At 75.0% G+C, this 56,255-nt stretch carries 51 protein-coding genes and 1 pseudogene (2 of these 52 only partly in view); 24 read left to right on the top strand and 28 right to left on the bottom strand.

The genetic code is table 11. The annotated features are described in order from the left end of the window. Nucleotides 1–1,564, bottom strand: the 5' portion of a protein-coding gene (locus HOP40_RS01385) for an acyl-CoA dehydrogenase family protein (RefSeq protein WP_172154027.1). Its footprint begins 581 nt before the window's first position; the window shows 1,564 of its 2,145 coding nt (coding positions 1–1,564); its start codon is at nt 1,562–1,564; its stop codon lies off the left edge, out of view. 139 nt (nt 1,565–1,703) lie between these two features. Here HOP40_RS01385 and HOP40_RS01380 point away from each other — a divergent pair, with 139 nt between their 5' ends. From HOP40_RS01380 to HOP40_RS01360, 5 genes are all read left to right on the top strand, one after another. Beyond that, nucleotides 1,704–4,037, top strand: coding sequence for an ATP-binding cassette domain-containing protein (locus HOP40_RS01380; RefSeq protein ID WP_172154026.1), 2,334 nt, complete (start codon nt 1,704–1,706; stop codon nt 4,035–4,037). A 94-nt stretch (nt 4,038–4,131) separates the two neighbouring features. Beyond that, entirely contained in the window at nt 4,132–4,830 is a 699-nt protein-coding gene (locus HOP40_RS01375; RefSeq protein ID WP_172154025.1) for a DUF998 domain-containing protein, read from the top strand. Between the two features lie 29 nt (nt 4,831–4,859). Next, nucleotides 4,860–5,231: a YciI family protein gene (locus HOP40_RS01370; protein ID WP_172154024.1), complete on the top strand. Its 372-nt coding sequence runs from the start codon at nt 4,860–4,862 to the stop codon at nt 5,229–5,231. Between the two features lie 38 nt (nt 5,232–5,269). Then, on the top strand, nt 5,270–6,553 hold the full coding sequence (locus HOP40_RS01365; protein WP_172154023.1) for an RNA polymerase sigma factor: 1,284 nt from the start codon (nt 5,270–5,272) through the stop codon (nt 6,551–6,553). Beyond that, nucleotides 6,543–7,688 (top strand): CaiB/BaiF CoA transferase family protein, encoded by a 1,146-nt coding sequence (locus HOP40_RS01360; RefSeq protein ID WP_240157455.1) that lies wholly within the window; start codon nt 6,543–6,545, stop codon nt 7,686–7,688. The genes HOP40_RS01365 and HOP40_RS01360 overlap by 11 nt, the downstream gene beginning before the upstream one ends. A gap of 186 nt (nt 7,689–7,874) precedes the next feature. Here the strand turns inward: HOP40_RS01360 and HOP40_RS01355 are convergent, their stop codons facing one another. Continuing rightward, nucleotides 7,875–9,239, bottom strand: a complete 1,365-nt coding sequence (locus HOP40_RS01355; RefSeq protein WP_205347047.1) for a S1C family serine protease — start codon at nt 9,237–9,239, stop codon at nt 7,875–7,877. 92 nt (nt 9,240–9,331) lie between these two features. Between HOP40_RS01355 and HOP40_RS01350 the strand changes: the two genes are divergently transcribed. Next, on the top strand, nt 9,332–9,703 hold the full coding sequence (locus HOP40_RS01350; protein WP_172154021.1) for a hypothetical protein: 372 nt from the start codon (nt 9,332–9,334) through the stop codon (nt 9,701–9,703). 40 nt (nt 9,704–9,743) lie between these two features. Here HOP40_RS01350 and HOP40_RS01345 read toward each other — a convergent pair whose 3' ends face one another. Then, on the bottom strand, nt 9,744–10,913 hold the full coding sequence (locus HOP40_RS01345; RefSeq protein WP_172154020.1) for a thiolase family protein: 1,170 nt from the start codon (nt 10,911–10,913) through the stop codon (nt 9,744–9,746). Nucleotides 10,914–11,156: 243 nt separating this feature from the next. Here HOP40_RS01345 and HOP40_RS01340 point away from each other — a divergent pair, with 243 nt between their 5' ends. After that, nucleotides 11,157–12,362, top strand: coding sequence for a TMEM165/GDT1 family protein (locus HOP40_RS01340; protein ID WP_172154019.1), 1,206 nt, complete (start codon nt 11,157–11,159; stop codon nt 12,360–12,362). Between the two features lie 4 nt (nt 12,363–12,366). On the opposite strand, the gene HOP40_RS01335 is transcribed toward HOP40_RS01340, so the two are convergent. Next, nucleotides 12,367–13,596: an acyl-CoA dehydrogenase family protein gene (locus HOP40_RS01335; RefSeq protein WP_172154018.1), complete on the bottom strand. Its 1,230-nt coding sequence runs from the start codon at nt 13,594–13,596 to the stop codon at nt 12,367–12,369. 272 nt (nt 13,597–13,868) lie between these two features. After that, the gene (sfnG, locus tag HOP40_RS01330) at nt 13,869–14,999 is read right to left on the bottom strand and encodes a dimethylsulfone monooxygenase SfnG (RefSeq protein WP_172154017.1); all 1,131 of its coding nucleotides are present in this window, start codon (nt 14,997–14,999) and stop codon (nt 13,869–13,871) included. A gap of 212 nt (nt 15,000–15,211) precedes the next feature. Between sfnG and HOP40_RS01325 the strand changes: the two genes are divergently transcribed. Next, nucleotides 15,212–16,012 carry a DUF1684 domain-containing protein gene (locus tag HOP40_RS01325; RefSeq protein ID WP_172154016.1) on the top strand — a complete coding sequence of 267 codons (801 nt, stop codon included), beginning with the start codon at nt 15,212–15,214 and terminating at the stop codon, nt 16,010–16,012. Nucleotides 16,013–16,027: 15 nt separating this feature from the next. Here HOP40_RS01325 and HOP40_RS01320 read toward each other — a convergent pair whose 3' ends face one another. Together HOP40_RS01320 and HOP40_RS01315 are read right to left on the bottom strand one after the other, a co-directional pair. Further along, entirely contained in the window at nt 16,028–16,495 is a 468-nt protein-coding gene (locus tag HOP40_RS01320) for a hypothetical protein (protein ID WP_172154015.1), read from the bottom strand. Then, the gene (locus tag HOP40_RS01315; protein ID WP_172154014.1) at nt 16,492–17,391 is read right to left on the bottom strand and encodes a ParA family protein; all 900 of its coding nucleotides are present in this window, start codon (nt 17,389–17,391) and stop codon (nt 16,492–16,494) included. Before HOP40_RS01315 ends, HOP40_RS01320 begins: the two co-directional genes overlap by 4 nt. Nucleotides 17,392–17,738: 347 nt before the next feature. Between HOP40_RS01315 and HOP40_RS01310 the strand changes: the two genes are divergently transcribed. Continuing rightward, entirely contained in the window at nt 17,739–18,524 is a 786-nt protein-coding gene (locus HOP40_RS01310; protein WP_172154013.1) for a TIGR03084 family metal-binding protein, read from the top strand. A 69-nt stretch (nt 18,525–18,593) separates the two neighbouring features. On the opposite strand, the gene HOP40_RS01305 is transcribed toward HOP40_RS01310, so the two are convergent. The 3 genes from HOP40_RS01305 to HOP40_RS01295 are packed head-to-tail and all read right to left on the bottom strand — an operon-like array spanning nt 18,594 to nt 21,641. After that, the gene (locus HOP40_RS01305; RefSeq protein ID WP_205347046.1) at nt 18,594–20,108 is read right to left on the bottom strand and encodes a tripartite tricarboxylate transporter permease; all 1,515 of its coding nucleotides are present in this window, start codon (nt 20,106–20,108) and stop codon (nt 18,594–18,596) included. Nucleotides 20,109–20,145: 37 nt separating this feature from the next. Further along, nucleotides 20,146–20,655 carry a tripartite tricarboxylate transporter TctB family protein gene (locus HOP40_RS01300; protein WP_172154012.1) on the bottom strand — a complete coding sequence of 170 codons (510 nt, stop codon included), beginning with the start codon at nt 20,653–20,655 and terminating at the stop codon, nt 20,146–20,148. Beyond that, nucleotides 20,652–21,641, bottom strand: coding sequence for a Bug family tripartite tricarboxylate transporter substrate binding protein (locus HOP40_RS01295; RefSeq protein ID WP_172154011.1), 990 nt, complete (start codon nt 21,639–21,641; stop codon nt 20,652–20,654). The genes HOP40_RS01300 and HOP40_RS01295 overlap by 4 nt, the downstream gene beginning before the upstream one ends. A gap of 143 nt (nt 21,642–21,784) precedes the next feature. On the opposite strand from HOP40_RS01295, the gene HOP40_RS01290 reads away from it, so the two are divergent. Together HOP40_RS01290 and HOP40_RS01285 are read left to right on the top strand one after the other, a co-directional pair. Further along, the gene (locus HOP40_RS01290) at nt 21,785–23,374 is read left to right on the top strand and encodes a sensor histidine kinase (protein ID WP_172154010.1); all 1,590 of its coding nucleotides are present in this window, start codon (nt 21,785–21,787) and stop codon (nt 23,372–23,374) included. Further along, on the top strand, nt 23,371–24,057 hold the full coding sequence (locus HOP40_RS01285; protein ID WP_172154009.1) for a response regulator: 687 nt from the start codon (nt 23,371–23,373) through the stop codon (nt 24,055–24,057). Before HOP40_RS01290 ends, HOP40_RS01285 begins: the two co-directional genes overlap by 4 nt. Nucleotides 24,058–24,076: 19 nt before the next feature. On the opposite strand, the gene HOP40_RS01280 is transcribed toward HOP40_RS01285, so the two are convergent. From HOP40_RS01280 to HOP40_RS01270, 3 genes are all read right to left on the bottom strand, one after another. Further along, nucleotides 24,077–24,943 carry an alpha/beta fold hydrolase gene (locus tag HOP40_RS01280; RefSeq protein WP_172154008.1) on the bottom strand — a complete coding sequence of 289 codons (867 nt, stop codon included), beginning with the start codon at nt 24,941–24,943 and terminating at the stop codon, nt 24,077–24,079. Nucleotides 24,944–25,009: 66 nt separating this feature from the next. Then, complete coding sequence (mihF, locus tag HOP40_RS01275) at nt 25,010–25,321, bottom strand: integration host factor, actinobacterial type (RefSeq protein WP_172154007.1); 312 nt, start codon at nt 25,319–25,321, stop codon at nt 25,010–25,012. Between the two features lie 173 nt (nt 25,322–25,494). Beyond that, nucleotides 25,495–26,859 carry a cation:dicarboxylate symporter family transporter gene (locus HOP40_RS01270; RefSeq protein WP_240157454.1) on the bottom strand — a complete coding sequence of 455 codons (1,365 nt, stop codon included), beginning with the start codon at nt 26,857–26,859 and terminating at the stop codon, nt 25,495–25,497. A 135-nt stretch (nt 26,860–26,994) separates the two neighbouring features. On the opposite strand from HOP40_RS01270, the gene HOP40_RS01265 reads away from it, so the two are divergent. Together HOP40_RS01265 and HOP40_RS01260 are read left to right on the top strand one after the other, a co-directional pair. Beyond that, complete coding sequence (locus tag HOP40_RS01265) at nt 26,995–28,593, top strand: sensor histidine kinase (RefSeq protein ID WP_338053046.1); 1,599 nt, start codon at nt 26,995–26,997, stop codon at nt 28,591–28,593. Beyond that, nucleotides 28,590–29,285 carry a response regulator gene (locus HOP40_RS01260; RefSeq protein ID WP_172154005.1) on the top strand — a complete coding sequence of 232 codons (696 nt, stop codon included), beginning with the start codon at nt 28,590–28,592 and terminating at the stop codon, nt 29,283–29,285. The genes HOP40_RS01265 and HOP40_RS01260 overlap by 4 nt, the downstream gene beginning before the upstream one ends. 24 nt (nt 29,286–29,309) lie before the next feature. Here the strand turns inward: HOP40_RS01260 and HOP40_RS01255 are convergent, their stop codons facing one another. Beyond that, nucleotides 29,310–31,577, bottom strand: a complete 2,268-nt coding sequence (locus tag HOP40_RS01255) for an LCP family protein (RefSeq protein WP_172154004.1) — start codon at nt 31,575–31,577, stop codon at nt 29,310–29,312. Nucleotides 31,578–31,745: 168 nt separating this feature from the next. Continuing rightward, nucleotides 31,746–32,648, bottom strand: coding sequence for an oxidoreductase (locus HOP40_RS01250; protein ID WP_172154003.1), 903 nt, complete (start codon nt 32,646–32,648; stop codon nt 31,746–31,748). Nucleotides 32,649–32,684: 36 nt separating this feature from the next. Between HOP40_RS01250 and HOP40_RS01245 the strand changes: the two genes are divergently transcribed. From HOP40_RS01245 to mftD, 4 genes are all read left to right on the top strand, one after another. Then, nucleotides 32,685–33,377, top strand: a complete 693-nt coding sequence (locus HOP40_RS01245; RefSeq protein ID WP_172154002.1) for an IspD/TarI family cytidylyltransferase — start codon at nt 32,685–32,687, stop codon at nt 33,375–33,377. 168 nt (nt 33,378–33,545) lie between these two features. Next, a complete protein-coding gene (locus tag HOP40_RS01240; RefSeq protein WP_240157453.1) occupies nt 33,546–34,502 on the top strand; it encodes a ferritin-like domain-containing protein in 957 nt (318 codons plus the stop codon). Between the two features lie 101 nt (nt 34,503–34,603). Next, the gene (tatA, locus tag HOP40_RS01235) at nt 34,604–34,891 is read left to right on the top strand and encodes a Sec-independent protein translocase subunit TatA (protein ID WP_172154000.1); all 288 of its coding nucleotides are present in this window, start codon (nt 34,604–34,606) and stop codon (nt 34,889–34,891) included. Nucleotides 34,892–36,391: 1,500 nt separating this feature from the next. Further along, complete coding sequence (gene mftD, locus HOP40_RS01230) at nt 36,392–37,588, top strand: pre-mycofactocin synthase MftD (RefSeq protein ID WP_172153999.1); 1,197 nt, start codon at nt 36,392–36,394, stop codon at nt 37,586–37,588. A 52-nt stretch (nt 37,589–37,640) separates the two neighbouring features. Here mftD and HOP40_RS01225 read toward each other — a convergent pair whose 3' ends face one another. The 4 genes from HOP40_RS01225 to HOP40_RS01210 form a co-directional block, all read right to left on the bottom strand. Then, entirely contained in the window at nt 37,641–38,642 is a 1,002-nt protein-coding gene (locus HOP40_RS01225) for a TIGR03842 family LLM class F420-dependent oxidoreductase (protein ID WP_172167654.1), read from the bottom strand. 11 nt (nt 38,643–38,653) lie between these two features. Further along, nucleotides 38,654–40,039 (bottom strand): dihydropyrimidinase, encoded by a 1,386-nt coding sequence (gene hydA, locus HOP40_RS01220; protein WP_172153998.1) that lies wholly within the window; start codon nt 40,037–40,039, stop codon nt 38,654–38,656. A 76-nt stretch (nt 40,040–40,115) separates the two neighbouring features. Beyond that, complete coding sequence (locus HOP40_RS01215) at nt 40,116–41,402, bottom strand: aspartate aminotransferase family protein (protein ID WP_172153997.1); 1,287 nt, start codon at nt 41,400–41,402, stop codon at nt 40,116–40,118. After that, a complete protein-coding gene (locus HOP40_RS01210) occupies nt 41,399–42,244 on the bottom strand; it encodes a nitrilase-related carbon-nitrogen hydrolase (protein WP_172153996.1) in 846 nt (281 codons plus the stop codon). Before HOP40_RS01210 ends, HOP40_RS01215 begins: the two co-directional genes overlap by 4 nt. 177 nt (nt 42,245–42,421) lie before the next feature. Between HOP40_RS01210 and HOP40_RS01205 the strand changes: the two genes are divergently transcribed. Both HOP40_RS01205 and HOP40_RS01200 read left to right on the top strand, forming a co-directional pair. After that, nucleotides 42,422–43,273: an LLM class flavin-dependent oxidoreductase gene (locus HOP40_RS01205; RefSeq protein WP_172153995.1), complete on the top strand. Its 852-nt coding sequence runs from the start codon at nt 42,422–42,424 to the stop codon at nt 43,271–43,273. Nucleotides 43,274–43,299: 26 nt separating this feature from the next. After that, nucleotides 43,300–43,503 carry a hypothetical protein gene (locus HOP40_RS01200; protein ID WP_172153994.1) on the top strand — a complete coding sequence of 68 codons (204 nt, stop codon included), beginning with the start codon at nt 43,300–43,302 and terminating at the stop codon, nt 43,501–43,503. A 16-nt stretch (nt 43,504–43,519) separates the two neighbouring features. Here HOP40_RS01200 and HOP40_RS01195 read toward each other — a convergent pair whose 3' ends face one another. Next, nucleotides 43,520–44,026 (bottom strand): hypothetical protein, encoded by a 507-nt coding sequence (locus tag HOP40_RS01195; protein ID WP_172153993.1) that lies wholly within the window; start codon nt 44,024–44,026, stop codon nt 43,520–43,522. On the opposite strand from HOP40_RS01195, the pseudogene HOP40_RS36570 reads away from it, so the two are divergent. After that, nucleotides 44,025–44,633, top strand: a pseudogene (locus HOP40_RS36570) (DedA family protein); the annotation flags it as partial. The gene HOP40_RS01195 and the pseudogene HOP40_RS36570 overlap by 2 nt on opposite strands. A gap of 158 nt (nt 44,634–44,791) precedes the next feature. Here the strand turns inward: HOP40_RS36570 and HOP40_RS01190 are convergent. Continuing rightward, nucleotides 44,792–46,345, bottom strand: a complete 1,554-nt coding sequence (locus HOP40_RS01190) for a molybdopterin-dependent oxidoreductase (RefSeq protein ID WP_240157452.1) — start codon at nt 46,343–46,345, stop codon at nt 44,792–44,794. 107 nt (nt 46,346–46,452) lie between these two features. Here HOP40_RS01190 and HOP40_RS01185 point away from each other — a divergent pair, with 107 nt between their 5' ends. Beyond that, the gene (locus tag HOP40_RS01185) at nt 46,453–47,274 is read left to right on the top strand and encodes an SAM-dependent methyltransferase (RefSeq protein WP_172153992.1); all 822 of its coding nucleotides are present in this window, start codon (nt 46,453–46,455) and stop codon (nt 47,272–47,274) included. Nucleotides 47,275–47,277: 3 nt separating this feature from the next. Here the strand turns inward: HOP40_RS01185 and HOP40_RS01180 are convergent, their stop codons facing one another. The 4 genes from HOP40_RS01180 to HOP40_RS01165 are packed head-to-tail and all read right to left on the bottom strand — an operon-like array spanning nt 47,278 to nt 50,885. Continuing rightward, nucleotides 47,278–48,165: a helix-turn-helix domain-containing protein gene (locus HOP40_RS01180; RefSeq protein ID WP_172153991.1), complete on the bottom strand. Its 888-nt coding sequence runs from the start codon at nt 48,163–48,165 to the stop codon at nt 47,278–47,280. A gap of 42 nt (nt 48,166–48,207) precedes the next feature. Then, the gene (locus tag HOP40_RS01175; RefSeq protein ID WP_205347045.1) at nt 48,208–48,846 is read right to left on the bottom strand and encodes a class II aldolase/adducin family protein; all 639 of its coding nucleotides are present in this window, start codon (nt 48,844–48,846) and stop codon (nt 48,208–48,210) included. Further along, nucleotides 48,843–50,141 (bottom strand): YibE/F family protein, encoded by a 1,299-nt coding sequence (locus HOP40_RS01170; RefSeq protein WP_172153990.1) that lies wholly within the window; start codon nt 50,139–50,141, stop codon nt 48,843–48,845. Before HOP40_RS01170 ends, HOP40_RS01175 begins: the two co-directional genes overlap by 4 nt. A 42-nt stretch (nt 50,142–50,183) precedes the next feature. Next, nucleotides 50,184–50,885: an SIMPL domain-containing protein gene (locus HOP40_RS01165; protein ID WP_172153989.1), complete on the bottom strand. Its 702-nt coding sequence runs from the start codon at nt 50,883–50,885 to the stop codon at nt 50,184–50,186. Nucleotides 50,886–51,026: 141 nt separating this feature from the next. On the opposite strand from HOP40_RS01165, the gene HOP40_RS01160 reads away from it, so the two are divergent. After that, on the top strand, nt 51,027–52,262 hold the full coding sequence (locus HOP40_RS01160; RefSeq protein ID WP_172153988.1) for an MFS transporter: 1,236 nt from the start codon (nt 51,027–51,029) through the stop codon (nt 52,260–52,262). A gap of 55 nt (nt 52,263–52,317) precedes the next feature. On the opposite strand, the gene HOP40_RS01155 is transcribed toward HOP40_RS01160, so the two are convergent. Further along, nucleotides 52,318–52,806, bottom strand: a complete 489-nt coding sequence (locus HOP40_RS01155; RefSeq protein WP_172153987.1) for a nuclear transport factor 2 family protein — start codon at nt 52,804–52,806, stop codon at nt 52,318–52,320. 84 nt (nt 52,807–52,890) lie between these two features. Between HOP40_RS01155 and HOP40_RS01150 the strand changes: the two genes are divergently transcribed. Further along, the gene (locus HOP40_RS01150; RefSeq protein ID WP_172153986.1) at nt 52,891–53,805 is read left to right on the top strand and encodes a LysR family transcriptional regulator; all 915 of its coding nucleotides are present in this window, start codon (nt 52,891–52,893) and stop codon (nt 53,803–53,805) included. Here the strand turns inward: HOP40_RS01150 and HOP40_RS01145 are convergent. Next, a complete protein-coding gene (locus tag HOP40_RS01145; protein ID WP_172153985.1) occupies nt 53,799–55,106 on the bottom strand; it encodes an MFS transporter in 1,308 nt (435 codons plus the stop codon). The genes HOP40_RS01150 and HOP40_RS01145 overlap by 7 nt on opposite strands. 106 nt (nt 55,107–55,212) lie before the next feature. Here HOP40_RS01145 and HOP40_RS01140 point away from each other — a divergent pair, with 106 nt between their 5' ends. Next, on the top strand, nt 55,213–56,031 hold the full coding sequence (locus HOP40_RS01140; protein WP_172153984.1) for a PaaX family transcriptional regulator: 819 nt from the start codon (nt 55,213–55,215) through the stop codon (nt 56,029–56,031). Here HOP40_RS01140 and HOP40_RS01135 read toward each other — a convergent pair. Continuing rightward, nucleotides 56,024–56,255 carry the 3' portion of a MarR family winged helix-turn-helix transcriptional regulator gene (locus HOP40_RS01135; protein WP_172153983.1) on the bottom strand. It continues 182 nt past the right edge of the window, so the window shows 232 of its 414 coding nt (coding positions 183–414); the start codon falls outside the window, past its right edge; the stop codon is at nt 56,024–56,026. The genes HOP40_RS01140 and HOP40_RS01135 overlap by 8 nt on opposite strands.

The following is a 56,255-nucleotide window of genomic DNA, read 5'->3' as shown; positions in this document are numbered from 1 at the left end:
CGATCGCCATCATCGTGATGCCGGAGTGCTTCGGGCCCGAGGAGTCGGTGCGGACCGTCGCGAAGCCCCAGTCGGACTGGTGCGCGCGGGTCGTCCAGACCTTCTGGCCGGTCACCCGCCACCCACCGTCGACGCGCACGCCGCGCGTCGAGATCGCCGCCGCGTCGGAGCCCGCGCCGGGCTCGGAGAACAGCTGGCACCACTCGGTCTCCCCGCGCAGCGCGGGCAGCAGCCAGCGGTCGTGCTGCTCGGGCGTGCCGTGCTGGGAGATCGTCTGGATGTTCCAGGCGGTGATGCCCAGGGACGGCATGTCGACGCCGCGGAACTCCTGCTCGATGACGAGCTGCTCGGTGGCCGACGCGTCGCGGCCCCACGGCGGCGGCCAGTGCGGCACCAGGTAGCCCGACTCCACCATCTTCACGCGGCGCGCGGGTGCGTCCAGCCCCTCCAGCGAGGCGACGAACTCCCGGGCGGCCGCGCGGTGGGCGTCGGCCTCGGGCGGGAGGTCGAGGTCCGGGGCGCGCGTGACGCCGTCGCGCGTGAGGCGGGCGGCGTCGCGGTCGGCGTCCCCGGTCTGCGCGACGACCGCGGCGAGCGTGAGCGCGCGCCGAAGGTAGAGGTGGGCGTCGTGCTCCCAGGTGAAGCCGATGCCGCCGTGCAGCTGGATCATCGTCTCCGCGGCCCGGACGGCGCCGGGCACCGACCGCGCGGCCGCCACCGCCGCGGCGAGCTCCGCGCCGGGGGTGCCGGCCGGGGCGCGCGAGGCGTCCCACGCGGCGGCGACGGCGAGCTCGGCGTCGAGCAGCAGGTCGGCCGCCTTGTGCTTGACGGCCTGGAACGTGCCGACGGTGCGCCCGAACTGCTTGCGCTCCTGGACGTAGGCCACCGAGGTCTCCAGGCAGGCGGTCGCGATGCCCGCGGCCTCCGCGGCGGCGAGCACGCGCGTGAGCCGGCGCGCCACCGCGGCGCCGCCGAGGACCACGCCCAGCACCGGGGCGGCGTCGAGGGTGACCAGGGCGCCGCGGCGGGTGCGGTCGAGCAGCGCGGAGGGCACGTCCTTCGTGACTGCCCCGACGACGGCCTCGACGACGACCACGTCGTCGCCCGCGACCAGCAGGAACAGCTCCGCCAGCCCGCCGCCCAGGACGAACCCGGCGTCGCCGCTCGCGGTGGTGCCGTCGGTGGTGACGCCCGAGCCGAGCCCGACGGCCGCGGTGCGCGACCCGTCGGCCAGCCCCGGCAGCAGCGACGCCCGCAGCTCCGGCGTGCCGGCCTCGGTCAGGACCGCCGACGCCAGCACGGTCGGCAGGAACGGCCCGGGCGCGACGACGCGCCCCAGCTCCTCCAGCACGACCGCCAGCTCGGGCAGCCCGGCGCCCTCGCCGCCGTGCTCCTCGGGCACGGCGAGCCCGAGCCAGCCGAGCCCGGCCAGCTCCTTCCACGACGCGGGGAGCGCCTCGTCGGGCCGGTCGAGCAGGTCCCGCGCGGCCGCGCGCTGTCCGGAGAGGGCGGAGCGGGCCACCTGGGCCAGCGTCCGGTGGTCGTCGGTGATCGCCAGAGCCATGCCTGCACGCTAACCGGCGCGCCGCCCCGGCGGGAGGCGCTCGCGGGGCGATGATCTCCGGCGGGTTCGGGCCCGACGCGTTGACGGGACGCGGGAGCGGGTTAGGTTACGGCCACCACGGGCGACCAGGGGGACCTCGATGCAGTCGTTGGAGCTGGTCGCGGCCGGGCGGCGGATGCAGGTGCCGCCCGGACGCCCTTTCGTCATCGGGCGCGGCCCCACCGCCGATCTCGACCTCCCGGGCGCGCACGTCTCGCGCACCCACCTCGTCGTCGAGCTCGCCGACGGCCGCTGGACGATCACCGACCACTCCCGCTACGGCACGTTCGCCGGCGGCAGGCGCGTCACGACGATGGCGGTGACGGGCCCGGTCACCGTGCACCTCGGCACGCCGCCGGACGTCACGGCGCTGGAGTTCCGGCCGGTCGGGGCCCCACCGCCGGCGCCCGACCGGCTGCCCCCGGTGCCCGCGGGCGGCGTGCTGGCGCGGCAGGGCGGCGGCGCCACCATGAGCTACAGCGTCGCGCGGGCCGCCCAGACCGCGCGCATCCGGGTGGGCCGGCTGCCCGACAACGACGTCGTCCTCGACGACCTGCTCGTCTCCCGCCACCACGCCGAGCTGAGCCGCACCGGCCAGGGCTGGCAGATCGCCGACCTCGGCACCGGCAACGGCACGTTCGTCAACGGGGTGCGGGTGCGGACCGCCGCCGTCGGGCCGCGCGACGTCATCGGCATCGGGCACGCGCTCCTGCAGCTGCACGGCGACGAGCTGGTCGCGGCCGTCGACACCGGCGACGTCGCCTTCGAGGTGCGCGACCTCGGCGTCACCACGCCGGAGGGCAAGGCCCTGATGCGCGACGTCGGCTTCGGGCTGGCCGGCAAGAGCCTGCTGGCGGTGGTGGGGCCCAGCGGGGCGGGGAAGTCGACGCTGCTGCGGGCGCTCACGGGCAGCCGGCCCGCCGACATCGGCGAGGTCCGCTACGCCGGGCGCGACCTCTACGCCGAGTTCGACGAGCTGCGCCACCGCATCGGCCTCGTCCCGCAGGACGACGTGCTGCACACCCAGCTGACGGTGCGACGCGCCCTGCGCTACGCCGCCCGCCTGCGCTTCCCGGCCGACGTCAAGCGGGCCGACCGCGAGCGCCGGATCACCGAGGTGCTCGAGGAGCTCGGCCTCACGAAGCACGCCGACCAGCGCATCGACACGCTGTCGGGCGGGCAGCGCAAGCGCACGTCGGTGGCGCTGGAGCTGCTCACCAAGCCGACGCTGCTGTTCCTCGACGAGCCGACGTCCGGGCTCGACCCGGGGCTGGACAAGGCCGTCATGCAGACGCTGCGCGGCCTGGCCGACGGCGGGCGCACGGTCGTCGTCGTCACCCACAGCGTCGCCAACCTCGACCAGTGCGACCGCCTGCTCGTCCTCGCTCCCGGCGGCCACGTCGCCTACTTCGGCCCGCCCGGTGAGGCGCTGGCCTACTTCAACCAGCCCGACTACGCCGAGATGTTCCTGCTGCTGAGCCGCGTTCCGGGCGACCAGATCGGGGCGCGCTTCCGGCAGTCGGTGCAGCACCGGCGCTACGTCGCGGGCGCCACCGGTCACACCCCCCGGATCGCCGACCGCTCGGCCCCCGCGGCGGCCCCGCCGCAGCAGCGCTTCGGCACCCAGCTCGCGGTGCTGTGCCGGCGCTACCTGGCGGTCATCGCGTCGGACAAGCAGTACGCGATCTCGCTGGCCGTGCTCCCGCTGATGCTCAGCCTGCTGGCCCGCCTGGTGCCCGGCGACTCCGGCCTGTCGGTCACGGCCGCCCTCGGCGCCGCCGACGCCCAACCGCTGCAGCTGCTGCTCGTGCTGGTCGTCGGCGGGGCGCTGGTGGGGCTGGCCGCGTCGATCCGGGAGCTGGTGAAGGAACGTCCGGTGTACGTCCGGGAGCGCGCCATCGGGTTGTCGCTACCGGCCTACCTGGTGTCGAAGCTGCTGGTGCTCGGCGTGATCACCGGGCTGCAGGCGGTGCTGTTCACGCTGCTCGCGACGCTCGGGCGCGACGGCCCCGACGAGGCGCTCGTCCTGGGGTCGCCGGTGGCGGAGGTGCTGCTCGCCGTCGTCGCCGTCACCGTGGCGTCGATGGTGGCCGGGCTCGCGATCTCCGCGTTCATCGACAACGCCGACCGCGGCATGCCGCTGCTGGTGCTCGTGCTGATGCTGGAGCTCGTCGTCAGCGGCGGGATCTTCCCCGTGCACGGGCGGCCGGTGCTGGAGCAGCTGGCGTGGCTGGTGCCGTCGCGGTGGGCGTTCGCGATGGGCTCCACGACCATCGACATGAACCGGCTGCAGACCGACCCTGACCCGCTCTGGGAGCACACCGCCGGCCAGTGGGTGGTCGCGGTGGTCGTGCTCGTCGCGATCGTGGCGGTGCTCGTGGCGCTCACGGCGGTGCTGCTGCGGCGCCTCGACCCGGTGCGGGCGCGGCGCTGAGACTCCCTCCGGCGCGGGTGCAAAATCAGCCCGGGCCGTTCGTGGAGTCGGTACACGCCCCCGACGACCGGGGGCAGGACACCGGGAGACCGCCATGACCACCATCCCCACCCGCGCCGGCACCGTCTCGACGCCCGAGGAGCTCACCGCCGACCGCGTCACGAAGTCGCTGCTGGGCTACGGCGTCATCGCCGGCCCGGTGTACGTCGTCGCCTCGGTGGTGCAGGGCCTGCTGCGCGAGGGCTTCGACTTCTCCCGCCACGCCTGGAGCCAGCTCGCGCTCGGCGACGGCGGCTGGATCCAGGTCACCAACCTCGTCGCGACCGGCGTCATGACGGTCCTGGCCGCGATCGGCCTGCGCCGCGCCCTGCGCACCGGCCCGGCCGCGACGGCGGCCCCGGTGCTGCTGGCGCTGTTCGGGCTGAGCCTGGTCGTCGCCGGGATCTTCCCCGTCGACGCCGTGAACGGGTTCCCCGCGGACCTGCCGCAGGCCACGACGATCAGCGGCACCGCGGCGGTGCACCTGCTCGCCGGCGCGCTCGGGTTCCCGTGCCTCGCCGCGGCGCTGCTCGTCCTGGCCCGGCGGCTCTCCCGTGAGGGGTTCGGGGGGCCGGCCACGGCCTGCCGGGTCGTCGCCCCGCTGTTCCTCGCCGGGTTCCTCGGCCTGGCGTCGGGGCTGCTCGGGGCGGCGGGCGTGCCGGTGTTCGTGGCCGTCGTCGTCGCCGTGTTCGCGCTGCTCACCGTCGTGTTCGTCCACCGCTACCGGACCATGCCGAACACCGACGGCCGCTGAGACCTCCCCCGTCAGGAAGGACCACTCCGATGCGCTACCTCGTCGTTCTCGAGGCCACCACCCCCGACGCCCCGCCGCCCGCCGAGCTGATGGCCGGCATCCTGCAGCTGGGGGAGGACGCCACCCGCGCCGGCGTGCTCCTCGACACCGCGGGCCTCGCCCCGAGCGCCGCGGGCGCGAAGGTCGCCGTCGGCGGCGACGGCCTCCGCGTCACCGACGGCCCGTTCGCGGAGTCCAAGGAGATGATCAGCTACGCCGTCTACGACACCCGCACCAAGGAGGAGGCGGTGGAGTGGACGAGCCGGTTCATGGCCCTGCACCGCGACCTCTGGCCCGGCTGGGAGGGCGAGGCGCGGGTGCTGAAGGTGATGGGGCCCGAGGACTTCGGGCCCCCGTCCTGAGCGCGCCGGCCTGAGGGTGGGCCCGGCATGATGGCGGGGTGACCGGTGCGTCGGGCGTCGCGGCCGTGGAGGCGGTGTGGCGCATCGAGTCGGCGCGGCTGGTGGCCGGGCTCGCCCGGTTCACCGGCGACGTCGGCACCGCCGAGGAGCTCGCGCAGGACGCGCTCGTCGCGGCGCTGGAGCGGTGGCCGGTCTCCGGGGTCCCGCCCAACCCCGGCGGCTGGCTGATGACCACGGCGAAGAACCGGGCCGTCGACGGCTTCCGGCGCGCGGCCGTGCACCGCCGCGCCGTCGAGGCGATCGGCCGGGACGCGACCGACGTCGTCGACGAGCGCGACGCCGTCGACGACGCCCTGGACGACCCGGTCGGCGACGACGTCCTGCGCCTGCTCTTCACCGCCTGCCACCCCGCGCTGCACCGCGACCACCGCGTCGCCCTCGTGCTGCGCTGCCTCTCGGGCCTGCGCACCGACGAGATCGCGCGGGCGTTCCTGGTGCCCGACCCGGTGGCCGGGCAGCGCATCTCGCGGGCGAAGAAGGCGTTGCGGGACAAGGGGATCCGGTTCGCGATGCCGGGTCCGGACGAGCTGGTCGAGCGCCTCGCGAGCGTCCTCGAGGTGATCTACCTGGTGTTCAACGAGGGCTACAGCGCCACCGCGGGCGAGGACTGGATGCGCCCCGAGCTGTGCGCCGAGGCGCTGCGCCTGGCCCGGCTCACGGCGTCGCTGGTGCCGGAGCAGGCGGAGGCGCACGGGCTGGCCGCGCTGCTGGAGCTCACGCAGGCGCGCGCCGCCGCCCGCCACGACGCCGACGGCCGCCCGGTCCTGCTGCAGCACCAGGACCGGCGCCGGTGGGACGCCCTGCTGGTCCGGCGCGGCCTCGCGGCGCTGGCCCGGGCCGCGGAGGCCGGTGCGATCGGGCCGTACACGCTGCAGGCGGCCGTCGCGGCCTGCCACGCCACCGCCCGCACCGCCGACGAGACCGACCGCGCGCAGATCGCCGCGCTCTACGACGTGCTCGCCGCGGGGTGGCCCTCGCCCGTCGTCGCGCTGAACCGGGCGATGGCCCACGGCTACGCGTCCGGGCCCGAGGCCGGTCTGGCGCTGTTCGAGGAGGTCGACGAGGTGGCGCTGGCTGCCTACCCGCAGCGGCCCGCCGTGCACGGCGAGCTGCTGGCCATGGCCGGGCGGCACGCCGAGGCCGCCGACCGCTTCGCCGAGGCGGCCGTGCTCACCCGCAACGAGCCCGAGCGAGCCCTGTTCGCGGCCCGCGCCGCGGAGGCCGCCGCCGCCCATGCACCAGAATCGGGTCGTGATCGCTGACGACCGCCCGACCGGACCGCTCGCGGGGGTGGTCGTCGCCGACTTCGCCCGCATCCTGGCCGGCCCCTACGCCACCATGCTGCTCGCCGACCTCGGCGCCACCGTGATCAAGGTGGAGGGTCCGCCGACGGGCGACGACACCCGCACGTGGACGCCCCCGGTCTCCGCCGACGGCACCGCCACCTACTACCTCTCGACCAACCGCAACAAGCGCTCGATCGTCCTGGACCTGCGCGACGCCGACGACCTCGCCGTCGCCCGCCGCCTCGCCGACCGCGCCGACGTCCTCGTCGAGAACTTCAAGCCCGGCGGGCTCGCGCAGTTCGGGCTCGACCACCCGACGGTCTCGGCCACCAACCCCGGCCTCGTCTACTGCTCGATCTCGGGCTTCGGCCCCGACTCCGGCCTGCCCGGCTACGACCTGCTCGCGCAGGCGGTGTCGGGGCTGATGAGCGTCACCGGCGAGGCCGACGGGCCGCCGCTGCGGGCCGGCGTCGCGGTGCTGGACGTCATCACCGGGCTGCACGCGACCGTCGCGGTCCTCGCCGCGCTGCACCACCGCGACGCCACCGGCGAGGGCCAGCACGTGCAGACCAACCTGCTGTCCGCCGGGCTCTCGGCGCTGGTCAACCAGACGTCGGCGGTGCTCGCGGGCGGGGTCGTCCCGCGGCGGCTGGGCAACGCCCACCTGAGCCTGTTCCCCTACGAGCCGCTGCCCACCGGCGACGGCGAGCTGATCGTCATCGCGGCCAACGACGGCCAGTTCCGCAAGCTCGCCGAGGCGATCGGGGCGCCGGAGCTGCTCGACGACCCGCGCTTCGGCTCGATGGCCGACCGCAACGCCCACCGCGACGAGCTCCGTCCCCTGCTGCTCGAGCGCCTCGCCACCCGGTCCGCGCAGGAGTGGTTCGACGTCCTCGCCCCGATCGGCGTGCCGTGCGGCCCGATCCAGGGCGTCGACGAGGGGCTCGCGCTGGCCGAGCGGCTCGGGCTCGACCCGGTGGTGCGGCCGGGCGGCGTGCCGAGCGTCCGCAACCCCGTCAGCTACTCCGCCACCCCGCCCGCCTACCACCGCCCGCCCCCCGGCCTGGGCGCCGACGAGGCCGAGATCCGGGCCTGGCTCGCCGAGGGATGACCGGCCCGCGACACGCGCGCAACGGGACCCCGACTCGCGCGCAACGAGACCCCGACTCGCGCGCAGTGGGACCCCGACTCGCGCGCAACGAGACCCCGACTCGCGGGGGAACTCCCGCGAGTCGGGGTCTCGTGGTGACCGTGTCGGGGTCGCGTCGTCGTCAGCCGCCCCGGCCTGCTCGGTCGGCTAGTTCCCGAAGGGGCTGCCGAAAGGGGTCTGCGGGACGGTCTGGGCCTGGCCGCCGCTGCTCGTCGACGCCGCCCGGTCCGGGGCGCTGCCCAGGGTGACCTCGACGGTCCGCTCGGACCCGCCCTCCCCGACCGTCAGCGTGACGGTGTCGCCGGGGGTCTGCGCGCCGATGCGGGCGACGAGGTCGGCGAAGTCCTCGACGCGGGCGTCGCCGACCTTCGTGACGACGTCCCCGGCCGCGAGCCCCGCCTGCGCGGCCGCCGAGCCGGGCTCGACCGCGGCGATCTGCGCGCCGCCCCCGCTGCTCGCCGCCGCGTTGCCCTGCACGCCGAGCACCGGCTTGGTGGCCGTGCCCGAGTCGAGGATCTCCTGCGCCACGCGCTTGGCCTGGTCGACCGGGATCGCGAAGCCGAGGCCGATGCTGCCCGTGCTCTGGCTGCTGCCGGTGGCGATCGCGGAGTTGATGCCCACGACGCGGCCCTGCAGGTCGACCAGCGGCCCGCCGGAGTTGCCCTGGTTGATCGGGGTGTCGGTCTGCAGCCCGTTGTAGACGACGGCCGAGCCGTCCTCGCCCTGGACGGCGACGGTGCGGTCGAACGCGCTGACGATGCCGGTCGTCACCGTGCCGGTGAGGCCCTGCGGCGACCCGATCGCGACGACCTGCTGCCCGACCTGCAGGTCCGCGCTGTTCCCCAGCACGGCCGGGGTGAGCCCGGAGACCCCCTGGAGCTGGAGCACCGCGAGGTCGTAGCTCGGCGAGGTGCCCACGACGGTGGCCGCGTGCGTGCTGCCGTCGGCGAGGGTGACGGTGATGTCGCCCGTGCTGCCGGCGACCACGTGGTTGTTGGTGAGCACGGCGCCGTCGGCGGTGAGGACCACGCCGCTGCCCTCCGCGGTGCCCTGCGCGAGGGTGACGCGGATGTCGACCGTGCTCGGCGTCGCCGTGGCGGCGGCGCCCGCGACCGTCCCGGCCGTCGCGGCCGCGGCCGGCGACGCGGGGGAGGTGAGCAGCGTCGACGCCGGCGAGTCGTCCTCCAGCAGCGCGTACGCACCGCCGAAGCCCGCGCCGCCGCCGACGAGCCCGGCGATGAGCGCGGCCGTGACGATGCCGGTCATCGTCCGCGACCGGCGCGGGCGGTCGGCGGGGCCGGTCGGCGCGCCGCCGGGGCCGGTCGGCCCGGTCGGGCCCGTGGCGAACGAGCCGTAGGCCGGGTAGGTCGGGTGGGTGTGCCCGTGCGTGTGGCGGGCGGCCCCCGACGGATCCGGAGCAGGGGCTCCGGCGTAAGCGGGGACGGGGTGCTGGTCGGTGCGGGGGCCCAGGGGCGCGCTCGCGTCCGGTCCCTGCTCCCTGTTCTCGGTCATGGCACCACGATGGGCCGGGAGCCTGGGAGGGAGCTGAGATGCTCCTGGGAATCCCCTACCGATCGCGGGCTGTCAGGGCTACCTTGACGCCCATGAGCGACGACTGGACCGCGCGCGCCCTCGACGCCGACGTCACCGCCGCCTCCGCCGCCGTCCAGGTGGCCGCCGTCGGGGAGGCCGGGCGCCAGGCCGACCTGCTGCTGGGGCGGTGGCCCGCGCCCGGCAGCGTCGAGTGGCACGCCGAGGAGGGCACCGACGTGCCGCGGCAGCGGGAGCGCGCGTGGCAGCTCCTGCAGCTGCGCATCGGGCTCGGGGCGGGCCTGGACCCGTGGCCGACGGTGCTGGGCCTGCGCCGCCACGGCGCCACCTGGGACGAGATCGCCCGGGCCGCGGGCGTCACGCGGCAGGCCGCCCACGAGAGGTGGTCCGGCCGCGTGAACGCCCTGCTGCGGGGCCCGTCCTAGGAGCCCGTCGCAGCCCAGGAGCCCATCGCAGCCCAGGAGCTCAGCGCAGCAGCTCGACGATCGTCGCGTTCGCCGTGCCGCCGCCCTCGCACATGGTCTGCAGGCCGTAGCGGATGTCGCGGTCGCGCATGTGGTGCACGAGCCGGGTCATGAGGACGGTGCCGGAGGCGCCCAGCGGGTGCCCGACGGCGATGGCGCCGCCGAGGGGGTTGAGCCGGTCGGGGTCGGCGCCGAACTCCGCCTGCCAGGCCAGCGGCACGGGGGCGAAGGCCTCGTTGACCTCGAACGCGCCGATGTCGGATACCGACAGCCCGGTGCGCTTGAGCACCTTCGCCGTGGCCGGGATCGGGCCGGTGAGCATCTTGAGCGGGTCGGCGCCGCTGACCGCGCCGCCGTGGTAGCGCGCGATCGGCGTCAGCCCCAGCTCGGCGGCCCGCTCCGGCGTCGTGATCAGCACGGCCGAGGCGCCGTCGGAGATCTGCGAGCTGTTGCCGGCGTGGATGACGCCGTCCTCGCGGAAGACCGGCTTGAGCTTCGCGAGCGTGTCGGGCGTGGTGCCGCGGCGCAGGCCCTCGTCGGCGGTGAGGCCGGGGGCGTCCGGGACGGGCGCGAGCTGGGCGTCGAAGGCGCCCGCGTCGATCGCGGCGGCCGCGAGCGCGTGCGACCGCGCCGAGTACTCGTCGAGCTGGGCACGCGAGAAGCCCCACTCCGCGGCGATGCGCTCGGCGCCGATGCCCTGGTTGAAGTCGCCGCCGGGGAACTCGCCGCTGGTGAGGTCGGCAGCGTAGCGCTCGCGCACCAGCGGGCCGAACGGGCGGCCCAGGTCGCGGCCCGAGCCCAGCGGGACGCGCGTCATGGACTCGACGCCCCCGGCCACGACGACGTCGTACTGCCCGGACATGACCATGCCGGCGGCGAAGTCGAACGACGACTGGCTCGACCCGCACGCCCGGTTGATCGTGACGCCGGGGACGCTCTCCGGCCAGCCCGCGGCGAGCACGGCGTAGCGCCCCACCTGCGACGCCTGGTCGCCGACCTGGTTGACGCACCCCCACACGACGTCGTCGACGACGGACGGGTCGATGCCGGTGCGCTCGGCCAGCGCGCGCAGCACCACGGCGGAGAGGTCGACGGGGTGGACCTCGGCGAGCGATCCCTTCCGCTTGCCGATGGGCGTGCGGACCGCGTCGACGATGACGGCGTCGGGCATGTGATCTCCTCCACTGCTGGGGCGGGTCCGGCGACGGACCGGCCCCTGCAGCGTATGGTCTGGACTCGCGAAGGGGAGTAGCTCCCAACGTCGCGGTCGACACACTGGCTCCCCGCCCATCTCCGGGACGCCCGGCCGCACGGCCTGCACCACCAGGCGAGCGAGACCTTCGATCCGGTGACTGCCACCGGGTCGGAGTGGACCCCACCCCGATCCGGTCCGAGATCGAGGACGTGGCTCCCCATGAGCGGATTCCTGCTGGCGTGCGGCGTCAGCGCGCTGGTCGTGTTCGTCGCCGAGCTCGGCGACAAGTCGCAGCTGATGGCCCTGGCCTTCGCCACCCGCTACCGCGCGCTCCCGGTGCTGGTCGGCATCACGGTCGCCACCTCGGTTGTGCACCTGCTCTCCGTCGCCGTGGGGCACGGGCTCGGCGCGGCCCTGCCCACCGGCTGGATCTCGCTGACCGCGGCCGTCATGTTCCTCGGGTTCGGGTTGTGGACGCTGCGCGGCGACTCGCTGAATGAGTCGGAGCAGGCGAAGGCCGCGCGCGTCGCGGGATCGGCGCTGCTCGCCGTCACCGTCGCGTTCTTCCTCGCCGAGCTGGGCGACAAGACGATGCTCGCCACCATCACCCTGGCCACGCAGCACGGCTGGGCCGGGGTGTGGGTGGGCTCGACCGTGGGCATGGTCGCGGCCGACGCGCTCGCGATCGTCGTGGGGCGCCGGCTCGGCAGGCGGCTGCCCGAGAAGGCGGTCCGGGTCGGGGCGGCGGCGCTGTTCTTCCTCGGCGGGGCGTGGCTCGCCGTCGGGGCGTCGGGCGACCTGCCCGGCTTCGACCACCACGTCGCCGGCTGGGTCGCGCTGGTGCTCGGCGTCGCCGCGGTGGCGCTCGGCGTGCTGGGCCGCGGCCCGCGCCCGGCCGGCCGCGCGGGCCGGACGGCGGCCGCGTGGTGGGCCCGGAGCCTGTTCGCGCTGGCCGCCGTGCTGGGCCTGGCCGCACCGCTGCTCGTCGGGATCGACGTCATCGACCCCATCGCGCTGTTCGACGACCCGGGCGTCGCCGTGATCGGGGCCGGGCTGTCGCTGCTGGGCACGGTGCTCGTCCTGGCCGCGCGGAGCCAGGTCGCCGCGGTGCGGCGCTCCGGCCCCGCGCTGGCGACGGACGGGCTGCACGAGCGCGTCCGCCACCCCGGGCTGACGGGCGGCGTGCTCGCGCTGGCCGGCACGCTCGTGATGGTGCCGACGCTGGTCGGGGTGCTCGCGACGGTCGTGCTCGTCGTCGCCGTGCAGGTGCAGGTCCGCGGCGTGCGGGAGCCGGCGCTGGCGCGCGTCCACGGCGAGGCCTACACCGCGTACGCCGCCCGCACCGGGCGCTTCCTGCCCCGCGTGCGGACCACGGAGCCGGCCACCCCACCCGGGCTGCCCGGCGGGCACGCCCGGGTGGGGTGAGCGGTCAGGAGTACCAGGTGGGCTCGGGCAGCTCGTCGCGGAGCAGGAACGCCCCCACCTCGCGGCGCTTGTAGGCCACCGGGTCGTGCAGGGTGTGGGTGCGGACGTTGCGCCAGAACCGGTCGAAGCCCAGCTCCGCCGCCGTGGCCCGCGCGCCCAGCCCCTCGAACACGGTGCTGGTGACCTCCAGCGCGACCTCGGTGGCCCGCGCCTTCACCGCGGCGACGCGCACCTCGTGCTCGCCGCGCTGCTGCGGGGTGACCTCCCACGCGTCGTGGTGGATCACCAGGCCCTCCTGCGCCACCTGGTCGGCCAGCGCCTCGACCGCCCAGAGCTTCGACGCGAGGTCGCCGTAGAGGTCGAGCTGGTAGGGCTCGTCGACGGCGCGCTCCTGGCCGCCGTGCAGCCACGGGCGGGTGCGGGTGCGGGTGTACTCGGCCGCGGTCTCCAGCGCGCCGCGGGCGATGCCCAGGTAGAAGCTGACGAACACGAGCTGGATCGTCGGCACGTTCAGGGTGTTGTAGACGCGCGGCTGGAACGCCTTGTCGACGAAGCCCGCCGCCGCCTCCCACGGCACCGCGACGTCGGTGATCGTCACGCTGCCGCTCTCGGTGAGGCGCTGCCCGATGTTGTCCCAGTCGTCGTGGAACACGATGCCGGGCTGGTCGCTCGGGACGATCGCGAAGACGTGGGTGTCGGTGCCCTCGAGCACGCCCTCCAGCACGGTGACGTCGGAGACCTTGCTGCCGGTGGAGAACGTCTTGCCGCCGTTGTAGACGATCCGGTCGCCCTCGTCGCGGATGACGACGTCGGAGTCGCGGGGGTTGACCGCGCCGCCGAAGAACCACCGGTTGCGGGTGGCGTCGGCCTCGACGGCGGCGATCTGCTCGCGCGTGCCGACCAGGCGGGCCGCCCAGAACCACAGGTAGTGGTAGCCCAGGAGCTGGCCGATGGAGCCGTCGGCGGCGGCGATCTCCCGCACGACCCGGTAGGCGAGCGGCCACTCCTGGCCCCCGCCGCCCTCGGCGACCGGGCCCAGCAGGGTGACGAGACCGGAGTCCTTGAGCAGGGCGACCTCGGCGTAGGGGGTCTCGCCGGCGCGGTCGCGGGCGGCGGCGTCGACGGCCAGGAGCGCGCGCACCTCGCGGGCGCGGGCCAGCCAGGCGTCGGGGGAGTCGGGCGCGGGCCGGTCGGCCCAGGCGGTGGTGGCGGGACGGTTCTCGAGCGTGGTCATGGTGGTGCCTCTCGCTGGTCTCGGGCACGACGGACCCGGCCGGCCACGACGAGCGCGTGGCGGCCTGGACGTCGTGCGGGCTGCGGCCGGGGACGGCCGCGCAGCTCACGCCGGGGGCGGCGGGCTGGGGAGCGGGGTCACCGACAGGCGGTGGAGACCGAGCGGAGGAGGTCGACGTGGCGTCGACGGGTGAGCGGCTTCGGGTACACGGGGGCCCTCCGGGCTCGTGAGTGGAAACGAGTGCCAGGGCACTCGTTTCCACTCACGGGGGGTCAGCTGCCGACGAGCGCGGGCGTCCGGTCGGCGAGCTCGGCCTCCTTCTCCCGGATGATCGGCAGGACGTGCGTGCCGAAGTGCTCGACCTCCTCCTGGAAGTGGAGGTAGCCCAGCAGCAGGAGGTTCGCCCCGCGGCGCTTGTACTCGATCGCGCGGTCGGCGATCTGCTCCGGCGTGCCGATGAGCTGGGTGCGGAAGCCGTCGTTGTACTGGACGAGGTCCTCGAACGAGGAGTCCGCCCACATGCCCTGCTTGTTCCCCGTGGACGCCCCGGCCTGCTGCACGGCGTCGCGGAAGCCCTCGACGGCCGGCTTGTTGGCCTTCGCGATGATCTCGCGCAGCGTCTCGCGGGCCTCCTTCTCGGTGTCCCGGGCGATCATGAAGCCGTTGAGGCCGAACTTCGGCGGCGTGGTGCGGCCGGCGTCGGCGGCGTGCCCGAGGACCTCGGTGACCTGCTCGGAGAAGCCCTCGTAGTCCTTGCCGTTGCTGAAGTACCAGTCCGAGACGCGGCCGCCGTTGCGGCGGGCCGCCGAGGAGTTGCCGCCCTGGAAGATCTCCGGGTGCGCCCGGCCGGGGACGTCGAGCGGCTTGGGCTTGAGGTCGAAGTCGTGGATCCGGTAGAAGTCGCCGCGGAACTCGGCGGAGTCGCTGGTCCAGATCTCGCGCAGGACGCGGATGAACTCCTCGGTGCGGCGGTAGCGCTCGTCGTGCTCGAGCCACGGCTCGCCCAGCGCGGTGAACTCGGCCTTGAGCCAGCCGCTCACGACGTTGACGGCGATGCGCCCCTTCGACAGGTGGTCGGCGGTGGCGACCCACTTCGACAGCACGCCGGGCTGCCACAGACCGGGGTGCACAGCGGCGATGACCTTGAGCCGCTCGGTGGCCAGCAGCAGCGCCAGCGAGAAGCTGGTCGACTCGTGCTGGTGGTCGGCCCCGTAGCTCGCCATGTAGCGGACCTGCGAGAGCGCGTACTCGAAGCCGCTGTTCTCGGCCGTCTGCGCGAGCTTCCGGTTGTAGTCGTAGCCCCAGTCGGTGCGCTGCTCGATCGTGCTGGTGACGAGGCCACCGCTGACGTTGGGGACCCAGTAGGCGAACTTCAGGGGTTCTGCGGGCACGGCGGAGGGCATGGGAGTGCCTTTCGAGGCAGGGGAGAAAGAAGAGAGAGAGGGGGGCCGCGGGCTGGAGTCAGCGACAGGCGGCGGACGCGACGCGCAGCAGGTCGACGTGGCGTCGACAGCAGAGGGCGCGCGTGATCACGGACCTACCGTGCAGGGCACCGCTCGGCGCTGTCAACCCCGCGGGCGGGAATGGGGCCCACACGACAGGGTGTTCCACCGGTATGACCGCGACGCTCGACCTGCACTCCGCGTGGGACGCCTGGCACTCCGACCGCGAGGAGCAGCTGCGCGCCCCGCACGGCTGGCTCAGCCTCACCGCGCTGCACTGGCTCACCCCCGAGCCGTCGACCGTCGAGGACCTGCCCGGCCTGTGGAGCGCCACGCCCGACGGCGTCGTCGTCACCGCGGCGGCGGCCGACGGGCTGTTCGTCCGCGGCGTCCGCGGCCCGCTTCCCGTCGACGGCACCGCGGTGCTGCACCCGGTGAACGGCCTGCCGGGCTCGCTCGTGGAGGTCGGCGACAAGGTCGTCGAGATCGCCCGCCGCACCGACGCGCACGTGCTGCGCGTCCGCGACCCGCAGGCCCCGACCCGCGCCGCGTTCACCGGGGTGCCGGCGTTCGACGTCGACCCCGCGTGGGTCGTCGACGGCGTGTTCGAGCCCTACGACGAGCCGCGTCCGATCACCGTCGACGCGGTCGTCGACGGGCTGCAGCACCACCTCACGGCCGTCGGCGTCGTCCGGTTCGTCCTCGACGGGGCCGAGCAGGCGCTCGTGGCGATGCCGGGGAAGCAGGGCGGGCTGTCGCTGCACTTCCGCGACGCCACCTTGGGCGTCACGACCTACCCGGGCGGGCGCTCGGTGCAGGTGCCCGACCCGGTCGACGGGCGCGTCACGATCGACTTCAACCGGCTCGTGAACCTGCCCTGCGCGTTCACCGACTTCGCGACCTGCCCCCTGCCGCCCGCCGGCAACACCGTGTCGGCGGCGGTGACGGCAGGGGAGAAGTCGCCCCTGCGTTGATCGGGAGGGGCCGAGCTAGAGCCAGGCCCCGCCGGACAGCGCGGCCGAGCGGGCGCGGAAGCCCACCGTGCCCTCGACGATGGCGTGCACGAGCTCGGCCCGGTTGCGGCCGGTGCTCGGCACCGTCGGGCCCAGCGCGCGGGCCAGCTCGCGCAGCACCGGCACCGTGAAGCGCCGGTCGGCGAGGTGGTCGGTGATGTCGGTCCGCGTGCGCATCTCCCGGATCGCCTCGACGTCGGCGCTCAGGTCGACGACGGGCGCCGCGGGCCGGCGCGACCGCGTCGGCGGCGCGCACGGCGCGTACACCAGGCGGCCGCGGCCCTCGGCGAGGTCGCGCAGCTGCTCGGGCGAGAGCTCGTTGAGCACGCGGGCGAGCGCGGCCGCGGGCAGCACGGGGTGGTCGACGACCAGGGTGTCGACGACCACGGGCTCGGTCCGGAAGGACCCCGCCGGGAAGGTCTCCGCCGTGAGCAGCTCGGTCACGCCGCCATCCCCTCGGTGCCGTCGATCTGGGCGGAGACCTCGGAGACCAGGTCGCGCAGCTCGCGGGTGAGCGCGCGGCCGGTGCCGCCGAGGATGACCGGCACGCCGTACTCGGGCGCCGGGCCGTACACGGCCTTGCTGTCGCGGATCGTCGTCGAGAGCGGCGCGACGCCGCCCGCCTCGATCCGGCTCATCACCGCGCGCTGCGCCTCGATCGGCTGGTCGTCGTGCAGCTGCACCATCGTGAACACGACCGACGCCGGCGGGCGGGTGATCTGCTCCAGCGAGCGCGCGTTGTACTCGTCGACGAACTCGCGGATCTTGAGCCCGAGCGAGTCGATGCCGTTCGTCGACAGGTAGTCGGGCTTGGTCGGGATGAGCAGCAGGTCGCTCGCGGCCACCGCGTTGCGGGCGATGAGCCCGAAGTTGGGAGCGCAGTCGATCAGCGCGACGTCGTACTCCGCGAACGCCGGGTGCTCCAGACCGGCGCGCAGCCGGCTGTGCAGGTCGACGAACCGCTCCGGCGCCGACATGAGCTGCGCGGCGAGGATCGTGTCCATGTCGGACAGGTCCCGGTGCGCGGCGATCAGGTCGAGGCGGCCCGGCGAGCGCGACAGCTTCTCGCGCACGCGCCGCGGCGTGGCCACGAGGCCGCCGGGGCTCTCCAGCGCGGTGCCGTCGTCGAGGCCGTCGAACCAGTGCTTGATGGTCCGCTCGGGCAGCAGCTGCTCGGCCCACTCCGGTGGCGTGAAGAACGAGACCGTCAGGCTGGCCTGCGAGTCCAGGTCCAGTAGCAGGACCCTCCGGCCTCGCGCGGCGAGACCGGCCCCGAGGTTGGCGGTGAGCGTCGTCTTGCCCACGCCGCCCTTGTGATTGATGATCGAGACGACCTGCACGGCTCTCCTCCCACAGTGACGCGGCGCAACCATGCCATACGCCCTGTGCACGCCCACTCGAGGGTTCGCCGGTCCTACACCACTCCTCCGGGGGGTGTGTCGCAACCGTTGACGGCGCTGCGTCCGGCCGCGATACCCGTGGTGGGGGCAGGTGTCCCGGCCGGGTGGCCCATCGGTGGTGCCGCCGTTCGGCGGGTCACCGACGGTGTGCGGCGCCACGTCCGGGCACGGCCGGCCTCGATCGGGTGCTGTGGCGCGCGGTGACCGGTACAGCCTGTGCGACGAACGTTGCGGTGGGTGGTCGTCGGCGGCCCCCGGGAGGGGTGCGGGCTCCTAGAGTCCGTGTCATGGCACCCGACATGCACCGACTGGCCGACGATCTCGCGGCGGAGTCCGCCGTCCTGCGGGCCCTGCTGGCCGACCTCGACGACGCCGGCTGGGACGCCCCGACGCCCGCCGCGGGCTGGGCCGTGCGCGACCAGGTGAGCCACCTCGCCCACTTCGACGACGTGGCGGTGCAGTCGGCGACCGACCCCGACGCGTTCCGGGCGGCGCTGGCCGCGCTCGCGGACGCCGGCGTCGACCCGGACGCCATCGCGGAGCGGTACCGCGACCTACCGCCCGCGGAGCTGCTCGCGTGGTTCGACGAGGCGCGGGCCCGGCTCGTCGCCGTCTTCCGCGACCTCGACCCGGGCCTGCGGGTGCCGTGGTTCGGCCCGGCGATGAGCGCCGCCTCCTCGCTCACCGCGCGGATCATGGAGACCTGGGCGCACGGGCAGGACGTCGCCGACACCGTGGGCGTCACGCGTGAGCCGACCGACCGCCTGCGCCACGTCGCGCACATCGGGGTGCGGGCGATGCCGTTCAGCTACGCGGTGCGCGAGCGGCCCGCGCCCGAGGTGCCGGTGCGGGTCGAGCTCGCCGCGCCGTCGGGGGGCACGTGGACGTGGGGGCCCGAGGACGCGGCCGACCGCGTCACCGGCCCGGCCCTGGACTTCTGCCTGCTGGTCACCCAGCGCCGCCACCGCGACGACACGGCGCTGGAGGTGACGGGGCCGGTGGCGACGGAGTGGCTGTCGTTCGCCCAGGCGTTCGCCGGTGCGCCCGGTCCGGGGCGGGCCCCCCTCGCCTGAGTTGCAGGAAAGCCACGTTCCCGCCACCGGATGGCGGGAACGTGGCGTTCCTGAACGTGGTCCGAGGGGTCAGACCGACGCGCTCTCCTTCTCCGGCGCGTTCCGCCGGCCCACGACCTTCCGCACCACCGGGAACAGCAGCAGGGCGGCGATCACCATGTACACGATGATCGACAGCGGCGTGGAGACCAGCGTCGACCAGTCGCCGTCGGAGATCTGCAGGGCCCGGCGCAGCTGCAGCTCCGCGTCCGGGCCGAGGATGACGCCGATGATCGCGGGCAGCACCGGCAGGCCGTAGCGGCGCATGAGGAACCCGATGCCGCCGATCACCAGCAGCACGATCAGGTCGACGGGCTGGCCGCTCACCGCGTACGCCCCGACGCAGGCGAAGAACAGGATGCCGGCGTAGAGGTAGGGCCGCGGGATCTGCAGCAGCTTCGCCCACACCGGGGCCAGCGGCAGGTTGAGCACCAGCAGCAGCACCAGCCCGATGAACAGGCTCGCGATGAGCGTCCACACCAGGTCGGGCTCGTTGACGAACAGCAGCGGGCCCGGCTGGATGCCGAACTGCTGGAACGCCGCCAGCATGACGGCCGCGATCGCGGTGGTCGGCAGGCCGAGCGTCAGCATCGTCGACAGCGTCCCCGCCGACGAGGCCGAGGCCGCAGCCTCCGGACCGGCGACGCCCTCGATCGCGCCCTTGCCGAACAGCTCGGGGCGCTTGGAGAGCTTCCGCTCGGTCACGTACGACATGAACGTCGACATCTCGGCGCCACCGGCCGGGATCGAGCCGAACGTGAACCCGATGAACGGGCCGCGCAGCCACGGCTTCCACGTGTGCTTGAGGTCCTCGCGGGAGAGCCACGGGCGCCCGACCGGGATGACCTGGTCCTGGGTGCGGCGCAGGTGCGCCGCCACCCACAGCGCCTCGCCGACGGCGAACAGCCCGACCGCGACGATGATGACGTCGATGCCGTCGGCGAGCTGCGGCACGCCGAACGTGAGCCGGGGCTGCCCGGAGATCGGGTCGAGGCCGACCAGGCCGATCGTCAGGCCGATGGCCAGCGCGGCGAACCCGCGGATCCGCGAGGTGCCCAGCACCGCGGTGACGGCGACGAACGCCAGCACCATGATCGCGAAGTAGTCGGGCGCGCCGATGTCGACGGCCACCGAGGCGACGAGCGGTGCGAGCAGCACGATGCCGATCGCCCCGACGATCCCGCCGACGAAGTGCCCGATCGCGGCCGCGGCGAGCGCCTGCGCCCCGCGCCCCTGCCGGGCCATCGGGTTGCCCTCGATCGCCGCGACGACCGACGCGGACTCGCCGGGGGTGTTGAGCAGGATCGAGGTCGTCGAGCCGCCGAACATGGCGCCGAAGTAGATGCCGGCGAACAGGATGAACGCGCCGGTCGGGTCGAAGGCGTAGGTGACGGGCAGCAGCAGCGCCACCGCCATGGCCGGGCCGATGCCCGGGAGCACGCCGATCGCGGTGCCCAGCAGGACCCCGACCGCGGCGAAGAGCAGGTTGCCCGGCGTCAGGGCGGCGGCGAAGCCGCCCATCAGCGAGTTGAGCGAGTCGATCATGATTCCGCCTCCGCGGGAAGAAGTGCGTCGCCGGTCATCAGCCGAACACCCCCATCAGCGGCCCGCCGGGGAGGTCGACGCCGAGCAGGGCGTCGAACAGGATCCACGTGACGAGCGAGACCCCCGCCGCGATCAGCGGATCGCGGGGGACCGAGCGCGAGCCGAGCGCGTAGGTCGCGCCCCAGAACAGCCCGGCGCCGGCCAGCGGCCAGCCCAGGAGCGGGATGAGCGCGGCGGTCGCGACGAGGACGCCCGCCAGCAGCAGCACCGTGCGCTTGTCGGCGGGCACCGTCAGGTCGATGTCCTCGCCGCTCTCCGCCTCGCCGTGCCCGCCGGACAGGACGTCGCGGGCGAGCAGCACGGCCAGCACCACGAGCAGCGTGCCGACCAGCAGCGGCACGGCGTGCGGGCCGAGCGGGTCGGAGCTCGCGGCGGCGTCGGAGCCCAGCAGGCTGTCGACGACGACGACCAGCCCGACCAGGCCGAGCAGCACCGAGACGCCGAGCTCGGAGTGCTCCCGGAGCCAGTCCCTCGTGATCGTGGTCATGTCACCAGCCCCAGTTCCCGCAGCACGCCGGCCACGCGGTCGTTCTCCGACGCGAGGAACGCGCCGAAGTCGTCGCCGACCAGGAACGCGTCGTCCCAGCCGTTGGTCTCGAGCGCCTCGGTCCACTCCGGCGTCCCGTGCAGGGACGTGAAGGCCTCGACCAGCTCGGCCCGTGCGGCGTCGTCCAGCCCCGGAGGCGCGACGATCCCGCGCCAGTTGGTGAACTCGACGTCGACGCCGGACTCGGTCAGCGTCGGCGCGTCGAGCCCGGGGGCGCGCTCGGCCGAGGTCACGGCCAGCACCCGCAGCTCGCCCGCCTCCACCTGCTCGGCGAACTCGCCGAGCCCGGACACCCCGAACGCCACCTTGTCGCCCAGCACCGCGGCCAGCAGCTCGCCGCCGCCGTCGTAGGAGACGTAGTTGACCGCGCTCGGCTCCAGGCCCACGGCCTGCGCCATGAGCATCGGCGCGAGGTGGTCGGGGCCGCCCGGCGAGGAACCGCCGCCGACGGGCACCGCGCCCGGGTCGGCCGTCCACGCCGCGAGCAGCTGCTCGATCGAGGTGTAGGGCGAGTCCTTGCCGACGACGACGATCTCGCTCTCCTGCGTCAGCCGCGCGATGGGGGTGACGTCGGCCAGCGTCGAGGGCGAGGAGTTGGTGAACACCGCACCGACGACGCCCAGGCCCATCGACATGACCAGCCGGTCGTTGCCGCTCTCGTTGACGGTGCGCCCGAGGCCGACGGTGCCGCCCGCGCCGGGGAGGTTGAAGACCTCCACCGCGCCGGACGTCCCGGAGTCCTCCATCGCGCGGGCCGCCGTGCGGGCGGTGATGTCGTAGCCGCCGCCGGGCGAGTTCGGGACGAGCACCCGCAGCCCGCGCAGCTGGGTGCCGTCACCGCCGCCCGCGGCCGAGCCGATCAGTGGTGGCACCAGCAGCACCGCGGCGATCGCCGCGAGCACTCCCAGCACGGTCCGGGGACGCATGGCCGTTCCTCTCCGTTGAGGGATCGTTCGAGGTGTCGGTTCGTGGTGCGCGTCATCGTGCGGGGCGTCCCCGGCCCGTGTCTCGCTTCCTCGCGCAACGGTCGTTGTGGTCGTTTCGGTCACGCGCGTGCCAGGCTGCGGGCATGCCCGGACGAGCCGCTCCGCGGCGCACGCTCGCGAGGCAGTTCCTGGGCTGGCAGCTCGGGATCGTCGCGCTGCTGCTCGCCGCCGTCGCGGCGCTCGCGGTCGCGCAGTCCGACGCCGCGTTCCGGGAGGTCCAGGGGCGGCGGATGCTCTCGGTCGCCGAGGACGTCGCGGCCACGGCGGCGCTGCGCCAGAGCCTGCAGGTCGGCGAGTACGGGCCGCTGCCCGCCATCGCCACGACGGCGCGCGACCTCTCGGGCGCCGACGAGATCGCCGTCGTCGACGCCGGGCTGGTCGTGCGCACCGCCGCCGACCCCGCCGCCGTCGGCACCCCGTTCGCCCTCGGCGAGAGCACCGCGGGGCAGGGCCGGTCGTGGGTGGGCTACCCCGACGGCCGCACGGTCGTCGCGCAGGTCCCGGTGCTGGCCGACGACGGCGGGGTCGTCGGCATCGTCGAGGCGCGGGTGGCGGCGCCGCCGCTGCTCACCGGGCTCGCGGCGGCGCCCGGGCGGACCGCCGCGCTGCTCGGCGTCGCGCTGGTCGTCGGGGTGGTGGGGTCGCTGCTGCTCGCCCGGCGCGTGCGCCGCCAGACCCTGGGCCTGGAGCCCGCCGAGATCGTGGAGCTGGTGCAGCGGCGCGAGGCGATGCTGCTCGGCGTCAAGGAGGGGGTGGTGGGCATGGACGCCGGGCACCGCGTGACGCTGCTCAACGGGGCCGCGCGCGAGCTGCTGGACCTGCCGGCCGACACCGGGGACGCGATGCCCGAGCTCGACGCCCTCGACGACCGCCTGCGCGACGTCCTCACCGGCGCCAGCGCGGGGGAGGACCAGGTCGTGCTGCGCGGGGCGCGGGTGCTCGTGCTCAACCGGATGCCGGTCGTCGTCGACGGGGCGGAGGTCGGCGCCGTCGTCACACTGCGGGACCGCACCGAGCTCGCCACCCTGCAGGACCGCCTCGACGCTTCCCGGCACGTCACCGACACCCTGCGGGCGCAGACCCACGAGTTCGCCAACCGCCTGCACACCATCGCCGGGCTCACCGAGCTCGGCGAGCACGACGAGGTGCGGCGGTTCGTCGCGGGCGTGGTGGCCGAGTCCGACCACTGGCGCCGGGAGGTCACCGAGCGCGTCGGCGACGCGGCGGGCGCCGCGCTGCTCGTGGCGAAGGCCAGCCTCGCGACCGAGCGCGGGGTGGCGCTGCGGCTCGCGCCCGGCACCCGGCTCGCCCCCGCGCGGCGCGACCCGGCGTTCTCCGCCGACCTGGTGACGGTGCTGGGCAACCTCGTCGACAACGCGATCGACGCCGCCGGTACGGGCGGGGACGTCGAGGTCGGCCTGGCCGACGACCCCCACGACGGCGGTGTGCGCGTCACCGTCCGCGACTCCGGTCCGGGCGTCGCGTCCGAGCTCGCCGAGGAGGTCTTCCGGCACGGCTTCAGCACGAAGGCGGCCGAGGAACCGGGCGGCCGCGGGCTCGGGCTGGCGCTCGCCCGGCAGGCCTGCCTGCGCCGGGGTGGCACGATCGCGGTGCACAACGAGGACGGGGCGGTCTTCACGGCCGTGCTGCCGTCCGCCGGGGGGGTGGCGTGATGCGGGTGCTCGTCGTCGACGACGACTTCATGGTGGCCCGCGTGCACAGCGGCTACGTCGGGCGGATCCCGGGCTGCGAGGTCGTCGGCGTGGCCCACACCGGCGCCGACGCGCTGGCGCTGGCCCGCGAGCTGCGCCCGGACCTGGTGCTGCTCGACGTCTACCTGCCCGACGTCTCGGGGCTGGAGGTGCTGCGGCTGCTGCGCACCGGCGCCGCCGACGACCCGTTCGTCCTGGTGATCACCGCCGCCGACGACGCCGCGACCGTCACCGGCGCCCTGCACGGGGGCGCGGCCCACTACCTCGTGAAGCCCTTCGACGCCGCGGTGCTGGCCCAGCACGTCGAGCGCATCGGGCGGGTGCGCGGGCGGCTGGCGGGGCTGGCCGGGTCGAACCAGGGGCGGGCCGGGCAGGCCGACATCGACACGGTGTTCGGCGCGCGCCCCGGCGTCGCCGCGCGCCTGCCCAAGGGGCTCACGGCCACCACCGCACGGCTCGTGGAGGGCGTGCTGCGCGCCGCCGACGGCGACCTGTCGGCCTCGGAGTGCGCCGAGCGCACCGAGCTGTCGCGGGTGAGCGCGCGCCGCTACCTGGAGCACTTCGTCGCCACCGGCTCGGCGGTCGTCCGGCTCCGCTACGGCGGCACCGGGCGGCCCGAGCGGCGCTACCGCTGGGGCGCCTGAGCCCGGCGCCTCATGCGGGTCAGCCGCGCGAGTGCGCGCCGCTGGTCTGCGTCAGCACGGCGGCGGCCAGCGGCGCCACGACCGTCCGGTTGACCGCGTGCCCCATCCCGGGGATGCGGACCAGGCGCCCGCGCCCGAGCGAGCGCGCCAGGTGCCCGGAGTGCGGCGGCGGGTTGACCGGGTCCTCCGGCGCCTCGACGACGAGCGTCGGCACCTCGACGGCGGCGAGCTCGGCCCCGCGCTCGAGCCCGTCCTGGGAGGCGCGGGCGTGCGCGGCGGTGGTGTCGTGGCGTCCGGCGTGCTCGATCGCCCGGCGCTCCAGCGCGCGGAACCAGTCGGCGTCGAACGGGGTGCCGGTGCCGTTGAGCAGGCGCCAGTGCGCGACCCGCCAGTCGAGCTCGGCCTCGAGGTCGCGGGGGTCGGCCATCTGCTCCCACAGGGCGAGCAGGGCGGGCGAGGGCGCGGGCAGGTCGGGCGAGCCGTACCCGCCCAGCGCGGCCGTGCAGAACAGCGTGGCGGTGGCGACGCGCTCGGGGGCGTCGAGCAGCAGGAGCTGGCCCAGCACCCCGCCCAGCGACATCCCGACGACGTGCGCGCGCGGGACGTCGAACGCGTCGAGGACGGCCACGGCGTCGCGGGCCAGCTCGGCGATCGCGTACGGGTGCTCGTCGAACGCCCACGTGGAGCGGCCGGTGTCGCGGTGGTCGTAGCGGATCACGCGGTGGCGCTCGGCCAGGCGCGCGACGAGCTCGTCGGGCCACAGCAGTCCCGACGCGTTGGCCCCCATCACGAGCAGGACCGGATCGGGCTCCGGCGCGTCGGTGGCGGCGGGCAGGTCCTGCGCCCACAGCCGGATCCCGGGTGCGACGTCGACGGTGGTCTCCACGCCGCCAGACTGCCACCCGGGAGGTGCCCGCCCGGCCCCGGTGTCCGGGACCGGGCGGTGGCCCGCCTACTTGAGGGCGTCGAGCAGCGCCTGGCGCTGGCGGTCGCCGAGGCCGGCGGCGCGGCGCGAGGCGTCGATGCCGGTCTGCTCCAGCAGGGCGGAGACCTTGGCCGGGCCGTAGCCGGGCAGGCTCTTCAGCAGGTCGGCGACCTTGGTCTTGCCGACGATGGTGTCGGACTTCGCGCGGTCGAGCACCGCGGGGATCGTCTCGTCGCCGCGGGCGATCGCGTCGCGCAGCTCCTTGCGGGCGGTGCGGGCGGCGGCGGCCTTCTTCAGGGCGTCGGCGCGCTGCTCGGGGGTGAGCGTGGGCAGTGCCATCTCGGCTGTCTCCTCTCCGTGCGCCGACCCCGGACGGTGTCGGCGCAGGTCATCTTCGCGTCCCAGCCTGACAGAACGGCACGGGACGGTGCGGGCGGCCCCCCTGGTCGGGACGCTGCCCGCGCGGACGGCGCCCCCGCGGAGGGGGCGCCGTCCGGGTCGGGCGGGGTGCGTCAGGTCCGCGACGCGGTCGGCGACTTCTCCAGCGACGGCGCCGGCTCCTCGCCGGGGGCGCCGTGGTCGTCGTCGACCATCGTGGTCTCGTCGAAGGGGTCCTGACCGGTGAAGACGCGGTCGGCCTGGCGCCGGTCGAACTCGCCGACCCAGTTGCCGATCAGCACCGTGGCGACGGCGTTGCCGGCGAAGTTGGTGACGGCGCGGGCCTCGGACATGAAGCGGTCGATGCCGACGATGAGGCCGACGCCGTCGACCAGGTCGGGGCGGTGGCTCTGCAGGCCGGCGGCCAGCGTCGCGAGCCCGGCACCGGTGACGCCCGCGGCGCCCTTCGAGGCGATGATCATGAACAGCAGCAGCGAGATCTGCTCGCCCAGCGCCAGCGGCGAGCCCTGCGCGGTGGCGATGAACAGCGACGCCATCGTCAGGTAGATCGCGGTGCCGTCGAGGTTGAACGAGTAGCCGGTGGGCACCGTGATGCCGACGACCGGGCGGGAGACGCCCAGGTGCTCCATCTTCGCGATCAGCCGCGGCAGCGCCGACTCCGACGACGAGGTGGAGACGATCAGCAGGAACTCGCGGCCGAGGTACTTGAAGAGCGTGAAGATGTTGATGCCGGCGCCCAGGCGCAGCACCAGCCCGAGGATGCCGAAGACGAACAGCGCGCAGGTCAGGTAGAAGCCGAGCATGATCTGCAGCAGCGCGCCGATCGCGGACCAGCCGGTCTCGCCGACGACGGCGGCGATCGCGCCGAACGCACCGATCGGGGCCAGCCAGAGGATCATGACGAGGACCTTGAAGACCAGCTTCTGGAAGTACCCGATGCCGCGCAGGATCGGCTCGCCCTTGGTCCCCAGCGCCTGCACCGCGAAGCCGACGAGCAGCGCGACGAACAGCGTCTGCAGGACGCTCGTGCCGACCAGGGGGCTGACGAGGGTGTCCGGGATGATGTCGAGCCCGCTCTCGCCCGAGCCCGAGGGCTCGTACGGCTCCTCGGGCAGCTGCAGGCCGGAGCCGGGCTGCACGATGTTGCCGACCACGAGGCCGATCGCGAGCGCCGCGGTCGACATCGTCAGGAAGTAGGCGAGCGCGATGGCGCCGACGCGGCCGACCTTCGCGGCCTGCTTCACCGCCCCGATGCCCAGCACGATGGTGCAGAAGATGATCGGCGAGATCATCATCTTGATCAGGTCGACGAACGCCGTACCGATCGGCTTGAGCGACTTGCCGAGGTCGGGTGCGACGATGCCCACCACGACACCGAGGATGACGGCGACGATGACGGCGATGTACAGGTAGTGCGTGCGGTCCCGCCTCTCGGCCGGTTGCGCGCCAGGACTGGTGTTCTCGGTGCTGGTGGACACGGGTTCCCCTTCGAATCCGACAGAACGGTGCGTTGCGCGTCCGGGACTCCGGACGGCACCCTTCGGCAACAGGATGAGGGGAGTTGTGGTGCGCCTCACCCTTTCGTTCATTTCGTTCGACGGAGCGTACGCAGCGTGATCCCTGTTCGCCGGATGGCGCGGCTCAGCCTCGCGGCCCAGCTGTTCGCCCTGCAGGCCGCGCTCGTGGTGCTCGTGCTGGGCGGCGTCGGCGTGGCCACGTACCTGCAGTTCGCCGGTGACAACGCGCGCGAGACGGCCGAGGAGATGCTCGGCGTCGCGCACACGCTGGCGGCGGTCCCGCAGGTGCGCGAGGCGCTGGAGGAGCCCGACCCGTCGGCGGTTCTGCAGCCGCTGGCCGAGGCCGTGCGCGCCGACACCGCCACCGACTTCGTCGTGGTGATGAGCCCGCAGGGCGTCCGGTACTCCCACCCCGACCCGTCGGAGATCGGCCGGGTCTTCCGCGGCACGATCGGTCCGGCCGTGGCGGGGGAGACCACGTTCACCGAGACCTACACGGGCACGCTCGGTCCGTCGGTGCGCTCCGTCGTGCCCGTCGTCGACGAGGGCGGCCGGGTGGTCGCGCTGGTGTCGGCCGGGCGCACGGTCACGGCCGTCTCGCGCGAGCTGGCGGGGCGGCTGCCGGTGCTGCTGGCGATCGCGCTCCCCGCGCTGGCGCTGGCCGCGCTCGGGTCCTGGCTGGTCAGCCGGTGGCTGCGGCGCACCACGCACGACATGGGGCCGGGCGAGCTGTCGCGGATGTACGAGTACTACGACGCGGTGCTGCACTCCGTCCGCGAGGGGCTCGTGCTGCTCGACCGCGGCGGGCGCGTGCAGCTCGTCAACGACGAGGCGCGGCGGCTGCTCGCGCTGCCCGCCGAGGTCGCCGGGCGGCCCGTCGACGAGCTGGGGCTGCCCGACGTGCTGGGGAGCGCGCTGGGGTCGGGGGAGCGGCGCTCCGACGAGATCCACCTGACCGCCGACCGGATCGTCGTGGTCAACCAGGCGCCGGCCCGGTGGGGCGGGAGCGACCTCGGGACCGTCGTGACGCTGCGGGACCACACCGAGCTGCGCGCCCTGTCCAGCGAGCTGGAGACGATCCGCGGGTTCGCGCAGTCGCTCAACGCGCAGGCCCACGAGGCGGCCAACCAGCTGCACACCGTCGTCTCGCTGATCGAGCTGGGCCGGGCCGAGGAGGCGCTGACCTACGCCACCGCGGAGCTGGAGCTGGCCCGCCACCTCACCGACGCCGTGCTGGCGGGCATCGCGGTGCCCGAGCTGGCCGCGCTCGTCGTCGGCAAGGCGGCGGAGGCGGGGGAGCGCGGGGTCGAGCTGGGGCTGGGCGAGGGCGCGCAGGTGCCGGCGGGGATCGCCGACCCGCGCGACCTCGTCACGATCGTCGGCAACCTCCTCGACAACGCCGTCGACGCCGCGCTGGAGGGTCCCGAGCCGCGCTGGGTGCGCCTGGACGCCGGGTGCGACGCGGGCGGGTTCGTCCTGCGCGTCACCGACAGCGGCACCGGGCTCGACGACCCGGAGGCCGCGTTCACCAGCGGTTTCAGCACCAAGCCGACCGACGGGATGGGCCGGGGGCTGGGGCTCGCGCTCGTCCGCCGGGCCGTGCACCGCCACGGCGGCACCGTGTCGGCCGGGAACGCGCCCGGCGGCGGCGCGGAGCTGCGCGTGCGGCTGCCGGTCCGCGAGGTGCTGTCGTGAGCGACGGGCTCGTCATCCGCACCCTGGTCGTCGACGACGACCCGATCGCGCTCGACGCCCACGCCGCCTACGTCGAGCGGGTGCGCGGGTTCGCCGTCGTCGGGCGGGCCGCGACGGGCACCGCGGCGCTGCGGGCGCTCGCGATCCGGCCCGTCGACCTCGTCCTGCTCGACGTGCACCTGCCCGACATGAGCGGGCTCGACGTGCTGCGCCGCATGCGCGCGGCCGGCCACGCCAGCGACGTGATCATGGTGACCCGCGCCCGCGACCTGGAGGTCGTCCGCGCCGCCGTGGCGTTCGGCGCCACGCAGTACCTGATGAAGCCGTTCCCGGCCGGGGTCGTGCGCGCGAAGCTGGAGAGCTACCTGGCCTACCGCGAGCGCGACCCGGGCCCGCTCGTCGCGCAGTCCGACGTCGACGGCCTGCTCGACGCCCTGCGCGCGCCGGTCGTGGAGAGCGGCCTGCCCAAGGGGATCAGCCGCGAGTCGCTCGACCAGGTGTCGGCGGTGCTGGTGCCCGACGCCGGGCGCACCGCGGTGGAGGTGGCCGACCTCGTCGGCGTCTCCCGGGTCACCGCGCGGCGCTACCTGGAGCACCTGGCCGACACGGGCCTGGCCGAGCGGGCCCTGCGCTACGGCACGACCGGGCGTCCCCAGGTCGAGTACACGTGGCGGCCGCAGGGCGGGACCTGAGCCCTGATCAGCAGCTCTGGGCCCTCAGCAGCTCTGGGCGACCGAGACCGGGGTCGAGGTCAGCGGCGCGTCGCTGGTGGCCTCGGCGCCCGTGTCGCCGGTCTCGGAGTCCTCGTCGGCCTCGTTGGCCTCCGGGATGGCCGACGGGGCGGCGGCGACGGTCGGCGGCGTGGCGGCCGGGTCGCGGTTGATCGCGTCCTGCACGACCTGCTTCATCAGGTCGAAGTCGGGGTCGCCGGTGTTGAAGCGCCCGTCGGACTGGTCGGGGTCGGGCAGGTTCGGGTCGAAGGCGACGCTCTCCAGCTGGATCGGCGCGTCCGCGATCGACAGCAGCGCGGGCAGCGCCTGCTGCGGGATGTCGGTGGAGACGCTGTCGGTGGTGGCCCGCGCGATCGACTGGAAGTTCGTGAGCAGCTCGGCCGGCTGGTTCTGGTCGAGGATGTTCTGGATCAGGCAGCGCTGGCGGCCCATGCGCACGTAGTCGGTCGAGTTGGTGCGCGAGCGGGCGAACGCGAGCGCGTCCTCGCCGCCCAGCTGCTGGACCCCGGGCTCGATGTAGCCGGTCGGCGTGACCGCGCGGCCGGTCGGGCTGATGCCGCCGATCGGGATGCGCTCGGGGCCGACGTCGACGCGCACGCCGCCGAGGGAGTCGATGATCGCGGCGAAGCCCGCCATGTTGAGCTCGACGTAGTAGTCCAGCTCGAGCCCGAGCATGTACGAGACCGTCTGGTGCAGCAGGTTGAGGCCCGGGTCGTCGGTCGGCGTCGTCGGTGCGAGGTCGGGGTGCTCGTGGCCGTAGGCGTAGACGGCGTTGAGGTAGTAGTTGCCCGAGGGCTCCGCGCTGTCGTGGAAGCCGTCGGGGAACTCCTCGGCCATCGGGGAGCCCGGCGGGAACTGCGCGTAGGCGATGTTGCGGGGCAGGCTGAACAGCGTGGTGCGGCCCGACGCCGTGTCGATGCTCGCGACCATCATCGTGTCGGTGCGGGTGCCGGTGCGGTCGGGGCCCGCGTCGCTGCCGACCAGCAGCAGGTTGACGCGCGGGCCGAGCGCCGCGGCGCTGTCGGCGTCGTCGGTGAACAGCTCGCCGAGCACCGAGCGCGAGGAGTTGGCGAGGTTCGCCGCGAACCCGAAGGGCGCGGCCACCAGCAGGCACAGCGCGGTGGTGACGGCGACGCCGACGGTCCGCCGGGTGCTGTCGAGGCCACGGGGCTGGGAGATCAGCCAGGTCCGCACGATCACCGCGATCCAGGCCAGCGCGGCCAGCACGCAGCCGGCCGCGGCCAGGCCCAGCCCGCTCGACGACAGCAGCGGCGTGAGCAGCGTGGAGCGCCGTTGGGTGGCCAGGAGCAGCAGGAGCGCGACGACGAGGAACAGGAACGGGCCGAGGATCAGCCAGCCCGTGCGGCGGCGGTGCAGCATGAGGTGGCCGCTGCCCGGGGCGACGGCGGCGGCCGCGGTGGTGAGCAGGGCGCGGCCCAGGGTGCGGGGGCGGCGCCGGCCCGTGCGGCGCACCGGCGGCGGGGTGGGGCGGCGGGTGCCGCCGGTCCGCTCGGGCCGTGCCGTGCCGGGCTCGTCGGCCTCGGCAGCCGCGCTCGCCGCGACCGCGCCGGCGGGGGTGCTCGTCGACGCCTTCCCCGCCGGGCGGCTGCCGCCTGCGGGGGTCGTGGGGGTCTTCCCGGTCGGCGCGGCCTTCGCGAGCGGGGTCTTCGCGCCGGCCGCCTTCCCGGGCGGGGCCTTCGTCGGCGGCGCCGCCGGCAGCGGGGCCTTCGGGGGCGTGGCCGACGGCGGTGACTGCCGCACGGGGCGGGTGCGCAGGTCGTCGCCGTCGTCGACGGGACGGCGGGGCACGGCCGGGCGGGTGATCCGGGTGACGGGCTCGCCGCGGTCGCGCTCCCGCCGGGCGCGGCGGGCCGCGGAGTCGGCGGCGCGGTCGGTGGCGGCGCGGTCGGTGGCGGTGCGGTCGGCGGCGGCGCGGTCGGCGGCGGCGCGCACCCGGGGGCCGACCGGGCGGGTCGGGTCCTCGACGGACACGGGCTCGGTCGGGCGGCGGCGCGGCGGCACCGGGGGGCGCCCGTCGGCGGCCCGGGCCCGGGCGCGCTCGCGGCGGTCCTGCTCCCGGCGCTCGCGGTCGCGCTCGCGGCGTTCGCGGTCGCGCCGGTCGCGGTCGCGCCGCTCCTGCTCGCGACGCTCCTGGTCGAGCCGCTCGCGCTCGGCCCGCCGCGGCCACGGGGTGTCGCCCGGTGGCGTCCGGGGAGGGGTGCGGTCACGCCCCGGTCGGATCCGTTCGTCCACTGCGCGTCACCCCCCGCCCTCTCTGCACGTGCCCTTCCACGACGACCGATCGCGTTGTCCCGTGGCTCTCCCACCGGTGCCCGGGGGTCGCGACGTCACGCCGGCACTCGACGGTGAGACCTCCGTCGAGAGTACTGTGCGTGATCGCCGTCCGGGCGTGAGACCTCGTCAGGCGACGGCGGATGCGACATCCGGCCGAACACCGGTCAGGGCTTCCGCCCTCTCCCAGAGCGCGCGGCCCAGCGCGCGGTCGTGCGAGGCCGCCGAGCTGCCCACCGGACGCGGCGCGCCGCGGACCTCCCCGGGCCCGTCGGGGCCGATGTAGGAGCCCCCGGGCAGGTCGGGGACGGTCGCGGCGTAGAGCGTCGGGAGCGCCCCGCCCTCGGGTCCCTGGGCCACGACGCGGTTGAGCAGGCCCATCGCGAGGTCCTGCACCGACTCGGTGCGCGACTGCAGGTTGGTGGCGGCGTAGCCGGGGTGCGCGGCCGTCGAGCGCAGCAGCGAGCCCGCCGCGACGAAGCGCCGCTGCAGCTCGTAGGCGAAGACCAGGTCGGCCAGCTTCGACTGCCCGTAGGCCAGCCAGCGCTGGTAGCGGCGGCGCTCCCAGTTGAGGTCGTCGACGTCGAGGTGGCCGATCCGGTGCGCCACGCTCGACAGCGTCACGACGCGGTCGGTCAGCCGCGGCAGGAGCAGCCCGGTGAGCGCGAAGTGGCCGAGGAAGTTGGTGCCGGTCTGCATCTCGAAGCCGTCGACGGTGCGCCGGAACGGCACGGCCATCAGGCCGGCGTTGTTGACGAGCACGTCCACGGGGTGGTCGACGCCCGCCGCGAACTCCCGGACCGACGCGAGGTCGGCGAGGTCGAGCCGGCGGACCTCGGCGGTGCCCGGCAGGCCGTGCAGCGTCGCGGCGGCCGCCTCGCCCTTCGCGGTGTCGCGCACGGCCAGCACGACCCGCGCACCCGCCCGCGCCAGCTCGCGCGCGGCGGCGAGGCCGATGCCGCTGTTGGCCCCCGTCACGACGATCGTGCGCCCGGTCTGGGGCGGGATGTCCGAAGCGGTCCACCGGTCCATGACCCGACGGTAACCAGGACGGCGGATACTGGCGCGGTGCGGGTGGGTGCGGCGGCGTTGGTGCTGGCCGGGGGCAGCGGCAGCCGGGTCGGCGCCGACCGGAACAAGGTGTACCTGCCCGTGGCGGGGCGCTCGGTGCTGGCCTGGTCGGTGGACGCGCTCGCCGGTGCGCCCGGCGTCGGCCCGGTGGTGCTGGTGGTGCGCCCCGAGGACCACGGGCACGTCCGCCGGCTGCTCGACCACGAGGTGGACCACGCCGTGGAGGTCGTCGACGGCGGTGCCACGCGCCAGGCGTCGGAGCTGGCCGGGCTGCGGGCCCTCGCCGGGCGGATCGGCAGCGGCGAGGTCGACGTCGTGCTGGTCCACGACGGGGCGCGGCCGCTCGTCGGGCCCGCGCTGGTGGCGGAGGTGCTGCGCGTCGCCCGCGCGTCCGGGGGAGCGGTGCCCGGGCTGGTGCGCAGCGACCTCGCGGTCGCCGACGGCGCCACGCTCTCGGCGCCGGTGCGCCTCACCGCCGTGCAGACGCCGCAGGGCTTCCGCGCCGCCCCGCTGCTGGCCGCCTACGAGCGCGCCGCGGCCGAGGGGTTCGCCGGCACCGACACGGCGTCGTGCGTGGAGCGGTTCGCGCCGGGGCTCGCCGTGCACGGCGTCGCGGGCGACCCGCGCAACATCAAGATCACCTACCCGCACGACGTGGACGTCGTCGCCGGGGCGCTGCGCGCCCGCTGACCGGCGCGCTGCGCCCGCTGACCGGCGCGCTCAAGGACTTCGTTCACGGTGCGTGGCCGTACCGGCGCCGCGACGGATCTCGTTGACCCGAACGGCGGCACTGCTGTGCCGCGACCCGCACCCCAGCGCGGGTCGTTCATGGACGCACATCGCATCGAGGAGATCGCAGTGTTCGAAGGGTTCAGCAAGGCGTTCGTGCGCGAGGCCATCAACCGCAGCTCGGAGAACGCCGTCGACCGGCGCCGCTTCCTGCGCGCGGCCGGCCTGACCGGTCTCGGCGTGGCGGGTGTCGCCGGCGGCGGCCTCGCGCTGTCCGGCTCGGCGTTCGCGTCCGACGGCGGCGACGACGGCGCCGTCACCGACGCCGCGGTCCTCAACTTCGCCCTCAACCTCGAGTACCTCGAGGCCGAGTTCTACCTCCGCGGCGCCTTCGGTGAGGGCCTCAAGGACTCGCAGATCGACGGCGTCGGCAAGCTCGGCGGCGTCACCGGCGGCCGCCAGGTCGAGTTCGAGTCGAAGCTCGCCCGGCAGTACGCCGAGGAGATCGCCAACGACGAGCGCGCGCACGTCGACTTCCTGCGCGCCGCGCTCGGCGACGCCAAGGTCGCGCGCCCGGAGATCGACATCGAGGCGGCCTTCTCCGCCGCGGCCACGGCCGCCGGCCTGATCCAGCCCGGCGAGACGTTCGACGTCTACGCCAACGAGGACAACTTCCTGCTCGGCGCGTTCGTGTTCGAGGACGTGGGCGTCACGGCCTACAAGGGCGCCGCCGCCCTGATCAGCAACAAGACCTTCCTCGAGGCCGCCGCGGGCATCCTCGCGGTCGAGGCCTACCACGCGGGCCTCGTGCGCACCGTCCTGCTGGCCAAGGGCCTGGAGGACGCCGCGAACGCCATCTCCGACGCCCGCGACAGCCTCGACGGGCCCGACGACCTCGACCAGGGCATCACCGACGACGACGGCAACAGCAACATCGTGCCGACCGACGCCAACGGCATCGCGTTCTCGCGCGACGTCTTCCAGGTCCACAACATCGTGTACCTCACCCCGGAGGAGGCCGGCTCCGGCGGCTTCTTCCCGAACGGCACCAACGGCACCTTCACCACGAGTGGCGACCAGACCTGATCGTCACCCCGACGGCGTGACGGGCGGGCGCGGGCCGCATCCTCGGCCCCGCCCGTCCGTTGTGCCCGGTAGACCCGCTCCCCGAACGGAAGGAACGTCCCGTGCCGAACCTCGGTGGTTGGGAACTCATCGTCCTGCTCGGCGTCCTCGTGCTGATCTTCGGCGCGAAGAAGCTGCCCGACATGGCCCGCTCGGTCGGCCAGTCCGCCCGCGTGTTCAAGGGCGAGATGCGGGGCCTCAAGGAGGACCGCGCGTCCGAGGCCCCCGCGGAGCCCGCGACCCCGGACGCCCCCGCGACCGCCTCGCTGCCCGCCGTCACGAAGACGCCCCCCGCGCCGACCGCCGTCCTGCCGGTCGTCGAGGCCGAGGTCGTCGACGCGCGTCGCTGACGCTCCTGCACGTCTGCTCGAACCCGCGCGGCCGGTGTGCTCACGCAGTACATCGTGGGCCCCTGCCGGCCGCCTGCTCCGCTTGGCCGCTCCGCGGCCGGCGCCCGGAGGGTCACGCTGCTCGCCGCCCGACGGTGACTCCCACGTCGGCCGCGCGACACAGCCCCCCGCCGGCCCGCCTCGCTACCCGCCCTACGGCCGCTGTACCGGAGTCGCGACGGTGCGCGGGTGGCGGCGCTCTCCCGGCCACCGCGCACAGCCGGCTCCCGCGCACTCGGGGGCCCCGCGCACTTCCGGGTCCCGCGCACTCCGGAGCCGCGCGCACGTTCCGGGCTTGCGCGCGCCGTACGAAATCCCGCGTACGTGCCGGACTCGCGCACCGGCTCCCGCGCACCTTTCGGGGTCCCGCGGACTCCCGGGTCCCCGCGCACCCCGGAGGCGCGCACGTGCCGGACTCGCGCGCGCTGTCCAGGGTCCCGCCCACGTTCCGGGGTCCCGCGGACTCCCGGGGGCGCGCGGGAGCCGGGAACGCGCGCGGGAGGCGTCATCGGAGTTGATGCGACCACCTGCCCGACGCCCTGCGCACTTCCTGGCGTCCTGCGCACGTCCGGATGGGTGCGCGGCGCTGGAAGGTGCGCAGTTCGGCGCGAATGGGCTGGTGATCGCCGGAAGTGTGACGTCCGGGTCGTGGCGAGGGCGGTGGTGGTGCGGTTCCGGTGATCACCGCCGCTGTTCGGGCCGCCGACGTGGGTGATCGTCGGGAGTGTGACGTGGAGGTCGCGGCGGAGACCGTGGTGGCGCGGCCTCGGTGATCACCGCCCGGGCCGATGGCCGCTCCCGTAAGGGGCTGCGGCCGCTCCGGCCAGGCCGACGGCCGTTCCGGCTCCGGCGAGCTGCGCACCCGCCTCGAGCAGCGCGCCACGGTTGGCAGGCGACTCGACGGCCCCCGCCCCGTCCCGCGCACCGCCCGGGTTCCCGCGCGCCCCCGGGGACGCGCGGGAGCCGCGAAAGTGCGCGGGAGCCGGGAGCGCACGCGGGAGCCTCGAACGTGCGCGGGAGCCGCGAAAGTGCGCGGGAGCCGAGAACGTGCGCGCGAGCCGGTGCACGGGAGCCGGGAGCGTGCGCGGGAGCCGGGAGCGTGCGCTGGAGCCGGGAGCATGCGCTGGAGCCGGGAACGTGCGCGGGAGCCGGGAACGTGCGCGCGAGCCGTAAACCAGCGCGGGAGCCAGATACCCGCGCGGGAGGAGGACCGCGCGGGAGCCGGGAACGTGCGCGCGAGCCGGGAACGTGCGCGGGAGCCGGAAACGTGTGCTGGGGCCGGGAGCGTGTGCGGGGCCGGGAACGTGTGCTGGGGCCGGGGACCCAGGGACGGGCGCCGCACCTCTCCGGCCGTACAGGTCCACCGGTCACATCCGACGGGACTCGGGGGCCGGGAGGGGGTGGCCGGGTTAGGGTGCGACGAGGACTGATGGGCGCCCCCGCGCCCGCGAAGGAGCGGTGATGGCCAGCAGCAAGGAGTGGTTCGAGACGGTGGCGGAGGCGCAGCGCCGCGCGAAGAAGCGGCTGCCGCGCTCGGTCTACCTCGCGCTGGTCGCGGGATCGGAGCAGGGGATCACGCTCGACGACAACGTCGCGGCGTTCTCCGAGATCGGCTTCCGCCCGCACATCGCGAACCTGCCGCAGGAGCGGGTGCAGTCGACGACGGTGATGGGGCAGGACGTCTCCCTGCCGGTGCTGATCTCGCCCACGGGCGTGCAGGCCGTCACCCCCGACGGGGAGGTCGGCGTCGCGCGCGCGGCCAACCAGGTGGGCACCGCGATGGGGCTGAGCTCGTTCGCGAGCAAGCCCGTCGAGGACGTCGTCGCGGCCAACCCGAAGACGTTCTTCCAGATGTACTGGGTCGGCTCGCGCGACCGCATCCTGCAGCGCGCCGAGCGGGCGAGGAAGGCCGGCGCGAAGGGCCTGATCGTCACCCTCGACTGGACCTTCGCCACCCGCCGCGACTGGGGCAGCCCGCCCATCCCGGAGAAGATGGACCTCAAGGCGATCGTGCAGTTCGCCCCCGAGGGCATCATGCGGCCGCGCTACGTGCTGGAGTGGGCCCGCAGCGGCGGCCTGCCCGACCTGAAGACGCCGAACCTGGCCGCACCCGGCGAGGACGCGCCCACGTTCTTCGGCGCGTACGGCGAGTGGATGGGCACCCCGCTGCCCACGTGGGACGACATCGCGTGGCTGCGCAACGAGTGGGACGGCCCGTTCGCGGTGAAGGGGATCATGCACCCCGACGACGCCAAGCGCGCCGTCGACGCCGGGGCCACCGCGATCTCGGTGTCCAACCACGGCGGCAACAACCTCGACGGCACGCCGGCCTCGATCCGCGCGCTGCCCGACATCGTCAAGGCGGTCGGCAGCCAGACCGAGGTGCTGCTCGACGGCGGCATCCGCCGCGGCGGCGACGTCGTCAAGGCGCTGGCGCTGGGCGCGAAGGCCGTCATGATCGGCCGCGCCTACCTGTGGGGCATGGCCGCCAACGGGGAGGCCGGCGTCGTCAACGTCCTGTCGATCCTGCGCAGCGGCATCGACGAGGCGCTGCTCGGGCTGGGCAAGTCGAGCATCCACGACCTCACGCCCGACGACCTGATCGTCCCGGAGGACTTCACCCGCGGCCACCGCGCCCGGGCCCTCGCCGCCCCCTGACCTGCGCAGCACGGACGGGGCGCCCGGTGATCCGGGCGCCCCGTCGCGCGTCCTACAGCGCGGGGATCACCGACGCCCCGTAGGCCGCGACCGTCTCGTCGACCGCGTCGTGCATCGCGTACACCGCGAACTGGTCGACGCCGAGCCCGCGCAGCTCCGCGAGCCGCTCGAGCTGGGCGCCGGGCGGGCCGAGCAGGCAGAAGCGGTCGACGACCTCGTCGGGCACGAAGCTCGTCGAGGTGTTGCCGGCGCGGCCGTGGTGGCTGTAGTCGTAGCCGTCGCGGTCCTTGATGTAGCCGGTGAGCGCGGCCGGCACCGCCGCCGACTCCGCCCCGTAGCGCGTCACGAGGTCGGCCACGTGGTTGCCGACCATGCCGCCGAACCAGCGGCACTGGTCGCGCGCGTGCGCCACGTCGTCGCCGACGTAGGCCGGCGCGGCCACGCAGATCGTGATCGACGCCGGGTCGCGGCCCGCCGCCTCCGCGGCCGCGCGGACCGTCTTCACCGTCCACTCGACGAGGTAGGGGTCGGCGAGCTGGAGGATGAAGCCGTCGGCGACGCGGCCGACGAGGTCGAGCGCCTTCGGCCCGTAGCCGGCCATCCACACCGGCAGCTCCGGCACGCCCTCGGCGACCCACGGGATCCGCACCTGCGTGCCGCCGAGGTCGACGGACCGGCCCGCGGCCAGCTCGCGGATGACGAGCATCGCCTCCTCGAGCCGCGCCAGCGTCGTCGGCGGCCGCCCCTGCACGCGCACGGCGGAGTCGCCGCGGCCGATGCCGCAGACCGTCCGGTGCCCGAACTGCTCGTCGAGCGTGGCGTGCATCGAGGCCAGGACGGTCCAGTCGCGCGTGGCCGGGTTCGTCACCATCGGCCCGACGACCAGGTGCGACGTGCGCTCCAGGATCCGCGGGTAGAGGACGTAGGGCTCCTGCCAGAGCACGTGCGAGTCGAACGTCCAGCCGTGGCTGAACCCGAGGCCCTCCGCGCGCACCATCCGGTCGACGACGGCCTGCGCGGGCGGGTCGGTCTGCAGGACGAGCCCGACGTCCATCCCCGTCGCGCTCATCGGAGGTACTGGCACGTGTCGCGGCGCAGGTACGCGCCGTCGCCGGGCCTGCCGTGGTACGCGCCCGCGTCGATCACGACGCGCCCGCGGGAGAGCACCGTCTCGACCCTGCCGGTGATCTCCTTGCCCTCGTAGGCCGAGTAGTCGACGGCCATGTGGTGGGTCTCGGCGGAGAGCACCTGCTTCGCGGCCGGGTCGTAGATGACGATGTCGGCGTCGGCGCCCGGGGCGATCGTGCCCTTGCGCGGGTAGAGCCCGAACATGCGCGCGGGCGTCGCGCAGGCGATCTCGATCCAGCGCCGCCGCGAGATGTGGCCGTCGACGACGCCCTGGTGCAGCAGGTCCATCCGGTTCTCGACGCCCGGCAGCCCGTTGGGGATCTTCGAGAAGTCGCCGATGCCCATCTCCTTCTGGCCGGTGAAGCAGAACGGGCAGTGGTCGGTGGAGACGACGGACAGGTCGTCGGTGCGCAGCCCCCGCCACAGGTCGGCCTGGTGGTCCTTGGGGCGCAGCGGCGTCGAGCAGACGTACTTGGCGCCCTCGAAGCCCGGTCGCGCCAGGTCGTCGGTGGACAGGAACAGGTACTGCGGGCAGGTCTCGGCGAAGGCGTTGTAGCCCTCGTCGCGGGCCTTCGCGATCTCCGCGAGGGCGGAGCGGGCCGAGAGGTGCACGACGTAGAGCGGCGCGCCGGCCACCTGGGCCAGCTTGATCGCGCGGTGCGTCGCCTCGGTCTCCAGCAGCTCGCGGCGGACCTCGCCGTGCACCCGCGGGTCGGTCTCGCCGCGGGCCAGCGCCTGCTCCACGAGCACGTCGATGGCGATGCCGTTCTCGGCGTGCATCATCGTCAGCGCGCCGGTCTCGGCGCCCTTCTGCATCGCGCGCAGGATCTTGCCGTCGTCGCTGTAGAAGACGCCGGGGTAGGCCATGAACAGCTTGAAGCTGGTGACGCCCTCGCCGACGAGCGCCTCCATCTCCTTGAGCGAGGAGTCGTTGACGTCGGCCAGGATCATGTGGAACGCGTAGTCGATCGCGCAGCGGCCCTCGGCCTTGGCGTGCCAGGCGTCGAGCCCCTCGCGCAGCGAGCCGCCGACCGACTGGATCGCGAAGTCGACGATCGTGGTCGTGCCGCCCCAGGCCGCGGCGCGGGTGCCGGTCTCGAACGTGTCGGCGGCGTAGGTGCCGCCGAAGGGCATCTCCATGTGCGTGTGCGCGTCGACGCCGCCGGGGATGACGTACTTCCCGGTCGCGTCGAGGACGGTGTCGGCCGTCCAGTCCTGCCCGACGCCCAGCGCGACGACGGTGCCGTCCTCGACGAGGACGTCGACGGCCATCTCGTCCGACGCCGTGACGACGAGCCCGCCGGTGATCAGGGTGCGGCTCAACGGGGTCCTCCTACGGGGGTCGTGAGTGGATATCGGTGCTGGGGCACTCGTTTCCACTCACGGGCGGCGAAGCCGCTCATGGGGTGGCCTCCTCGATCGCGGCGAGCAGGGCCGCCAGGCCCTCCGCCGCCTCGTCGGCCGTCAGGGTCAGGGGCGGGGCGATGCGCAGCACGTTGCCGTGCAGCCCGCCCTTGCCGACCAGCAGCCCGCGCCGCCGGCAGCCCTCCAGCACAGCGCCGGCCAGCTCCGGAGCGGGGTCGCCGGGCGTCCCGGTGCCGGGGCGGACCAGCTCCACGCCCAGCATCAGCCCCTTGCCGCGGACGTCGCCGACGATGGGGGAGCCCAGCGCGCGCAGGCCCTCGAACAGCGCCGGTCCCTGCGCGGCCGCGTTGGCCTGCAGGTCGTGGTCGAGCAGGTAGCGCAGGTTGGCCAGCGCGCCCGCGGACGTCAGCGGCGAGCCGCCGAACGTCGAGATGTGGTTGGCGCCCAGCGAGTCCATGATCGCGGCCGGCGCGATCACGCCGCCCATGGACAGCCCGTTGCCGATGCCCTTGGCGAACGTCACCAGGTCCGGGGTGGCGCCCGACGCCTGCCAGCCCCAGAAGTGCTCGCCGGTGCGGCCCCAGCCGGTCTGGACCTCGTCGGAGATCCAGAGGATGCCCTTCTCGCGCAGCACCTCGGCGAACGCGCCCAGCAGGCCGTCGGGGCCGGAGGTGAACCCGCCGACGCCCTGCACCGGCTCCGCGATGAACGCCGCGACGTCGCCGCCCGCCTGGTCGAGCACCTCGCGCAGGTCGGCGACGCAGGCCGCGATGTACTCGCCGTCGGACAGCCCTGCGAACGGCGAGCGGTACTGCTGCCCGCCGTGCACGTAGTAGGTCTGGAACGGCGACAGCGACGTCGGGCTCCACGACCGGTTGCCGGTGATCGCGATCGTCGAGAACGAGCGCCCGTGGTAGCTGTTGCGCAGCGCCAGGATCTGGTTGCTCCGCCGCAGCGACGACGCCAGCAGCAGCGCCGCGTCGTTGGCCTCGGTGCCGCTCGGGGTGAGGAACACCTTCGCGTCCGGGATCTCCGACACGGCCGCGATCTGCTCGGCCAGCTCCACCATCGGCCGGTTCAGGTACAGCGTGGAGCTGTGGATGATCTTCCCGGCCTGGTCGGCGACGGCCTTGGTCACCTCGGGCAGCGCGTGCGCCGTCATCGTGGTGAGGATGCCGCCGAAGAAGTCCAGGTAGCGGTGGCCGTCGGCGTCCCAGACGTGGCGGCCCTCGCCGCGCTCGAGCTCGATCGGCTCGTCGTAGTAGATCGCGAGCCACGACGGCAGCGCCGCCCGCGTCCGCTTGAGCAGCTCCGAGCTCATGACTCGACCAGCGGGCCGTAGGCGTCGGGGCGGCGGTCCCGGTAGAACGCCCACTGCTGCCGCACCTCGTCGATCATGCCGAGGTCGAGGTCGCGGACGACGAGCTCCTCGTCGTCGCCGCTCGCGACGTCGCCGACGAACTGGCCGCGCGGGTCGACGAAGTAGCTGGTGCCGTAGAAGTCGTTGTCGCCGTACTCCTCGACGCCGACGCGGTTGATCGCGGCGACGAAGTACTCGTTGGCGACGGCGGCGGCCGGCTGCTCCAGCTTCCACAGGTACGACGACAGGCCGCGGCTCGTGGCCGAGGGGTTGAACACGATCTGCGCCCCGGCCAGGCCGAGCGCGCGCCAGCCCTCGGGGAAGTGGCGGTCGTAGCAGATGTAGACGCCGATCCGGCCCACGGCGGTGTCGAAGATCGGCCACCCGAGGTTGCCGGGCCGGAAGTAGAACTTCTCCCAGAAGCCCTTGACCTGCGGGATGTGGTGCTTGCGGTACTTCCCGAGCACCGTGCCGTCGGCGTCGATCACCGCGGCGGTGTTGTAGTAGTGGCCCGCGTCCTCGATCTCGAAGACCGGGACCACGAGCACCATCCCCGTCTCGCGGGCCAGCGCCTGCATCCGCACGATCGTCGGCCCGCTCGGGACCGGCTCGGCCCAGCGGTAGTGCTCGGACTCCTGCACCTGGCAGAAGTACGGCGCGTTGAAGACCTCCTGGAAGCCCATCACCTGCGCGCCCTGCTCGGCGGCGGCGCGCGCGTAGGACTCGTGCACCTCGATCATGGAGGCGGTGTCCCCGGTCCACTTCGCCTGCAGGATGGCGGCCCGGACGATGCCGTCGGTCATGTGTCACGTCCCTCGTACTCGGCAGCGGCCCACTGTCGGACCGTGGGGGCGGTCCGCGCAAGGGGGTGGCCACTGTCGCCCGTCCCGGGGGTGCCGGACAAGATCGGGCGCCGGGCCGTTACGCGTCGTTCACCGGCTGGTGTCGTCGCTGTGCGTGGTCAGAGGTAACGTTCCGTCATGCGGCTCGGGTACCTCACGCACGTCGCCGGGGCGGACCCCGCGCGGGCCTACCGCGACACGGTCGCGCTGGCCGTCGCGGCGGAGGAGTCGGGCTTCTCGACGTTCTGGGTCGCCCAGCACCACGACGGCCACCTCGACGGGCTGCTGCCCTCGCCGCTCGTGCTGCTCGCGGCCGTGGCGCAGGCGACCTCGACGATCCGGCTCGGCACCGCCGTCGTCACCGCGGCGTGCGAGGACCCGCGCCGGCTCGCCGAGGACGCGGCCGTGCTCGACGCCCTGTCCGGCGGGCGCCTGGAGCTCGGCGTCGGCGCGGGGGCGGACGAGGCCGCCTCGGAGGCGTTCGGCCGCGACCACGCCCGCCGCCACGCCGACTGCGCCGCCGCGGTCGACGCGCTGCGCGGGCACCTCGCGCGCATCGTGCCCGCCGCCCCCGGCCTCGACGGGCGGCTGTGGCAGGCCACCGGCACGCCCGGGGGCATCGCCGACGCCGGTGCGCGGGGCCTCGGGCTGATCACCGGGCGCGCCGACGCCGCCCCGCACCTCGCGCGCTACTGGGCCCGCGCCGCGGGCGAGCCGCGCGTCGCGGCCGTGCGGGCCGTGGCGCCGGGGGAGCGGCCGGAGGCGCTGCGGGAGCGCTGGCGCGCCGACCCGGTGCGCGAGTGGGCCACCGAGCTCGTCGTGCAGACCCAGCCCGCGCACGCCCCCCTCGCGACCCACCTCGCGACGGTCCGCGCGCTCACCGCCGGGCGGGCCGACCCGGACCGCCCCGCCCCGGTGGCGCCGCTGCTGCGGGCGCTGCAGGGCGGTTCCGCCTCCCGCCCCGGGCGCCTACGCTTGATCGGATCGTGATCGTCCGACCACCGGGAGTGAGATCCATGCGCCACATCGCCACGTTCTGCGGCCAGTGCAACTGCGGCTGCCCGGAGCTGTTCGTCGACGACGCCGCGGCGCCGGAGAGGCGCATCGTGATCACCGACGACTTCGGCCAGCGCATCCAGATGAGCGTCGGCCAGCTCTCCGACCTCGTCGACGACGTCCGCAAGGGCGTGCTCGACGAGGTGCTGACCGCGGCGCGGTAGGTCGGGACGCGGCGGCTCAGGGCGCCTCGGCCCGCCCGCCCTCGGGGGTGACCGCGAACCACTTCTCGCCCTTGCCGTTGCCGTCGGTGGCGCCGGGCGCGGAGTCGGCGGCGTAGCGGTACACCGGCCAGCCGCCGATCGTGAGCTGGACGCCGCCGTCGGCGCGGGTGATCGTCCCGATGGCGGCCTGGTCGATGCCGTCGACCGTCAGCGGCGTGCCGGGCTCGGCGAGCACCGGCGGCCAGGTCGTGGCGCAGTCGCCCGCGCAGTTCGACGCCGGGGGCTGGGCGGTGTCGTCGTCGAAGCGGTAGAGCGTCCAGCCCAGCCCGTCGATGACGACGGTGCCCAGCTGCGCCGTGCTGTTCGCGGTGAGGACGGTGCCGGCGGGCGGGGCGAGGGTCTCGGGCGCGGCCACCGGGGCGCTCGCGCCGTACCCGTCACCGCCGCCGGACCCGCCGCAGGCCGTCAGGGCGATCGCGGCGATCGCGGTGGCGGCGGCGAGCGCCGGGGTGCTGCGGAACATGGGGGAACCTCCGTGGGGAGCGGATCGTCACCTCCCACACGGACGGGACCGCGGCACGGTTCACCCCGGGGTCGGGGTCATCCCTGAGGGATCTACGACTTCCTCCCGATGTAACCGGGTGGCGCTCCGCGGCATCGTTCCTCCCGTGGACCTCTTGCGGCTCGTGACCGAGGCGGCACTGGCGTCGCCGTGGCTGCTCGCGGTGATCGTCGGGATGGCGGTCGTCGACGCCCTGCTGCCCGTGGTGCCCAGCGAGGCCCTGATCATCGCCGCCGGGGTGTCGGCGGTGACCGGGGAGCAGAACCTCGTCGCGGTGATCGCGGCGGCGGCGTTCGGCTCGTTCCTCGGCGAGTGCGCGGGCTACCTCATCGGGCGCGGGGTGGGCCCGGCCGTGCGGGGCCGCTACGCCGCCCACGGCAGCCGCGCGGAGAACTACGACCGCGCCGCGCGGCTGCTGCACCGCCGCGGCGGCACGGTCCTGCTGACGGCCCGGTTCCTGCCGGCCGGGCGCACCGTGGCGACGCTCGCGGCCGGTGCCACCGGCTACCCGCCGTCGCGGTTCGTGGCCTTCACCGTGCCCGGGACCGTCCTGTCGGCGTCGTGGTCGGCGCTGCTCGGGTTCGTCGGCGGGGCGGCGTTCGCGCACGACACCGTCACGGCGCTGCTCGTCGGGTTCGGCTTCGCCACGGCCGTCGGGTTCGTGGTCGAGGGGGTGCGGCGGCTGCGGGGGGTGCTGCTGCGCAGGCGCGCCCGGGGCGGCGTCGCTCAGGACGCCGTGAACACCACCGAGTGGTACCCGGTCGCGCCGTCGGGCAGCACGTCGGCGCGCTCCTCGGTCTGGGTCGTGCCGTCGGCGTCGGTGGCCCGGACGGCCACGACGTGGGAGCCCGGGACGACGTCGACGCTGGTCCGCCACATGCGCCAGGTGCGCCCGCCGACCTCGGTGGCGAGCTCGGCGTCGGCCCACGGGCCGTCGTCGAGGCGGACCTCGACCCGGCTGACGCCCCGCGGCGGCGACCAGGCGATCCCGGCCACGGCGACGCGCCCGGCGGGCGTGCTGCCGTAGCCGCGCGGCGCGTCGATGCGCGACTGCGTCTTCACCGGCCCGCGCTCGCCCCACCCGCGCTGCAACCAGTACGCCTGCTTCGCCCCGAACGTCGTGACCTCCAGGTCGGTGACCCACTTAGTCGCCGACACGTACCCGTAGAGCCCGGGCACGACCATCCGCACCGGGAAGCCGTGCTCGGGCGGCAGCGCCTCCCCGTTCATGCCGACGGCGAGCAGGGCGCCGCGGTCGGGCTCGAGCAGGACGTCGACGGGCGTGCCCGCGGTCCACAGGCCGTCGCTGCTGGTGGAGAGCACCTGGTCGGCCCCGGGGGCGATGCCGGCCTCCAGCAGGATCGCCCGCAGGTCGACCCCGACGAAGTCGGCCGTGGACACGTACTCCCCGCCGACCTCGTTCGACACGCAGATCATCGTGATCGTGCGCTCGACCAGCGGGCGGGCGAGCAGGTCGTCGAAGGTGAGGACGAGCTCGCGCCCGACCATCCCGTGGATCCGCAGCGACCAGTCCGCGGCGGTCTGCGTGGGGATCCGCAGGGCGGTGTCGATGCGGTAGAAGTCGGCGTTCGACGTGAGGAACGTGGGCGTGCCCTGGTCGGGGAACGCGGCGCCGGCGGGGACCGCGGGGGCGCGCTCGGCCCGCGGCAGCCCGCGCAGGGCGGCCGTGACCTCGTCGCGGGAGCCGGTGAGCCGCCCGCCGAGGAGCTGACCGAGCCCGCCCGCGGCGAGCGCGCCGAAGGCGACGACGCCGGAGGCGCCGGCGAGCACGGACCGCCGGCCGGGGCCCGCGGTGGCCGGGCGCGGCTGCGCGAGCGCGTGCAGGCGGCGCAGCACCAGGATCCCGGCGCCCGCGGACGCGGCCGGGGCGAGCAGGTCGACGGGGGTGAACGCGGGGGAGAGGGCGACGGCCGCGAACCCCAGCAGGCCCAGCGCCGTGATCGCCCGCACGCCCGGCTGCGGCCGCGCGCGCGAGGCGAGGCCGGCACCCGCGGCGGCCGCGGCGAGCACGAGCGCCATCCCCGCGAGCAGCACCGGCTTGTCGGCCGTGCCGAACGCCGACTTCGCGAACTCGACGAGCCACTGCGGCGCCAGCGCGATCGCCCCGTTGCCGACGGCGAGGAACGGCGACGACGCCGGCGACACCAGGCCGGCGACGAGGTGCCCCGCCCCCAGCGCGGCCGCGACGGACAGCACGCCCACCAGCGCGGCCGTGCGGCGCGGGAGGAGCGGGGCGGGGGCGTCGGTCGTCGTGCTCACCCCGTCATCCTCCTCCCGCGCGACGCGTCCCCCGCCCGCCGCGTCTTACGGATCAGTGGCGATAGGCTGCGCCCGACAGGCACGACCGTGAGTGGGGAGAACGCCGGATGAGCGACGACAGGGGCCTCGACGACGCGCCCGCGATCCCGGACGTCGACCTGACCCGTCCGTCGATCGCGCGCGTCTACGACTACGTGCTCGGCGGCAAGGACCACTACGAGATCGACCGGCAGGTCTCCGCCGCGCTGTTCCGCGCCGTGCCCGAGACCAGCCAGCTCGCCCTGGACAACCGCAACCACCTGCGCCGCGCCGTCACCTGGCTGGTGCGCGAGGCCGGCATCCGGCAGATCCTCGACCTCGGCTCGGGCCTGCCGACCGCGGGCAACGTGCACGCGATCGCGCACGCCGTCGACCCCTCGGTGCGGGTCGTCTACGTCGACATCGACCCCATCGTGCTGGCCCACGGCCGCGCGCTGCTCGAGGACGACGAGACCACCACGGTCATCCTCGGCGACATCCGCGACATCGACGCGGTCTTCGACCACCCCGCCGTGCGCTCGATGATCGACACCACGCAGCCCTTCGCGGTGCTCGCGGCCAGCATCCTGCACCACCTGTCCGACGACGAGGACCCGTACGGGGTGGCCGCCTCGATCACGGCGAAGCTCAGCCCGGGCAGCTACGCGCTGTTCAGCAACTTCCTCGACGACGACGAGCCGCGGGCGAAGGCGCTGGAGCGCGCGTTCCTCGACGGCGGCCTGGGCACCGGCCGGTTCCGCACCTGGGCCGAGCAGCAGCGGTTCTTCGAGGGCCTGGAGCTCGTGGAGCCGGGCCTGACCTACGCCAACGACTGGCGGCCCGACGACCAGACCCCCACCGACAGCCCCACCCACACCCTCTACGCCGCGGGCGTGGGGCGGAAGGCGTAGCGGTCAGGAGTAGAGGCGCTCGATCAGGTCCGTCAGGGCCTGGCGGGTGTCCTTCGGCGTGAGTGCCTGCACCACCAGGCGCTCCCAGACGCCGAGGTAGTCCTCCACCTCGGAGCGCTTGTCGAGGTAGATCGCGCTGTTGAGCTGCTCGAGGTAGACGATGTCGGGCAGGTCGGGCTCAGCGAAGCGCAGGATCGAGAACGGGCCGCCCGCCGCGGCGTGACTGCCCGCGTTGAACGGCAGCAGCTGGATCGTCACGTTCGGCCAGCGGCTGGCCTCGAGCAGGTGCTCGAGCTGGCCGCGCATGACGGCGCGGGAGCCGTAGGCCCGGCTGACGGCGGCCTCGTCGAGCACCGCCCACAGCTGCGGGGCCTCGGGCTCGCGCAGCATCTTCTGGCGCGCCATGCGCAGCCGCACGCGCTGGTCGACGTCGGCGGGCGGGGCGCCGCGGTGCCCGAGCAGGACGACGGTGCGCGCGTACTCCTCGGTCTGCAGCAGCCCGGGCACGAACTGCAGCTCGAAGCCGCGGATGACCTGCGCGGCCTGCTCCAGGCGCAGGTACATCTCGAACCAGCTGGGCAGGACCTCGCTGTGCTGCTGCCACCAGCCGCGGGCGTTGGCGCGGGTCGCGAGGTCGCGGTAGCCCTCGCGCTCGGCCGGGTCGGTGACGCCGTAGAGGGTGAGGAGGTCGAGGACGTCGCGCTCCTTGCAGCCGACGCGCCCCAGCTCCAGGCGGCTGATCTTCGCGCTGGACGCGCGGATCGCGTCGCCGGCGACCTCGCGGGTGATGCCGTGGGCCTCGCGCAGCCGGCGCAGCTGGGTGCCCAGCAGGATGCGCAGGACGGTGGGGCCGCCCTGGTCGGGTACGCCGGGTGGTGTCGGAGTGCTCACAGGTGTCCCCCCATCACCGCGAGCATAGACGCCGTCACCCGGTCAGCGCGGCTGCCCGTGCGTGCCGAGGGCCCGGGCCACGCGCGCGATCTCCGCGTCGTCCAGGGTCCGGGGCGGCAGCCCGGTGCCCAGCGCGCGCAGCGCGACGTCGCACACGTACTCCAGGTACCCGGCCCGGTCCAGCGCCCCCTCCACGGCCGGGGCGACGAGCACGGCGCCGTGGTTGGCCATCAGCGCGGCGGTGCGACCGGCCATCGCGGCCAGCACGTGCACGGCGAGCTCGGGCGTCCCGAACGTCGCGTACGGGGCCACGCGCACGGCGCCGCCGAAGAACGCGGCGTAGTAGTGCGTCAGCGGCACCTCGTCGACGACGGTCGACAGCGCCGTCGACGCCGCGGCGTGCGTGTGCAGCACGACCTCGCCGTCGCGCGCGCCGTCGCGGGTGTGCAGCAGGACGTGCAGCGCGAGCTCGGAGGTGGGGCGCAGCGGGGCGTCGAGCGCGGTGCCGTCGAGGGCGTGCAGGCCGACCATCGCCGGCGTCAGCGACGCGTAGTCGACGCCCGAGGGGGACACCGCGATCGTGTCGCCCTCGCGCACCGAGACGTTGCCCGCGGTGCCGACGACGAGCCCGCGCGCGACCATCCCCCGGCACAGGTCGACGACGGCGGCGCGGGCGCTCACCGGGCGTCCGCGGTTCGGGGGTCGACGGCCCGGACGTTCCCGGTGTCCGCGGTCAGGCGCCCGCGCGTGGACACGGCCACGGCCAGCGCCGTCGTCAGCGGGACCGACGCGACGAGCCCGATGCTGCCCACCAGCGTCCGGACGATCTCGGTGGCGATGACCTGGCTGGTCAGCGTGCTCGCCAGCCCCCGCTCGGCCACGCTGAACAGCAGCAGCAGGGGCAGCGCGGCGCCGGCGTAGGCGAGGACGAGCGTGTTGACCGCCGACGCCACGTGGTCGCGCCCGATCCGCATGGCCGACGTGAACAGGGCGGCCGGGCGCAGGGTCGGGTCGGCGGCGCGCAGCTCCCAGACGGCGCTGGTCTGGGTGACGGTGACGTCGTCGAGCGCGCCCAGCGCGCCGATCATCAGCCCGGCCAGCACGAGGCCGCGCCCGTCGACGGCGGTGCCGAGGCTGTTGGCCAGGCTCGCGGTGTCCTCGTCGGCGCCGGTGAGCCGGGCCGCGGCGGCGAACGCGACGCCGAGCACGCCGATGAGCACGAGGCTGCCGAACGTCCCGAGCACGGCGGTCGAGGTGCGCGCGGAGACGCCGTGGGTGAGGTAGAGCGTGCAGAACATGATCGCCGTGCAGCCGACGACCGCGACGAGCAGCGGGTCGCGCCCGGCCAGGATCGCGGGCAGCACGAACCCGGCGAGCACGACCCCGGTGAGCACCAGCGAGCCCAGCGCCGCGACCCCGCGGAACCGGCCCAGCGCCACGACGGCCGCCGCGAACAGCAGCGCCAGCACGAGCAGCGGGACGCCGCGCTGGAAGTCGACGACCTGGTAGGACCCGGGGTCGCCCGGGTCGCCGTCGAGGGAGAGCTGGACGGCGTCGCCGGTGGTGAACGGGGCGACCCCGCGCACGACCGACACGAGCGTGACGATGCTCGACCCCGCCGCCGGGCCGCCGTCCAGGCGCACGGTGAGCGCCGCGCAGCCGCGGTCGCCCTCGCCGGGGGAGCAGTCGCTCTGCGCGGTGGCCGTGACGGTGCCGGGCACGCGCGGCACGGCCGCGGCGCCCTCGAGCGGCTGCGCCGGCTGGTAGGGGAACAGCAGGACGATCCCCACGAGCGTGGCGAGCGCGGCCGGGACGAGGAGCGCGGCGATGGCCAGGCGGACGCGGCGGTCGGCGCCCGGCGGCGGTCCGTGGCCGTGCCCGTGGCCGTGCCCGTGCGCCCCGGGCTGCGCCCGGTGCGGGCCGGTGCGGGTGGCGCCGCTGCTGCGGTGGCGGGGCCCGTGCCGGGGGGAGCTCATGGCGAGATCCTCCCGTGACCGCCGGGGCGGGCGGCCGTCGGCTCAGCCGATGGCGCGCACCACCTCCACGACGACCGTGACGTCCCGGGTCCCGGGCAGCAGCGGCACCGCCGACTCCTGGGCGGCCGCCCCGTCGGCCGCGGCGAAGGGCTGCGGCCCGGGCTCGACCGGGATCTCGGTGATCGAGAGCAGCCCGCCGGGGGACGTGCCCGCGGCCTGCGCCATCTCCGCGATCTGGGCCTCGGCCCGGCGCACCGCGTCGGCGCGGGCGGCCGCGCGCTGCTCGGCGTCGTCGTCGAGGGAGAAGCCGATCTGCTGCACGCGCACGGCGTCGCCGGCCGCCCGCGCCGCCGCGTCGATCAGGGCGCCCGCGCCGGCGAGGTCGCGCAGCACCGCCGTGACCTGGTTGCTCACCTCGTAGCCGCTGATCGTGCCGCCGTCGGCGTAGGTCGGGTAGATCGACAGGCCGCTGGTGCGCAGGTCCTCGGCCGCCACCCCGCTCCCGCGCAGCACCTCGATCAGCGCGGCGGCCCGGGTGTTGTTGTCCTCCAGCGCGGCCGCGGCGGCAGAGCCGTTCGTCGCGACGCCGAGCACCACCGTCACGGTGTCGGGCGTGCCGGTCACCGTCCCGACGCCGCGGGCCGAGATGCCGGGCGGGGCGGCGGCCGGGCCGGTCGCCGCGGCGGGAGCGGCGCAGCCGGCGAGGGCGAGGGCGACCGCGGCGAGGGTGAGTGCGTGCTTCATGCCGGGAGGACGGAACGGGTGCCGCCGGGGGTTGCACGCATCAGCGGGGGTGATGCGCCGCATCGGCAGATCGGCGTTCCCCGGCGCCCGCCGCGTCGCTTGGATCGTGGGACGCACCACACCCCCACGTGAGGACTCTCGATGGCCGAGAAGACCGTCCCCCGCCGCCGCTCCGCCGACCCGTCCGGATCCCGCACCGCCGGCACCGCCCAGCTCGTCCTCCTGATCGCCGGGAGCTGCATGTCCGTGCTCGGCACGGTGCTGCTCGCGCCGGTGCTGCCGCAGATGGCCGCGGAGTTCGCGGACACCCCCGGCGTCGCGCTGCTGGTGCCCGTCGCCCTGACGGTGCCCGCGCTGATGATCGGCCTGATCTCCCCGTTCGCCGGGGTGATCGCCGACGCCGTCGACCGCAAGCGCGTGCTGATCGCCGCGATGGTCCTGTACTCGGTGTTCGGCACGGCGCCGCTCTACCTCGACACGCTCGGCGCGATCGTCGCCAGCCGGGTCGGGGTCGGCGTCTGCGAGGCCGCGATCATGACCTGCTGCACGACGCTGATCGGCGACTACTGGACCGGGGCGCGGCGCAGCCGCTACCTCGGGCTGCAGACGATCGTGACCGCGCTGGCGGCCACCGTGTTCTTCGCCGCGGGCGGCGCGCTCGGCGCCACCGGCTGGCGCACGCCGTTCTGGCTCTACGCGGCCGCCGTCGTCATCGCGGTGCCGATGGTGTTCGCGCTGTGGAGCCCGGCGCGGCCCGCGGCCGTCGAGGGGGTCCGCCGGCGCCTGGAGCCCGTGCCGTGGCGCGCGCTGGCGGGGCCGGTCGCCGTCACGTTCCTGGGCGGCATCTGGTTCTACGCGCTCATCGTCGAGCTGTCGTTCGTGCTGTCGGGTCTCGGCGTCACCGACCCCGCCGCGATCGGCGCCGCCGCCGCGGCCATGTCGGTGGCCACCGCGGTCGGGGCGTTCGTGTTCTCCCGCACCGCGGGCCGCGGCCCGCGGGTCCTGCTGCCCGTCGAGTTCGCGCTGACCGCGGTGGGCCTGCTCGTCGTCGCCTCCTCGACGGCGCTGCCGCTGGTGGTCGCGGGTGCGGTCGTCACCGGGTTCGGCACCGGGATGCTGCTGCCCACGCTGCTGACCTGGACGATGAACCGGCTGGCGTTCGCCCAGCGCGGGCGCGGCACCGGCATCTGGACCGGGTCGCTGTTCATCGGCCAGTTCCTGTGCCCGGTGCTGATCGTGGCCGTGACCGGTGTGGTCGGCGGGCTGCAGCCGGCGCTGGCGGTGCTCGGCGTCGGGGCCGCGGTGATGGCGGTGGCGACGTTCCTGGCGCTGCGCGGCACGCACGAGCCCCTCGACGCCGACGCCGTCCACGCCTGACGCGCGCCTGCCGCACCGCCGGTCCGGGAGCCCCGGGCCGGCGGTGCCGTGCGCGTCAGGGGCGCGGGGCGACGTGGGGGAGCGGCTCGCCCGCGTGCCACACCTCGGTGATGCGGACGCGCGTGAAGCGCCAGCCCCCGGCCAGGTCGACGTCGGCGGTGCGGCGCAGCGCGCAGTCGTACCAGCCGGCGCCGTCGGCGTGGTGGGCCGAGCCGCCGCCCAGCAGGTGCACGCCGAGCAGGTAGGACCGGCTCGTCGCCGTGTCCCCGTCGACCGTGACCGCGTGGTTGGAGGACCCGTGCCAGGTGCCGGCGTAGCCGCCGAGCCCCCGCTCCGAGGCCGTCGCCGCCCGGATGGCGGCGCGGCCCTCCAGCCGTGCGAGGTCGCCGATCTCGAGGACCGCGTCCTCGGTGTACGTGGCGGCGTAGGCGTCCCAGTCGCGGACGTCGAGCGCGCGGGCGAACTCCACCAGGAGGTCGGAGACGTGCGCGCGGTCGACGAGCCAGCGCAGCGCGGCGGCGGGGTCGGTGATCGGGTGCGTCATCGCCCCACACTGGCCGGGTCGTTGCGTCCCGAGAAGACGAATCCCATGATGACCGGCATCACCGGTGCCGATGGAGGTCCGACGATGAACCTCGCGAACCTGGACCTCAACCTGCTCGTCTCGCTCGACCACCTGCTGCGCGAGCAGAGCGTCACGCGCGCGGCGGCCCGGATGGGGCTGAGCCAGCCCGCGCTGTCGACGTCGCTGGGACGGCTGCGCCGCCACTTCGACGACGAGCTGCTCACCCGCGTCGGCAACACCTACCAGCTCACCCCGCTCGCGGTCGCGCTGCAGCGGCGCACGGTCCTGGCGCTGGCCGGGGTGGAGCGCGTCTTCGCCAGCCAGGCGGTGTTCGACCCGGCCACCTCGCGCCGCACGTTCACCGTCCTCGCCTCCGACTACCCGATGGCCGTGCTGGGCGAGCACGTCGGACGGATCCTCGACGCGACCGCGCCGCAGGTCCGGCTGCGCTTCGAGCACCACAACTCGACGATCATCGAGTCGGCCCAGCACAGCCTGCGCGACGTCGACGGGCTGGTGCTGCCGCACGGGTTCGTCACCGACGTGCCGCACGTCGACCTGCACTCCGACGGCTGGAAGATCCTGGTCTCGACGACGAACACCCGCGTCGGCGAGGCGCTGACGATGGAGGACCTCGCCGAGCTGCCGTGGGTCTTCACCTACCACGCGCCGTCGGCGTTCACGCCCGCGAGCCGCCAGCTGGAGATGCTCGGCGTCGAGCCGCGGGTGCAGGTCGTCGCGGAGACGTTCCTGGCCCTGCCCTGGCTGGTCACGGGCACGGACCGGCTCGCCCTCGTGCAGGGGCACCTGGCCGACCGGCTCGCGCGGACCGGCGAGATCCGCGTGCTGGACTGTCCGTTCGACGCCCTGCCGATCACCGAGGCCCTGTGGTGGCACCCGGTCCACGACGCCGACCCCGAGCACCGCTGGCTGCGGTCGGTGTTCGTCGAGGCCGGGCGCCGGGTCGCAGCTCAGTAGGCGGCGGTCCGCTCCGGCTCGCTCAGGCTGCGGCGGCTGGTCTCCGGGGCCAGGACCAGGCAGACGACGGTGAGCAGGCACAGCGCGGCGATGATCACCGAGATGACGAGCGCGCTGCCGGTGGCGCCGTAGAGCGCGGCGAACACGAGCGGGGCGAACCCCGCGCCGGTGCCGGCGAGCTGGTAGCCCAGCGAGGCGCCGGTGTAGCGCGAGCGGGTGGCGAACAGCTCGGTGTAGAGCGCGGCGAGCGGCCCGTAGAGGGCCGGGTGGGCGATCCCCTGCGCCACGACGACGGCGACGACGAGCAGCGCCGTCGAGCCGCTGTCGATCAGCGGGAACAGTGCGAACGCCCACGCCGCGCAGGCCAGCGCGCCGCCGATCATGACCGGGCGGCGGCCGAGGCGGTCCGACAGCGCCGACCACGCGACGATCCCGACCACCGCGGCCACCGACGACGCCGTCAGCGCGTTGAGGACCGTCGAGCGCGGGATGCCGGCCTCGACCGCGTAGGACAGCGAGAACGTGGTGATCGTGGCCTGCACGACGAACGCGGCGAAGCCGATGCCGACCGACAGGGCGAGCACCCGGGGGTGGTTGCGCAGCACGTCGACCAGCGGGAACGGCGCGGGCGCGGCGTCGTCGGCGACGACGGCGCGGAACACCGGCGTCTCCTCCACCCGGGAGCGGACGAACAGCCCCAGCGCCAGCAGCACGGCGCTGAGCAGGAACGGGATGCGCCAGCCCCAGGCCAGGAACTGCTCCTCGGTCATGGCGGCCGCGGTGACGGCCAGCACGACCGTCGAGAGCACGCCGCCGCTGGGCGCGCCGGCGTTGGTGAAGCTCGCCCACAGCCCGCGCCGGGAGGTGGCGTGCTCGGCCGAGAGCAGGACCGCGCCGCCCCACTCGCCGCCGACGGCGATGCCCTGCGCGATCCGCAGCACCACCAGCAGCACCGGCGCGAGCGCGCCGATCTGCGCCGGGGTGGGCAGCAGGCCGATGAGGATGCTGGCCACACCCATCAGCGTCATCGTCGTGACCAGCATCTTCTTGCGGCCGAGGCGGTCGCCGAAGTGGCCGAACAGGATGCCGCCGAGCGGGCGGGCCAGGTAGCCGGTGGCGAGCGTGCCCAGGCTCGCGATCGTGCCGACGAGCGGGTCGAGGCCGGCGAAGAAGACCGGCCCGAACACCAGGGCGGCGGCCGTCGCGTAGAGCAGGAAGTCGTAGTACTCGATCACGCTGCCGAGGTAGCTGGACAGCGCGGCGCGGCGCAGCTGCGGGGTGGTCGGGCCGGGTGCGGTCATCGGGCGGCCTCTCGTCGGGTGGTCCACGTCACGCAGAAGAGTAGGCATTGTCGTCGACGACCGTCAACAGAACGCCCAGTGTCGGGCCGCGGATAGGCTCGCCCGCGTGGACGAGGAGCGCGACGGCAGCCGCCCGCAGACCGTGCTGCTGGCCCTCCTCGGCGCGTACGTGCTGGGTCGTGACGTGCGGGTGGCGACGGCGGGGGTGCTGGAGCTGCTGCGCCGGGCGGAGGTGTCCGAGCAGGCGGCGCGCTCGACGCTGAGCCGGATGGCGCGGCGCGGGCTGCTCGAGCGCACCCGCCGCGGCCGGGAGGTCTACCTCGGGCTCACCCCGCTCGCCGAGCGCGTGCTGACCGACGGCGGCGAGCGGATGTGGCACACCGGCCCGGTCAACGACGGCTGGGACGGCACCTGGACCCTGCTGTCGTACTCGCTGCCCGACTCCTGGACCCGGCAGCGGCACGCGCTGCGCGCCCGGCTGGTGTGGGCGGGGTTCGGGTCGCTGCGCGGCGGGCTGTGGCTGGCGGCGGGGCCCGTCGACGTCGCGGCGGTCGTCGACGGGCTGGAGGCGGCCGCGCACCTGTCGGTGTTCACCGCGACGGCGCTGCCCCCGACCGACGTCGACGCCCTGGTCCGCGACGCCTGGGACCTGACCGTCCCGGCGGGGGACTACGAGCGGTTCGTGCGCCGGTGGTCCGACCCGGTGCGGGCGCCCGCCGACCCGCTGGCCCGCCAGGTGCTGCTGGAGGCCGACTGGCTGCGCGCGATCCGCCACGACCCGCGGCTGCCGGTCGGGCACCTCCCGGCGTCGTGGCCCGCCCCCGCGGCGCACGCGCTGTTCCTGCGCCGCCACGGCGAGGTCGCGCCGGAGGCCGCCCGGGTGGCGGCGGAGATCCTGAGATCGGTGCCGGCGGGCGTCAGCTGAGGGCGGCGCGGCAGCGGTCGAGGTGCGAGCGCAGGGTCGCGCGTTCGTCGTCGTCCAGGGCGCCCAGCATCCGCTCCTCCAGCGCCTCGACCTCGGCGCGGACCATCGCCAGCAGTGCGCGGCCGGCCGGGGTGAGGCTCGTGCGCAGGCGCCTGCCGTGCGCGGGGTCGGGGCTGCGGACGATGTGCCCGCGCCCCTCCAGGGCCGTGACGATGTCGGCCATC

It is taken from the genome of Pseudonocardia broussonetiae (assembly GCF_013155125.1).
Taxonomy (GTDB): domain Bacteria; phylum Actinomycetota; class Actinomycetes; order Mycobacteriales; family Pseudonocardiaceae; genus Pseudonocardia; species Pseudonocardia broussonetiae.
This window is presented reverse-complemented; position numbering and strand designations above follow the sequence as displayed.

Coding starts and splice junctions, on each gene's coding strand:
- HOP40_RS01380 (WP_172154026.1), top strand. CDS start 1,704: ATGCAGTCGTTGGAGCTGGTCGCGGCCGGGCGGCGGATGCAGGTGCCG.
- HOP40_RS01375 (WP_172154025.1), top strand. CDS start 4,132: ATGACCACCATCCCCACCCGCGCCGGCACCGTCTCGACGCCCGAGGAG.
- HOP40_RS01370 (WP_172154024.1), top strand. CDS start 4,860: ATGCGCTACCTCGTCGTTCTCGAGGCCACCACCCCCGACGCCCCGCCG.
- HOP40_RS01355 (WP_205347047.1), bottom strand. CDS start 9,239: ATGACCGAGAACAGGGAGCAGGGACCGGACGCGAGCGCGCCCCTGGGC.
- HOP40_RS01350 (WP_172154021.1), top strand. CDS start 9,332: ATGAGCGACGACTGGACCGCGCGCGCCCTCGACGCCGACGTCACCGCC.
- HOP40_RS01345 (WP_172154020.1), bottom strand. CDS start 10,913: ATGCCCGACGCCGTCATCGTCGACGCGGTCCGCACGCCCATCGGCAAG.
- HOP40_RS01340 (WP_172154019.1), top strand. CDS start 11,157: ATGAGCGGATTCCTGCTGGCGTGCGGCGTCAGCGCGCTGGTCGTGTTC.
- HOP40_RS01335 (WP_172154018.1), bottom strand. CDS start 13,596: ATGACCACGCTCGAGAACCGTCCCGCCACCACCGCCTGGGCCGACCGG.
- sfnG (WP_172154017.1), bottom strand. CDS start 14,999: ATGCCCTCCGCCGTGCCCGCAGAACCCCTGAAGTTCGCCTACTGGGTC.
- HOP40_RS01325 (WP_172154016.1), top strand. CDS start 15,212: ATGACCGCGACGCTCGACCTGCACTCCGCGTGGGACGCCTGGCACTCC.
- HOP40_RS01310 (WP_172154013.1), top strand. CDS start 17,739: ATGGCACCCGACATGCACCGACTGGCCGACGATCTCGCGGCGGAGTCC.
- HOP40_RS01305 (WP_205347046.1), bottom strand. CDS start 20,108: ATGATCGACTCGCTCAACTCGCTGATGGGCGGCTTCGCCGCCGCCCTG.
- HOP40_RS01300 (WP_172154012.1), bottom strand. CDS start 20,655: ATGACCACGATCACGAGGGACTGGCTCCGGGAGCACTCCGAGCTCGGC.
- HOP40_RS01295 (WP_172154011.1), bottom strand. CDS start 21,641: ATGCGTCCCCGGACCGTGCTGGGAGTGCTCGCGGCGATCGCCGCGGTG.
- HOP40_RS01290 (WP_172154010.1), top strand. CDS start 21,785: ATGCCCGGACGAGCCGCTCCGCGGCGCACGCTCGCGAGGCAGTTCCTG.
- mihF (WP_172154007.1), bottom strand. CDS start 25,321: ATGGCACTGCCCACGCTCACCCCCGAGCAGCGCGCCGACGCCCTGAAG.
- HOP40_RS01250 (WP_172154003.1), bottom strand. CDS start 32,648: ATGGACCGGTGGACCGCTTCGGACATCCCGCCCCAGACCGGGCGCACG.
- mftD (WP_172153999.1), top strand. CDS start 36,392: ATGGCCAGCAGCAAGGAGTGGTTCGAGACGGTGGCGGAGGCGCAGCGC.
- HOP40_RS01225 (WP_172167654.1), bottom strand. CDS start 38,642: ATGGACGTCGGGCTCGTCCTGCAGACCGACCCGCCCGCGCAGGCCGTC.
- HOP40_RS01215 (WP_172153997.1), bottom strand. CDS start 41,402: ATGAGCTCGGAGCTGCTCAAGCGGACGCGGGCGGCGCTGCCGTCGTGG.
- HOP40_RS01210 (WP_172153996.1), bottom strand. CDS start 42,244: ATGACCGACGGCATCGTCCGGGCCGCCATCCTGCAGGCGAAGTGGACC.
- HOP40_RS01205 (WP_172153995.1), top strand. CDS start 42,422: ATGCGGCTCGGGTACCTCACGCACGTCGCCGGGGCGGACCCCGCGCGG.
- HOP40_RS01200 (WP_172153994.1), top strand. CDS start 43,300: ATGCGCCACATCGCCACGTTCTGCGGCCAGTGCAACTGCGGCTGCCCG.
- HOP40_RS01195 (WP_172153993.1), bottom strand. CDS start 44,026: ATGTTCCGCAGCACCCCGGCGCTCGCCGCCGCCACCGCGATCGCCGCG.
- HOP40_RS01185 (WP_172153992.1), top strand. CDS start 46,453: ATGAGCGACGACAGGGGCCTCGACGACGCGCCCGCGATCCCGGACGTC.
- HOP40_RS01170 (WP_172153990.1), bottom strand. CDS start 50,141: ATGAGCTCCCCCCGGCACGGGCCCCGCCACCGCAGCAGCGGCGCCACC.
- HOP40_RS01165 (WP_172153989.1), bottom strand. CDS start 50,885: ATGAAGCACGCACTCACCCTCGCCGCGGTCGCCCTCGCCCTCGCCGGC.
- HOP40_RS01160 (WP_172153988.1), top strand. CDS start 51,027: ATGGCCGAGAAGACCGTCCCCCGCCGCCGCTCCGCCGACCCGTCCGGA.
- HOP40_RS01155 (WP_172153987.1), bottom strand. CDS start 52,806: ATGACGCACCCGATCACCGACCCCGCCGCCGCGCTGCGCTGGCTCGTC.
- HOP40_RS01150 (WP_172153986.1), top strand. CDS start 52,891: ATGAACCTCGCGAACCTGGACCTCAACCTGCTCGTCTCGCTCGACCAC.
- HOP40_RS01145 (WP_172153985.1), bottom strand. CDS start 55,106: ATGACCGCACCCGGCCCGACCACCCCGCAGCTGCGCCGCGCCGCGCTG.